We start from the raw sequence: 54,551 nt of genomic DNA, 5'->3' as shown, positions 1-54,551 counted from the left end.
GCTCGGCCTGTCCCTGCAGATCCAGCAGTTCCCGGATGCGGCTGTTGAGCTCGGCGTATTCCGCCGCGGTGATGGCGCCTGCATCCAGCAGTCCGCGGACCGCCCGGCCTTGCATTGCCAGCATTTGCGCGGCCTTGTCATCGGTCTGCATCAAACCGGCAATGTCCTGTGCCGGCAGGTAGCGGGAAAGCGCGGACTCCAGGGGCTCGGCGCGTTCCGGGATCACGTACTGCCTGCGGTATTCGGCATTGGGACGGTTGCCGACGGTCTCCCATACGCGGGCCTCGCGCAGCTGGTAGCGCAACGCCGTCAACCAAGCCAGATGCCGCTGCACCAAGGCCGTGCCGCGTTCGGCGTCGCCGACGTAGTTGCGGCTGATCACGCCCCAGTAGCGGCTGGCGCTGACAATGCTCATCCAGACCTTCTGCGCTTCGACCGTGCGCGCGTAGGTCTGCACGTTCTTGAAGCCGACGACAAAGGTGGTGGCGGTGCCCAGTAGCGAAACCACCGACAAGGGCAAGGTCAGCCATTTCAGGCCAGCCAGCTGATGGAGCAGCACTGGCGCGAAGCCCAGCGCCAGCAGGACGTAGATCTTCCTGCGGGTCCAGATGATGAACTCGCCCAGGCGATAGGATTTTCCCAGATGCATGATGTCGGCCCCCCGGTCGGCGCGCAGCGGCGCGTCTGGTGTGTATGGGTGCGCTCATCCTAAGAGCGTCGCGCGTGACGCGGTAGGGCCATGCAAGGACGCATGGTGTTGCCGGCGCGACACCAATCATCGTTTCTCCTTCCGAATAAGTGCGGCCCGCGTGACGTGGGCCTGTGTGGCGCGCGTCATGTCCATGCCGCGGCGCATTGGTGCCCGTCGCGCAACAGCGTGCTTCCCGCCGCGTGCCTACCGCGGACCAGACCGCATACCTACCATGCCCTCACTCACTTTGCCGAAACAGGAGTTCCCATGAACGACTCGCACAACCCGGCCCGCCGCAGTCTTCTTGCCGGCAGCGCCGTCCTGGCGACGGGGGCATTCGCCATCCGCGCCGAAGCAGCCGCGCAGAGCAACGCGCAATCCAACCGGAGCACGACCATGACCCGCAATACCTTCACCACCAACGACGGTACGCAGATCTACTTCAAGGATTGGGGCCAGGGCCCCGTGGTCACCTTTTCGCATGGCTGGCCGCTGAACGCGGATGCCTGGGACGGGCAGATGCACTACCTGGCGCGCAATGGCTTTCGTGTCATCGCGCATGATCGGCGCGGCCATGGCCGTTCTTCGCAGCCGTCTGCCGACAACGACATGAACGGCTATGCCGATGACCTGGCGCAGTTGATCGAGGCGCTCGATCTGAAGAACATCACCATGGTTGGCCATTCCACCGGCGGCGGCGAAGTGGCGCGCTATATCGGCCGCCACGGCAGCAAGCGCGTGGCCCGCGCGGTGCTTATCGGCGCGGTGCCGCCGGTGATGTTGAAGTCCGCTGCCAATCCCGAAGGCCTGCCTGTCGAGGTCTTCGACGGCATCCGCGCGGGCGTGGCGGGAGACCGCTCACAGTTCTACAAGGAGCTGGCGGTTCCGTTCTACGGCGCCAACCGCCCCGATGCCAAGGTCTCGCAAGGCATGCTGGACCAGTTCTGGTTGTGGAGCATGCAAAGCGGCCAGAAGAACGCCTACGAATGCGTCAAGGCGTTTTCCGAGACCGACTTCACCGAGGACCTGAAGAAGATCGACGTCCCGACCCTGTTCATGCACGGCGAAGACGATCAGATCGTGCCGGTGCACGACTCGGCGAAGAAGGCCGCGCGCCTGGTCAAGAACGCCAGGGAAATCTATTACCCCGGCGCGCCGCATGGCCTGACCGCCACCATGCAGGACCGCGTCAACGACGACCTGCTCGCCTTCATCCGCGCCACCGCCTGAACGGCGCACCTACCTGGAGTTACCGCCATGTTTGCCATTGAAAACACCGAATCCCTCGACCTGGTCCCGTCGCGCTACGCGCTGCAGATCGGCGACATCGACGCCCTGGTCGTGAGCGACGGCGTGCTGCCCCTGCCGACTTCGACCATGGCCACCAATGCCGATCCTGCCGATCTCGCGGCCTGGCTGGAACACATGTTCATGCCTCCGGACGCGTTCGACTGGCCGCTGAACGTGATGGTGGCCCGCAGCGGCGACCAGACCATCCTCATCGATGCGGGGCTGGGCGGGCAGTTCGCGGGCTTTCCGCGCGCCGGGATGTTCCCGCAGAGATTGGAGTCCGCCGGCATCGCGCTGGAATCCGTGACCGACGTGATCATCACGCACATGCACATGGACCACGTGGGCGGGCTGCTCGTGCCGGACGTCAAGGAGCGCTTGCGTCCCGACGTGCGCATCCACGTGTCCGCGACCGAAGTGGCGTTCTGGACCTCGCCGGATTTCTCGCACACCGTCATGCCCAAGCCTGTGCCTGCGGTATTGAAGTCGACGGCTACCAGCTTCTACAACGAGTACCGCGACCGGCTGCGCCTCTTCGACGATCGGCATGAGGTGGCGCCGGGCGTCATCGTGCGCTTGACCGGCGGCCATACTCCCGGGCACAGCGTGGTCGACCTGATCTCGGGCGGCGAAAGGCTGACGTTTGCTGGCGACGCCATGTTCCCGGTCGCGTTCGACCATCCCGAATGGCAAAACGGTTTCGAGCACGACCCCGAGGAATCGGCCCGCGTCCGCCTCGGTCTGTTCCAGGAGCTGGCGCAGAACCGCGGGCTGTTGGTCGCCGCCCATCTGCCGTTCCCGTCCCTGGGACGTGTGGCGGTCGACGGCGACGCGTTCCGCTGGGTGCCGGTCATCTGGGACTTTTAAGCGCGCCGATGCCGGCCGACGAGGCCTGTCGCGTCGGCCGGCGTCTTACCTGTACGAAGGAACATCATCATGAAAAAACTGTTGGGCAAGACTGCCGTCGTCACCGGCGGCAACAGCGGCATAGGCTATGCCGCGGCCGAGGCCTTCATTGCCGAAGGCGCGCGCGTGGCCATCCTCGGGCGCAGGAAAGATGCCGTCGACGCGGCGGTGGCGCAACTTGGAGCGTCCGCCTTCGGCATGGTTGGGGACGTTGCCGACCTGGCCACGCATGACCGCGTGGCGGCAGAAGTCCGTGAACGGTTCGGCGCCGTCGACATCTACATGGCCAACGCCGGCATGAATAACATCGAGCCTTCGACCGCGGTAAGCGTGGACAGCTATGACGTCCAGTTCGACACCAACACGCGCGCCGTGTTCTTCGGCGTCACCAAGGTCCTGCCGCTGGTGCGCGACGGTGGTTCCATCATCATCACTGGCTCCATCGCCAGCGCCAAAGTGCTGGAAAACCATGCGGTCTATGCCGGCTCCAAAGCCGCCATCGAGGCGTTTGCGCGCGCCTGGGCGCTGGAATTCAAGTCGCGCAAGATTCGTTTCAACGTATTGAGCCCCGGTCCTACGGATACGCCCATTCTGGAAAAGCTGGGCGTGGGCGCGGCGCATCGGCCCGCATTCGAACAGGGCATGGCCTCATTGATTCCGCTTGGGCGGCTGGCGCAATCTGCGGAATTGGCGCGCGCCGCATTGTTTCTCGCTTCGGACGACGGCGGGTTCATTACCGGGGTCAATCTGCGCGTCGACGGCGGCATCGCGCTGACTTAACTGGATCATCACTGCCTGGCAGAACGCGGGCGGACGATGGCAGGCGCTGGATCGGAAACGTTTGATTGCCTCTGCGCGTGGCGGATTTCAAATTCAGGCAACGATTGTTTATTGCCGATTCTTCACAATTTGAACAACCGATCCTGTGCAGACGTTCCAGCGCCATACGCGGCTGTCTACCCGCAGGTACTGGATCTGACCAGGTATGCGCCCGTCTGGGCGACGGCAATGTGGATTAATTTTGTTGCAGTGAAACACGCGGAATATTTCGATTATCCAGCATCCTGATCCCGCGTCGATTGGCAAACTCTTACAAGGTTGAAGCACACAAAAAAACACGAAGTTCTGATAGGGTCCATTTATGTGGAAATCTCGGAAAATTCGTTAAAATCAATTGCTTGGGATTATGAGCGGGAGCCTTGTCTCCCGCTTTGTGTTCAGATCCGCAGGTCGCCACCCGCGTCTGCGGTCCACGAAAAAAATGGGTTGACCGGCCGTATTTTTTTCTGGAATCAGCGTTTGCTGGCTAATCCAGTCAGCATTTTGATGCATTGCAGCATCGCAACAACGAAGCCCAGCTCCCTGCAGATTCTGATTCTGATGGCCTATCCCATTCCTGGCGGATTGTCCTGATGCCGGCCGGGGACTTGGGTTGCGTCTCAGGCTTAGGATATCCACGCATGAATCTCCGGTTTCTGGAAACGTTTGTCCGAGCCGCCAGGCTCAAGAAAATGACCTTGGCCGCGGAAGAACTGCACGCGTCCCAGGCGGCCATCTCTGCCCGCATCGCAGCCTTCGAGGAAGAACTGGGGGTGAGGGTCTTTGTGCGGGAGAAGGGCAAGCAACTGAGCTTGACGCCAGTCGGCGCTGAAATGCTTGGACCCGCGGAAGAACTGCTGGCTCATGCGAGAGCCTTCACCAGCCGGTTCGCGACCACGGACGTACGGCTTACCCAGATCAGCATCGGCCTGAGCGGAACCGTCGCGGAAGCCATACTCGAGCCTATGGCCGCCGCCTTGAGCAGACAATGGCCGAACGTCACCGTGCACCTGCAATCGTTGACCAGTACGGATATACGGCAGCAATTGCTTGGGGGGGCGCTCGACATCGGACTGTTGCTGGGCAGCATCGAAGAGCCGACGGTGGTCAACCGGCAATTGCTGGGGCTGGATTACGTCTGGGTCTGCAGCCCGAGCCTGATGCGCGGCGAGGTCGAGCCGTCGATGAATCAGTTGAAGCGGCTGCCTCTGCTGTCCTATCCGGTGGATTCGCTGCTGTACTCCTCGATTGCCAGCTATTTCTCCTCTCCGCAGATGCAAGGCTTCAAGTTGATCGTCGTGAGGTCGCTGACGGTCATGCTGCGGCTGGCCGTTGCGGGTGCGGGCTACGCGGTACTGCCGCTCGAACTCATCCGCGGCGAACTCGATTCGGGAAAGCTGGTGCGGCTGCCATTTCCCAGGCCCTTTCCGAAGCAGACCTACTTCGCCGCCTATGTCGACCAGCCTGCGATTCCGTTGCGCGCAGCCATGGCCGACTGCATTTGCGAGGTAGCGCGGCTGGTCTCGGATGGCGTGGCGGACGAGACAACTTTTGCCGCCTGAGCGCAGCCGGGCTTCGGTCTGCGCTGTCTGCCCCTCAGTCCGGTTCGTTGGGGGACGCCGCGATGATCTGCCGCCACGCGATGGCATCGCGCTGTATCGTCTGCGCAAACGCTTCGGGGCCGTCTCCTACCGGTTCCGCAATCTGCCTGGCGAATGTTTCCCGCAACGCGAGTTGGGCCAAGGCCAGCTGCGCGCTGCGGGCGACCTTGGCGGTGATCTCGGGCGGGGTGTCGCGCGGCGCGCAAATGCCGACCCAGCCTTCGAAGCCCAAATCGTCCAGGCCCTGTTCGGCCAAGGTCGGTACGGACGGCATCTGCGGCAGGCGCTGATCCGTGCTGACGGCCAATCCCTTGACACGGCCAGACTCGATAAAGGGCAACGCTGAAATGATGCTGTCCATCATCACGTTCACGCGCCCCGTGGCGAGATCCGCATAAGCCGGCGTGGATCCGCGGTAGGGCACATGCAGCATGTCCAGGCCATGGCGCGCGCTGACTGTCTGGCCCGCAAGGTGGGGCATGGTGTTCTTGCCGCCCGAGGCGTAGCCGTATTTGCCGGGCGCCTGTTTGGCCGCCGCGATGAATTCCCGGAGATTGTTGGCAGATACGGCCGGATCGGCCACCCAGATCGTCGGCGTATCGGCGATGTGGACGACGGGAGCCAGATCCTCGACGCGGTACGGCAAGCCGGGATAAAGCGCTGTCGCCATGACCAGGCTGCTGGTGGAGCAGAGCAGCAGGGTATATCCATCGGGGCGTGCCCGGGCGACGGCCGCCGAGCCTATAGTGCCTCCCGCGCCCGGCCGGTTTTCGATGACCAGCGGCTGGCCCAGTGCCTGGCCCACCGGGCCGGCGATCTGCCGGGCCACTGCATCATTGCCGCCGCCGGGGGGGAAAGGCACCACCAGCGTCACGGGTCTGCTTGGCCAGTCGGGGGATTCGGCCGCGTGCGCAGCGGGCGTCAGCGCGCAAGCAAGGAACAGAAGCCCGGCAATGGCGGAACCGTGCAAGGGGAGTCGGCGGATCATGCTGCTTCTTGGTGGCAAGAGTGGGTGGGCGAATTGCGCGCAACCCCGCATGCTGCCGGACATCCTTGCGTTAATGAAGCTAGAAAATACTTATTCAAATCAAAGAAAATTCATAACCTGGCTCGTTGACGACCAGGCGTCGTCGCCGGGCCGAATTGGGCCCGGCACGGTGGATACGCGTTCAATCGTCCAACGCCGGTACGGTCCCGATCTGGGCGAGGATGCGCGGCGATTCCATGTCGCCGGTTTCCTTGTCCACCAGCACTTCGTAGGCGGCAACGCCGGCGAACTTGGAGGCCATGGAGTTGGCGATGCGGATGGCGCCGAACTCGCTGCTGGCGGCGCGGATTTCACCAGGCGCGACGCCATCGGCGGCGGCGCGGTAGGGAACGACGATGTACTGAACGAGATGGGCAGCTTCTGACACAGGGTTCTCCTGGACGACAGTTTTTGGGCGAGCGAAATGTATCACGTTGTACTGTATTTTTGTACAGTATTGTTTGACACCGCGCCAACAATTTTCAATCAGCCTGGGAAAACCCCTAGCGCGCATTCATTGCCCGATTTTCCGCCGACCTCTATTATTTTCGAAAATATTTAAATTTTTATAAAAAGAGGCAAGGGATGGAAGCGAACCGCTATGACGCGTACCGCGAGGACACCATAGGCCGCGCCAATGTGGCCGACTCGCCCGAGCTCATCGCCTACTACCAGGAGCTGGCCCGCCTGGAGACCGGCGCCCTGTGGACGGTGGCGAACAAGATCGAACCGTGGGCGCCGCGGTCGGCCTCGGTGCCGGTGGTGTGGCGCTACCAGGACCTGCGCGGCCACGTGCTGCGTTCTTCCGAGCTGGTTTCGCCCGAAGAGGCAGGCCGGCGCGTGATCTACCTGAACAACCCGGGCCGGCGCGACGTGGCCGCCGCCGTGGGCTGGCTGTATTCGGGCCTGCAGGTCATGAAGCCGGGCGAACTGGCTTCCGCCCACAAGCATTCGCATTCGGCGCTGCGCTTCATCATGGAAGGGCGGGGCGCCTTCACCGTGGTCGACGGCCACAAGATGACACTGGGCGCGAACGATTTCGTGCTGACGCCCAATGGCACCTGGCACGAGCACGGCGTGGCCGAAGACGGCACTACCTGCATCTGGCAGGACGGCCTGGACATTCCGCTGGTCAACGCCATGGAGGCCGGTTTCTATGCCGTGCATCCGGACCTGAACCAGACTGTGACCTATCCGGTGGACGACACCACCGCCGCCTGGGCCAACCCGGCGCTACGGCCTCAGGTGTCCGGTTGGACCAAGCCGTATTCGCCGCTCTTCAAGTACGAATGGGAGCCCACCTACGAGGCGCTGCGCCGCTATGCGCGCACTACCGCCGGCAGCCCCTACGACGGCATCCTGCTCGAATACGTCAACCCGGCCACGGGCGGCCCGGTCATGCCCACCATCGGCGCCAGCATGCAGCTGCTGCGGCCCGGCGAGCACACCAAGGCCCATCGCCATACCGGCAGCTTCATCTACCAGGTGGCCAAGGGCAGTGGCTATTCCATCATCGACGGCAAGCGCTACGACTGGACCGAACGCGACATCTTCTGCGTGCCCTCGTGGGCCATCCATGAACACGTCAATCTTTCATCGAACGACGACGCCTGCCTGTTCAGCTTCAACGACCTGCCCGTGATGCGCGCGCTGGCGCTTTACCGCGAAGAAGCGGTCAAGGAAAACGACGGCCATCAAGTGCTGATCTAGCGCTGCCCGATCCCTCTTGAATTTTTCATCCGCCGCGCGGGCCGGGCCCGCGCGCCTGACTCAACTCGTCCTGAATTTATGGAGTTCTTATGCGCTTGGTAACTTTTCGCGCCCATCCCACCGCCGCTGCCCGCCTGGGCGCGCTGGCCGAAGGCTATGTGATTGACCTGGCCCTGCTGGGCCGCGCAGGCGGCGTGGACCTGCCCGACGACATGCTGGCTTTCATCGACCTGGGCCCCGTGGCGGTGGCGCAGGCCAGCAAGCTGATGGAGTCTTACCGCGGCAACTGGCCCGTGGGCAGCGCGCTGCCGCAGGAAAACGTCAAGCTGCTGGCGCCGATTCCGCGTCCGCGCAAGAACATCTTCGGCATCGGGCTGAATTACGTGGAGCACGTGGCGGAATCCAGCCGTACGCTGGATACCTCGGCCGACCTGCCCAAGCAGCCGGTGATCTTCTCCAAGCCGCCCACCACCGTCATCGGCCCGGGCGACGCCATCGAGCACAACGCCAAGATCACGCAGCAGCTGGACTGGGAAGTGGAGCTGGCCGTGATCATGGGCCGCCGCGCCTCGCGCGTGGCCGAAGCCGATGCGCTGTCCTATGTGTTCGGCTACAGCGTGATGCTGGACATGAGCGCGCGCGATTGCCGCCGCGCCGGCCAGTGGATCTATTCCAAGGGCCAGGACACCTATGCGCCCTTCGGCCCGTGCATCGTGACCGCCGACGAGATCCCGGATCCGCAGGTGCTGGATCTGTGGCTGACGGTCAATGGCGAGAAGAAGCAGGGCTCGAACACGCGCCACATGCTGTTCAAGGTGCCGTTCCTGATCTCGGACATCAGCGCGGGCATCACGCTGGAGCCGGGCGACATCATCGCCACCGGCACGCCTGAAGGCGTGGGCGCGGGCCGCAAGCCGCAGGAATGGCTGTGGCCTGGCGACGTGGTGGTGGCCTGCGTCGAAGGCATCGGCACGCTGCGCCATCCGGTGGTGGCGGTCTAGAAAACGCCTGGCCGCGCCGCGGCGGGCAACGCAGTCTCCAAGGGGAAAAACATGATCAAGAAACAGATACTGGGCGGCGCGTTGTCCGTCGCGCTGGGCGCCGCGGCGTCCATGGGAGCGGCCCATGCCGCGGAACCGGTCAAGATCGGCTTTATCGCCACCTTGTCCACGCCGGCGGGCTACATCGGCGAGGACGAGCGCGATGCGTTCAACCTGGCCATCAAGCAGGGCGGCGGCAAGCTGGGCGGCGTGCCCGTGCAGCTGGTGATCGAGGACGACGGCCTGAAGCCCGCCAACGCCAAGCAGGCGGCCGACCGCCTGCTGCAATCGGGCGTCAAGCTCTATACCGGCGTGAACTTCTCCAACGTGCTGGCAGCGGTCGTGCCCAGCGTGGTGAAGTCCGGCGCCTTCTATGTCAGCCTGAATCCCGGCCCGTCGAACTTCGCGGGCGAAAAGTGCGATCCCAATTACTTCGTGGCGTCCTACCAGAACGACGCCTTCCATACGGCCGGCGGCGTGGCGGCCAACGAACTGGGATACAAGAAGGTCGTGCTGCTGGCGCCCAACTACCAGGCGGGCCGCGACGCCATCGAAGGCTTCAAGCGCACCTACAAGGGCGAAGTGGTCGCCGAAATCTACACCAAGCTCGACCAGTCGGACTTCTCGGTCGAGCTGGCGCGCCTGCGTTCGCTGGCGCCCGACGCCATCTATCAGTTCCATCCGGGCGGCACGGGCATCAACTTCGTCAAGCAGTACGCGGCGGCCGGGCTGAACAAGAGCATCCCGATGCTGATGCCCAGCTTCTCGATGGATGCGCGCATGATCCAGGCCACGGGTGACGCGTCGGCCGGCGCCTACATCACCGGCATCTGGTCGCAGGACTTCGACAACGCGCAATCCAAGGCCTTCGTGCAAGCGTTCAAGCACGCCTACGGCCGTGTGCCGACGGACTACGCCATGCAGGCCTACGACACCGCGCAGCTGATTGGCGCGGGCCTGAAGGCTACCGGCGGCGACCTGTCCAAGGCGGCTGAGTTTCGAGCCGCGCTGCGCAAGCCCGAGTTCACGTCGCTGCGCGGCAAGTTCAGCATGAACACCAACCAGCATCCGATCCAGGATCTGTACCTGATGCGCATCGAGAAAGGCAGCGACGGCAGCCTGTCGCCGAAGCTGGTCCGCAAGCTGGTGTCCGATGACAAGGACGCCTACGCGCAACTCTGCAAGATGCCGTCATGACGCTCCTGTTTGAACAGCTGCTCAACGGGCTGCAGTTCGGCGCCATGCTGTTCATGCTGGCAGCCGGACTGACGCTGATCTTCGGCATCATGGGCGTGGTCAACCTGACGCATGGCTCGTTCTACATGGTGGGCGCCTACTGCGCGGCGTACGCCATCGGCACCACCGGCTCGTTCCTCGCGGGCGTGCTGGCGGCGCTGCTGGGGGCGGGCCTGTACGGCATTTCGGTCGAAGTGGTGGTGATACGCAAGCTGTACAAGCGGGATCACCTGTACCAGGTCCTGGCCACCTTCGGCCTGCTGCTGTTCTCGAACGAAGCGGTCAGCCTGATCTTCGGCCGGCGTCCGCCGCTGGTGGGCATCCCAAGCTTCCTGGAAGGCGCGGTGACGTTGGCGCCGGGATTCCAGTATCCGCTGATCCGCCTGTCGTTCATCGCCATTGGCGCGCTGGTGGCGGTGGGCCTGTGGTGGCTGGTCAACCGCACGCGCATCGGCATGCTGATCCGCGCGGGCGCCGACGACCGCGAGATGGTCGACGCGTTGGGCATAGACATCCGCAAGCTCTACACGCTGGTGTTTGGCCTGGGCGCCTTGCTGTGCGGGCTGGCCGGCGTGATGGCCGCGCCCTTGCTGGCGGTGGAAATCGGCATGGGCGAACGCATCCTGATCACCACCTTCGTGGTCATCGTGATCGGCGGGGTCGGTTCGGTGCGCGGCGCCCTGGCAGGCGCCTTGCTGGTGGGCATGGTGGACAGCCTGGGGCGCGCGTTCCTGCCGCAGCTGCTGTCGACGATGTTCTCGCCCGCCACCGCGGACCCGCTGGCCGCAGGCATGGCTTCGGCAAGCATTTATGTACTGATGGCGATCGTGCTGATCGCCAAGCCGGGCGGGCTGTTCCCGGCGCGAGGATGAAGATGGCATACACACTTACGAACCGCGCCCGCTGGGGGCTGGGCGGCCTGGCGGTGCTGATCCTGCTGCCGGCTGCGGCGCTGGCCTCGGGTTCGCCGTTCCTGATCGGCGTGGTGACGCGCTTTCTGATCTACGGCCTGGCCGCGGTCAGCCTGGACCTGGTGATCGGCTACGGCGCCATGGTCAGTTTCGGCCATGCCATGTTCTTCGGGCTGGGCGGCTATGCGGTCGGCATCATTGCCTTCCATACTTCGGAAGCCGGTCCGATCTTCGGCTGGGCTGGCAGCAACGCGGCGCTGGTGGTGTGGCCGATAGCGCTCATCGTGTGCGCGTTGGCCGGCTGGCTGTTCGGCTATCTGGCGCTGCGCACGCGCGGCGTGCAGTTCATCATGATCACGCTGGCGTTCGGCCAGATGGTGTACTTCGTGCTGGTGTCGCTGCAGTTCTACGGCGGGGACGATGGCCTGATGATTCCGCAGCGCAATGAGCTGCCGGGCATCAATCTGGAAAGCCCCATGGTTTTCTACTACCTGTGCCTGGCACTGCTGACCCTGTGGACGCTGCTGTGCATCCGCGTGACCAACTCGCGCTTCGGCATGGTGCTGCAGGCGCTGCGCCAGAGCGAGCGGCGCGCCATCAACCTGGGCGTGGCGCCCACGCCGTACCGGCTCAGCGCCTTCGTGCTGTCGGCGGTGGGCACGGGGCTGGCCGGCGTGCTGTGGGCCAACTATGCCGGGCTGGTGACGCCCGACATGGCGGCCTGGACCAAGTCCGGCGAACTCATGGCCATCGTCATCCTGGGCGGCGTGGGCACCTTGCTCGGGCCGATCGCGGGCGCGGCGGTATTCCTGGGGCTGGAGCAGATGTTGTCGTCCCTGACCGAGCACTGGCTGCTGTACATGGGGCCGATCCTGGTGCTGGTGGTGCTGTGGGGCCAGAAGGGCCTGTTCGGAAAGCTGCTGGAGACGCGCCATGCCGACTGACGCAAGCGCCAGCCTGTTGCGCCTGACGCAGCTGCGCAAGGCTTTCGACGCGGTGGTGGCCACCAACGGCGTGGACCTGGACGTGCGCGCCGGCGAGATCCACGCCATCATCGGCCCCAACGGCGCGGGCAAGTCCACCCTGATCGCGCAGATCTGCGGCGAGATCCGGCCGGACTCCGGGACCATCCATTTGGATGGGCAGGACGTGACCGCGCTGCGCGCCTTCGAGCGCGCCCGCTTGGGGCTGGGCCGCTCGTTCCAGATCACCGAGCTGTGCCAGGAGTACACCGCGCTGGAGAACGTGATCCTGTCGCGCATGCTCAAGAGCGGCCGCGCCTTCCAGGCCTGGTCCAATCCGCGTCATGACGCGGCGTTGAAGACCGAGGCCATGCAGTGGCTGACGCACGTGGGGCTGGAGGACCGTCGCCACGTGCGTTCGGCGGACCTGGCGCACGGCGAGAAACGGCAGCTGGAGCTGGCGGTGGCGCTGGCGCGTTCGCCGCGGCTGTTGCTGCTGGACGAGCCCATGGCCGGCATGGGGCCGGAGGAATCGGCGCGCATGACCCGGCTCTTGCAAGGCATGAAGGGCGACTACGGCATCCTGCTGGTGGAACACGACATGGACGCGGTCTTCGCGCTGGCCGACCGCATCAGCGTGCTGGTCTACGGCCGCGTGGTGTTCAGTGGTTCGCCAGAGGAGGTGCGCCGCCATCCGGAGGTGCGCGCGGCGTATCTGGGAGAAGAACATGTTGAAGGTTGAAGGGCTGACTGGCGGCTACGGGTCCAGCAAGGTCCTGTTCGGCATGTCGTTCGAGGCCAGTGAAGGCGAGGTGATCTCGCTGATCGGGCGCAACGGCATGGGCAAGACCACCACGATCAAGACCCTGATGGGCATGCTGCCCGCCACCGGCGGCGCGGTGCAGTTTCGCGGCCGCACGCTGGGCCGCTCCGCGCCCAGCAGCGTGGCGCGGCTGGGCGTGGGGCTGGTGCCGGAGGGCCGGCGCGTGTTCGGTTCGCTGACGGTGCAGGAAAACCTGGTGGCGACCTCGCGCGCCGCGCCGGGCGGATGGGATCTGGAGCGGGTCTACACGCTGTTCCCGCGTTTGAAAGAGCGCCGCGGGCAGTCGTCGCGCACGCTGTCGGGCGGCGAACAGCAGATGCTGGTGGTGGGGCGCGCCCTCATGACCAACCCCAAGCTCCTGATCCTGGACGAAGCCACCGAGGGGCTGGCGCCGCTCATCCGCCAGGAGATCTGGCGTTGCCTGCGGGCGCTGAAAGCCGAAGGCCAGACCATCCTGGTGATCGACAAGAACCTGCCCGAAATGGCGACGCTGGTGGACCGCCACTACATCGTGGACAAGGGCCGGGTGGCCTGGTCGGGGCAGCCCGCCGAGCTGTCCGCCCAGCCCGAGCTGGCGCAGCGCTACCTGGGCATATGAACAGGCCGCGCGGGTAGAATGAGCCGCCTGTGCGCGGATACGCGCCCCGGCCGCTGACATCTGGAGACCATCTTGAAGCCTAGAATAAAAGCTTCCCGCCAGGACGATCCCGGATCGGACGGGAGCGCCGGCATTGAGGAAATCACGCTGTCCGAGCAGGTTTACCGCCTGCTTCGGCGCGACATCATGCGCGGCGCCTTCGCGCCGGGCCAGTCCTTGCGGCTGGAATTGCTGAAGCAGCGCTACGGCAGCAGCTTCTCTCCCATCCGCGAAGCCCTCAACCGCCTGCGCAGCGAGCGCATGGTCATCAGCACCACGTCGCGCGGCTTCAGCATCGCGCCCTTGTCGGTCGAAGAAATGTGGGACGCCTGTGAAACCCGCATCCTGATCGACTGCGACGCGCTGCGCCGCTCGCTGGCCAACGCCGACGACGCCTGGGAAACGCGCCTGGTCGGCGCGTACCATGCGCTGACGCTGGCCGCGCAGCGGGCCGACCAGGCCGCCGAGCAGTCGGAAGAATTGGACGAGCTGCTGGAGGCGCGCCACCTGGAGTTCCATCACGCGCTGATCGGCGCGTGCCGTTCCAACTGGCTGTTGGACCTGTCCACCCAGCTCTACGCGCAGACCGAGCGCTACCGCCGTCCGGCGCGCGCCGGCGCGACCGCCTACGGGCCTGAGCGCAACGTCGACGACGAGCACCGCCAGCTGTTGGACGCCGCCATCTCGCGCGACGTGGAAGGCTCGGTCGCCATGCTCGCCGCGCACTACCGCAAGACCGCGCAGTTCATCGAACGCATCATCTCCCAGCCCCAATCGCAGCCAACATCGCAGGCCAGGCATGCATAACAGCGACATCGATCTCTTCTTTCCCACCATCGCCGAGCGCGAGGTGCAATACAACGCGCGCGAATCGGTGCCGGATTTCGACGCCTGCGTGCGCCGCTATGCCGAGTCCTCGGCGCGGGTGCGCACGCGCCGCCCGGGCGTGCTGGACCTGCGCTACGGCATGGGCCAGGATGAAAGGCTGGACCTGTTCCTGCCCGCCGCCTCGCAGGCGCGGGCGCCGCTGTTCGTGTTCATCCACGGCGGCTATTGGCGCGCGCAGCGCAAGGAAGACGCGCCCGTGATGGCGGAGGCCTTCAACGCCGCGGGCGCCGCCGTGGCTACCCTGGAATACACGCTGGTGCCCGAGGCGACCCTGGGCGAAGTGGTACGCGAAGTGCGCTCCGCCGTGGCCTGGCTGTACCGCAACGTGGCGGCCTATGGCGTGGACCCTGAACGGATCTACGTCAGCGGCAGTTCGGCGGGCGGCCATCTGGCCGGCATGCTGGTCGCGCCCGAATGGCAGGCACGCTACGGCGTGCCGGACGACGTGATCAAGGGCACGCTGGCATTGAGCGGGCTGTTCGATCTGCGGCCGCTGTGCGATATCCTGCCCAACACTTGGCTGCAGCTGACGCCAGAGCAGGCCGCGCACCAAAGCCCGATCTTCCATCTGCCGGAACGTGCAGGCCCGATGCTGCTGGCCGTGGGCGGGTTGGAGACGCAGGGTTTCAAGAACCAGACGGCGGCGTACGAAGCGGCGTGGAATGCTGCGGGGCTGGCCTCCACCCGTATTCCGACGCCGCACTGCAATCATTTTGACCTGGTCAATGAACTGGAAAATCCGGACAGCGATCTGACCCGCGCCACCCTGGCGATGATGGGGCTGGGCGCCAAGTGAACGGCCGGCCGATGGCGTAAGCTTGACGTCCATGGCCGACCTGAAACTCCTTGAAGACCTGATTGCCCTGGCGCAGACCGGCAGCTTCGTGCGCGCGGCCGAGCTGCGCCACGTCACTCATCCGGCGTTCGGCCGACGCATCCGCGCGCTGGAGGCCTGGGCCGGCGCGCCGTTGATCGAACGCCAGCGCCTGCCGGTGGTCCTGACCGCCGAAGGCGAGGCCTTGCTCAAGACCGCGACGCAGGTGGTGGAGCAGATGGGGCAGGTGCGCCATCGCATCCGCAGTTTCGGCGCAGGCGGGGAGGCGGTGCTGCGCATCGCCACCGGCCGCAGCCTGGCCCGCACGTTGGTGGCCGACTGGATCGCGCGCCTGCGCCACCGCACGCCCAAGGTGTTGACCGAGGGCACGCAGGTCGAATTGTCCACCGGCATGATGCAGGACATGGCGGCGCGGCTGGAGCAGGGCCGGGTGGACCTGCTGTGCTGCTACGAGCATCCGGCCCTGTCGGTGCAGCTGAGCCCGGGGCGCTACCGTTACATGACCCTGGGCACAGACAAGCTCGTGCCCGTCAGCCAGGCGGATTCCCGCGGCCGGCCCCGTTACGTGCTGCAGGAAGGCGGTCCGTCCGTGCCCTTGATCACCTATGCGGGCGGCCTCGCGATGGAACGCATTGTGGGCGACCGCCTGGAGGCCACGCCGTACGCCCTGGCGCCATTCTTGCGCAGCGATTCGCTGGACGCGGCGCATGGCGCGGTCGCCAAGGGGCTGGGCGTGGCTTGGCTGCCGTGGTCCATGGTGGCGGCGGACTGCCGCCGCGGCGCGCTGGCAGCCCTGGGCGGCCGTAGCGAGGAAATCTCGTTCGAGGTGCGGCTGTACCGTTCGCGGGCGCGCCTGGCGGACCTGGCCGAAGCGGCCTGGGAAGCGACGGCCAGTCGCAAGGCGTGAAATCCGTCAGCCGCGCGTCCGGCGTGTGCCGAATCCGCACGGCCATGTGTCGATTCAGCACGAAATATCCCTGGTGTACGCCCGAGAATAGCTCCCGAAACATTAAATGAGACGGCGCCGCCGTCCGCCTCAGCACCCCAGGGAGAAAACATGAAATCCGTCCTGCATCCATTGCGCGGCGCGCTCGCCGCTATCTGTGCCGTCTCGGCGCTGGCCGCGGCGCCTTCCGCCTACGCCGAGTATCCCGAACGCGCCATTTCTCTGGTGGTCGGCTACCCGGCGGGCGGCAGCGTGGACCTGACCGCGCGCCTGTTTGGCGAAGAACTGGCCAAGCGCCTGGGCCAGAGCGTGGTGGTCGAGAACGTGGGCGGCGCCGGCGGCACCATCGGCGCGCAGCGCGTGGCGCGCGCCGCGCCCGACGGCTACACGCTGCTGCTGGGCTCGACCAATGAGATGGTCATCGCCAGCATGATCAACAACGCGGTCAAGTACGACAGCGTGAAGGACTTTTCGCCGCTGGGCGTGATCGCCTCGCAGCCCATGCTGCTGGCCGCCAGCAAGAATTCCGGCGTGAAGACCGCCGCCGAATACCTGCAGAAGCTGCGCGCCTCCGCGCCCGGCAGCTTCAACTACGGTTCTTCCGGCGTGGGCACGACCCTGCACCTGGCCGGCGAGATGATCAACCAGTCGACCGGCACGCGCGCCGAGCACGTGCCGTACCGCGGCGTGGCGCCGCTGGTGACGGACTTGATGAGCGGTCAACTGGACTACGGCATGCTGGTGCTGTCCTCGGGCCTGCCGCAAGTGCGCGCCGACAAGATCGTGGCGCTGGGCGTGACCGAGAAGAAGCGTTCGCCGGTGGCGCCGGACCTGCCGGCCCTGGCGGAAACCCCGGGGTTCGAGTCCGTGGACATCAGCGTCTGGTTCGCGCTCTATGGCCCGGCCGGCTTGCCGGAGCCGGTGGCCGCCAAGCTGCGCAGCGCGCTGGCCGACACGCTGAAGTCGGAGCAGTTCCGCGCCAAGATGCAGGAAGCCGGCGGCGTGCTGTCGCAACCGGGCCTGGACCCGGCGGCCTATCAGGCCGAGGAAACCAGGAAATACGGCGCGCTGGTCAAGGCCGCCAAGATCGAAGCCCAGTGATCCGAAACCGGATCATCGCAACACCCTAGTACCGCAGCGGACGACATCCATGGAATTCAAGCTTCCCGTACCCGACCTGAGCGCCGAGCGCGCCGGCAATACCGGCACCCCTGGCGTGTGGCATTTCGATTCAGGCCTTCCGGGGCGCGCGTTGATGGTGTCCGCGCTGGTGCACGGCAACGAGCTGTGCGGCGCCTGGGCCTTGAAGGACCTGCTGGCGGCGGGCGTGCGGCCGCGCCGCGGCAGCCTGACGCTGGCATTCTGCAATCTGGATGCGTTCGACCGCTTCGACCACGCCAACCACGACGCCTCGCGCTTCGTCGCCGAAGACATGAATCGCGTCTGGAGTGCCGAACGCCTGGACAATCCCACGACGCCGGACCGCCGGCGCGGCGCCGAGCTGCGTCCCTGGGTGGAGCGCGCGGACTGGCTGCTGGACCTGCATTCCATGCATGAGCCGGGTGCGCCCTTGCTGCTGACCGGCGTCCTGCCGCGCAACATTGCGCTGGCGCGCCGCCTGAAGGCGCCGCAGCACGTGATCGTGGACGCGGGGCATAAGGACGGCGTGCGCATGCGCGACTTCGGCCAGTTCGGCGATCCCGCCCGAGAAGACGCCTGCGCCTTGCTGATCGAATGCGGTTTCCATGGCGAGCTGGCTGCGCGCGACGTGGCGCGCGACATGGTGGCGCGCATGCTGCTGGAGTCGGGCGTGGCGGATGCGGCGGACGTGCCGGCGGGCTGGCTGTTGCCGGATGCCGAAAACCAGCGCGTGCTGGAAGTGACGGACGCGGTGGTCGCGCCATCCATGGACTTGCGCTTCGCGCAGTCCTGGACCGGGTTGGAAACGTTCGAGCACGCCGGATCGACGATAGGCTGGGCCGACGGCCAACCCATCGTGACGCCGTACGATCAGTGCACGCTGGTCATGCCGTCCTTGCGCCAGCTGAAGCCGGGCGTGACGGTGGTGCGGCTGGCGCGGGACTACGCCGGTTAAGCGCTGCGGCGCGTCTTATTTCTGCGGCGTGAACCGCAATTCATCCAGCTGATAGCCTTGGGCCTTGGCCGCATCCAGGGCCTTGTCCAGTTCTTCCTTGGGCAACTGCGGCGAGCGCGACAGGATCCACAGGTATTTCCGGTCCGGGGTGCCGACCACCGACCAGCGGTATTCGGGGTCCAGGCCGATCACCCAGTAATCGCCCTTGAACGGCTTGAAGAACGAAACTTCGAGCTTGGCGTTGTTGCTGCCTTCCACCACGGTGGCGGTGCCCGAGGCCGAATCGATGTCGCCATCCTTGGTGCGGCAGCGGTTGTTCACGCCGACCGTGCCATCGGCATGTGCGGTGTATTCGGCGGTGGTGTCTCCCACGCAGTCGCGCTGGAAGAACATGGGGAAATTCGCGATTTCGTACCACATGCCTGCGTAACGCTTCAGGTCCACCGATTCCACGGTTTGCATGGGCGGCGGCGCGGCATGGACTATCCCCGCCACGCTGGTGGCCAAGGCCAACAGGAATGTTGCGGTGCGGCGCATGGGGGAAACCTCCTGATGTGACAGAGCGGTCCGCGCCGGCCGGAGGGCCGGCGGCGCGGATCAAAACCCTAACGATACGCCTTATTTGCGCGGGGCCTTCAGCGCGGCGTGGTAGCGGGCCACATAGGTATCGAAATCCTCGGTGTCCGATTGCTCCAGGCGCAGCTGTTCCGCCGTGGACTGCGCGGCGGCCTGTTCATAGGCTGCCGCCAGGTCGGCGGGCAAGGCCTGGGCGCGCAGCGCGTCGGCATGCTTGCGGCTGAGGTCCAGCGAATAGTCATGGAACGACAGGCCGCTGTCGGTCAGCGAAGCCAGCAGGCGCGCCGACGGCGTGGAGTCGGGCTGATCGAGCTTGGCGCGCTGGGCCGCCAGGGCCTCGGCATAGGCGCTGCCGCCCATGGCCGAGTCGAACAGCGCGGCGTAGGGCGCGATCTGGTCCAGCAGTTCGTGGCCCCATTGCGCCAGCCCGATGGGCTGGCCTTCGCGATCCAGCATGAGGCCGGGCTTGCGACCTTCCTTGACCACGGTCGAGAAGTTGTCGGCGCTGCGCTGACAGTAGCCATTGGCGGGGAAGAAGGGGCTGTCGGACGCGGTGCAGAACAGCAGGAAGGCATCGACGAAGCGGCTGGTGCTGGCGTCGATGCCGACCGGCGAGTTCGGGTCGATATCCAGGCAGCGCACTTCAACGTACTGCACGCCGCGTTCTGCCAGCGCCGTGATCGGGCGTTCGCAGCGGCCGGTGGCGCGCTTGGGGCGGATGCTGGAGTAGTACTCGTTTTCGATCTGCAGCACGTTGGTGTTGAGCTGGATCCATTCGCCGTCGCGGTGCGTGCCGATCTTCTGGTAGTCGGGCCAGGGCTGGCTGACGGCGTCGTACAAGCGGCCCAGGAACGTGTCCAGGTCGTTGTAGCAGAGCTTGAGCTGCGACTGCGCCTTGTTCTGGTAACCCAGGTCGCTCATGCGCAGGCTGGTGGCGTAGGGCAGGTACAGCGTGCTGTCATCCAGCTTTTTCAGCGGATGTTCGCGCCCGCGCAGGAAGTCGCTGGACAAGGCCGGGGCGGCGCCGAACAGGTACATCAGCAGCCAGGAATAGCGCGTGAAATTGCGGATCAGGCCGATGTAGCCGCGCGAACGGCGGTCCTGGGGGCTACCCGGCTGCGTGTCCAGCACGGACCACAGGTCTTCGGCCAGCGAGAAGTTGTAGTGCACGCCGGCGATGCATTGCATGGTCTTGCCGTAGCGCACGGCCAGGCCGCGGCGGTACACGTGCTTGAGCATGCCGGTGTTGGACTTGCCGTACCAGGCGATGGGGATGTCGGCTTCGGGCGGCAGCGTGGCGGGCATGGACTGATTCCAGATCAGTTCATGGTCCAGCACGCTGTAGACGTGGCGATGGGTGTTGGTCAGTTCGGCCAGCAGCGCGTCGACGTCCTTGTGCGTGCCTGTGATGAGTTCAAGCAGGGATTCGGAGTAGTCGGTGGTGACGTGTTCGTTGGTCAGCGCCGATCCCAGGCCGGCGGGGTGCGGCTTGCGGGACAGGACACCCTGTTCGTCCACGCGCAGGCCTTCCTTTTCGATGCCCCGCAGGGTCTGGGTCAGCAGCGATCGGTTGGCCTCCAGGCGGGAGAGGCGGTTGGCGGCAGTATCAGTCACGGGTTCTTCTCGTTTGGGTCTGTCGCCGGATTTTACGGGGTGCCGGCCTCCTGTGCCGAGGGAGTCAATACTGGGGACAGGGACAATGCCTGAGCGGTGCGCGCCAGCCACTCGTCCAGGTCTGCGTAGACCGGATCGGCGATGGGGGCGGTTTCATTGAAAATCTCGTGCCAGGCGGTGTCGTACCAGCGCAGCGTCAGCAGTTCGGCGGGTGCGCGCTGGGCGAACTGGCGGCTGCCTTCGGCAGCGACGATGGAATCGTCGCCCGCCACCATCAGCAGGGTGCGGCAGGCCAGCAGCGGGGCTTCACGCAGGGACTCGCGGCCGCCTTCGTCCACGAAGCGCGCCAGGCGTCCTGTCATTTGGCGCCGCACCAGCGGATCGCTGCGGTAGGCCTTGACCACGGCCGGGTCGTGGGAAATGCGGGCGGGCGCCAGGCCGTGGGGCACGCGCAGGTCGGGCGCATGCAGCGACATCCAGGTCAGGGTGCGCCGCACCCACGGCGGCACGTGCACCACGAACGGCGGCGAACTGAGCACCAGGCCGTCGATCTCGGCCAGGCGGCGCAGGGCGATCCGCACCGCGACCAGCGCGCCCAGGCTGTGGCCCAGCAGGATGGGCGGGCGTCCATGGGCCGCGGTCCAGGCCCGCAGGCGGTCGACCGCATCGACGACCAGATCGTCCTCATGGTTCAGGGTGGCGGGCCGCCCGCCGGAGCGGCCATGGCCGCGGTGGTCATGGGCGCCCACCGTCCAGCCGCGCGCGGTCAGCCAGCGCGCCAGGCGGTCATAGCGCCCGGCATGCTCGCTAAGTCCGTGCAGCAGGTAGATACTGGGGGTGCCCAGGCCGGCGATCGGCGGGGGCACGTTGGGCGCGGCTGGCCACACATAGTTGGCCAGTGGCGTGCCGTCGGGCGCGGGGGTCATCGAAATCGGCGACAATTTCTGGCTTCCTCGAAATGAATAGACAGTCCAGGTCCTCGGGTAATGACGATTTCATCGCTGTTTCGTTTCATGTTCAAGAAAGCCGGCGCAATTGTCGCGCTGGCCCTGCTGATCACGGCCTGCTCGCCCAGTTACAACTGGCGCGAAGTCGACGTGGCCGACGGCCACGCGCGCGCCGCGTTTCCGGACCGGGTCACGACCGACACCCGCGACCTGAAGCTGGATACCCATACCTTGCGTTTTACCCTGGCCAGCGCCACCGTGGGCGAGGCGGTCTTCGCCGTGGGATCGGCGCCGCTGCCACCCGACATCGCGAAGGATCCGGCCGCCAAGCAGGCGCTGGGCATGGCGCTGATGCATTCGCTCTACGCCAACATGCAATCGCCGCCGCCCAATGAATGGCCTGCCTACGGGCAGGACATCGAGGTCCAGGGCAAGGCCATGGGCAAGCCGGGCTGGCTGCGCGCCAGGGTCTGGGTGACCGACACCATGTTGATCGAGGCCGTGGCAGCCGGCACCGTGGAAAGCCTGCCGGCCGAGCGGGCGCATGAGTTCCTGCGTTCCGTTGTCATCAAGCCGTGACGGGCGCGATCAGGCCCAGTCTCAATGCCGCGACCACTGCGGCGCGGCGGCCGCGCACGCCGAGCTTTTCGCAGGCGTTGCACAGATGGAAATTCACCGTGCTTTCGCTGACGCCCAGGATGCGGGCGGTTTCCCAGCTGGTCTTGCCCATGGCGGCCCAGTGCAGGCAGCTGGCCTGGCGTTCCGACAGGGGTTTGATGGGCCGGGCCGGACCAGACGCGGCGTTCAAGGTGGGATTCGCGGCCGGGTTTGTGGCCACGTGTGTGGCCAGATGCGGGGGCGTGGCGGAATGTGCGGTGGCTGACATGGCGGTTGGGGGCAGAAGCCTGGCGATTGACGAGTTGCTCCATGCTGCCGCCCGGGCGCGTTGCCCGGCAAGCGATGATGCCTTCATGCATCAAACCTCTTATCTCTAACGGAATAAGCGCATGTCTGCCGTCGTGCAGTTCTATTTTTCATCGATCGTGCTGATGCTGCCTTTGCTCTTTTGCGCGGGCATAGGGGTGTATTGGGGCAAGCGGGACCTGCCGTTCGGCGGTTCCTTCATCACCATGCTGGTGACGTCGGTGACCACGCCGGCCCTGGTGTTCCACACTTTCGTCACCACCCACCTGGACGACCGCGCGTTGGCCGACGTGGCGGTGGCGACCCTGCTGGCGCTGCTGCTGTGCGCCCTGGTGTGCGCGTTGTTGCTGAAGGCATGGAAGCTGCCCGTGCGTACGCTGCTGCCCACGGCCTTCCTGCCCAACGCCGGAAACCTCGGGCTGCCGATTTCGCAGATGGCCTTTGGCGACGCGGGCCTGTCGGTGGCGGTCGCGTTCTTCGCGGTCAGTTCCTTTGTCATGCACACCATCGCGGTGCGCCTGTTGCCGGGCGTCAACACCAAGGGCAGCTGGAAGAGTCCGATTTTGCTGGCTTCGCTGGTCGCCGTGGCCCTGCGTCTCATGCACGTGCCGGTGCCCGCATGGCTGATCGAGACCTCGCGCATGCTGGGCGCGGTAACCGTGCCGCTGATGCTGCTGAGCCTGGGTCACGCGCTGGCCTTGATTCCGTCCAACGGCTTGCGCGACGGCGCCAAGGTCGCCGCCATCCGCCTGGCCGTGGGCCTGGGCGCGGGGCTGGCGGTGGTGTGGGCGCTGGATCTGGAACCGGTGCTGGCCGGGGCGCTGAGCCTGCAGATGGCCATGCCCTGCGCCGTGGTGAGCTACATGTACGTCAAGCGCTACACGACGCAGGGCGATACCGCGGCTGGCGCGGTGCTGGTGTCGACCGTGGCGTTCCTGTTGCTGGCCCCGGTGATACTTTGGTTCAGCCGCGGGGTTTGACCTACCCCGCGCCCGACATCGCGCGCAATTGCGCCATCAACGCATCGGGAATCTCCACGCCATGCTTGAGCGCTTCGTCGCGCAGCTTGCGGCGGCGATCACCCGGCAGGCGCACGCCTTCATCTTCCAGCATGGCGTCGACCAGGACCTCGACGCGATCCAGATAGGCGTTGTTGCCCGCCAGGGCGCCGGGGTCGATCGCCATGAAGGCCTGGCCCAGCCGCGCCGGGCCGCCTTCGTCGACAAAGAAGGACTCGGTCTCGAAACCGAAGTGCGAGCCGGTCAGCGCGCAAGCCAGCAGTTCGATGATCAGCGCCAGCATCGCGCCCTTGACGCCGCCCGCGGGCAGCATGCTGCCCGCCAGGCCGGCCTTGGGATCGGTGGTCGGCTGGCCGTCGGCGTCCAGCGCCCAGCCCAGGGGGATGGGCTGGTTGTCGCGGGCCGCGATCATGAGCTTGCCGCGCGCGACCTGAGACAGCGACAGATCGATCACCAGGCGCGCGCCGCCGCGTCGCGGAAAGACCGCGGCGATGGGGTTGGTGCCGAATAACGGACGCTTGCCGCCCCAGGCGGGCATGGCGGCGGGCGAGTTGCTCAGCGCCAGTCCCACCAGCCCGAGGTCGGCCAGGGCTTCCAGGTGGTAGCCGGCTTCGCCGAAGTGGTGGCTGTTGGCCACGCCGATGAAGGCTACGCCATGCTCGCGGGCGCGCAGGCCGGCCTGTTCGATCGCCATGGCGCAGGCGGGAAAGGCCAGGCCGGACCCGGCATCGATCAGCGCGGCGCCGCCGCGCTCATGCACGATGCGCGGCACCGCCGTACCGATGGCGCGGCCGGCGCGCAGGTGTCCGGCATAGAAAGGCACGCGCGACAGGCCGTGGGAGCTGAGTCCCTGGCTTTCGGCGAAGACCAGCGCACGCGCCGTGCTGTCGGCCATGGCCGGGTTGGCGCCAGCGGCGGCCAGGCCGGCCGCGGCCAGGAGTTGCAGTTCGTCCAGATAGATGTGAGCCATATCCTTCTCTTCAAGGGCGCGCGCCGGGCCGTGTGGCTTCATCGGTCGCCGCCGGTAAGCGCCATTGTCACCCCGGCGGCCACCATGTCGGAAACCCGGGTGTTGGCTTCCTGCGTCAGCCCGGCGATATGCGGCGTCAGGATCAGGTTGGGCGCGCCCGCCAGCGGGCTGCCGGCGGGCAGGGGTTCCTGTTCGAACACGTCCAGCGCCGCGCCGCGCAGATGGCCCGTGCGCAGGGCATCCGCCAGCGCGGCCTCGTCCACGATGCCGCCGCGCGAGGTGTTGATCAACACGGCGCCGGGCCGCATGCGCGCGATGCGGCCGGCGTCCATCAGCCGCCGCGTGCCGGGCGTGAGCGGCAGGTGCAGGGTGATGGCATCGGCCTGGGCCAGCAGCTCGTCCAGCGGCAGGGCGGTGACGCCGGTCTCCCGCCACGCGGGATGGTCTGGCGGCAGCGCGGCGTCGCAGCCGGCCACGCGCATGCCCAGTCCTTGCGCCAGGCTTGCGGTCAGCCGGCCTATGCCGCCGAAGCCCACGATGCCCAGCATGCGGTTGTGCGCCTCCAACCCCTGCGAGAGCGCGTTGCGCGGCCATGCGCCCGCCGCGACCTCGGCCGTCGACCCGTAGGCGCCGCGCAGCAGCATCAGCATGGCGCCCACGACGTACTCGGCGACAGCGCGCGCATTGGCGCCGGTGGCCGGTATCACCGCGATGTTGCGCGCGGCGCAACCGTCCAGGTCGATGTTGTCCAGCCCTACGCCCAGGCGGCCCACGGCCCGCAGCCGCGGGGCCGCCTGCAGCAGGGCGGCGTCGACCTTGCTGCGGTTGCGCACGATGAGGGCGTCGGCGTCGGCCGCCGCGGCCAGCAAGGCATCGCGCTGCTCCACCAGTTCGGGCTCGTACCGCACCTTGAACCGCTGGCGCAGCGCGTCGACCGCGGGCGCGTCCATGAACTCGGAAATGAGGATATGCATCGGTTGGGACTCCACGGTGCTCAGGCGATCTGGATGTTGGCGTCGCGGATGATCTTGGCCCAGCGGTCGACCTCGGACTTCAGGTAGGCGCCGAACTCCGCGGGGCCGCGCGGCTGCGGCACGAAGCCCAGCTGCAGCAGCGCCTGCTTCATGGCGGGCTGCGAGACCTGGCGCACGATGGCGTCGCCGATGCGCTGCACCAGCTCCGGCGGCGTGCCTGCGGGCGCCAGCACGCCGGTGAAGTTCTCGACGATCAGGTCCGGCAGGCCGGCTTCCTTCACGGTGGGCACGTCGGGCAGGTCCGCGCTGCGTTCGCGGGTGGTGATGGCCAGCGCCCGCAACGAGCCGTTCTTCACGTGCGAGAGCGATTCCGGATAGTTGGAGAACACCACGTCCAGGTGGCCGCCTATCAGGTCGGTGAGGGACGGCGCGCCGCCCTTGTAGGGAATGTGCATCATCGGTACGCCGGTGAGCTTCTGGTACAGCGCCAGGGTGAGGTGCGGCGGCGTGCCGTTGCCGCTGGAGCCGGCCGACAGCGATTTCGAGCGGGCGGCCTTGGCCAGATCGGCCATGCTCTTGATGTCGCTCTTGGCGTTGACCACCACCATGATGGGCGAGGAAGCCAGGCCGGCCAGCGGCGTGAGGTCGCGCGTCAGGTCGTAGCCCGCCTTGCCGGCAAAGAGCGTCGCGTTGGCGGCATGCGACAGCGTGATCGCCAGCCAGGTGTAGCCGTCCGGAGCGGCATGGGAAACGTGGGCGGCGCCGATGTTGGCGCTGCCGCCGGGCTTGTTTTCCACCACCACGTTCCAGCGCTCGGCGTCGCTTAGCGCTTTGCCGACCTGGCGCGCGGCCACGTCGGTCAGGCCGCCGGGCGGAAAGGGCACCACGTAATTGATCGGACGTTCGGGCCAGGCTTTCTGCGCCAGCGCGCGCTGCCAGGGCGCCAGGGCATAGAGGCCGGCGGCGCCCAGGGTGGCAAGCAGGCGCCGGCGTTGCGCGGCGTCGGGATGGTGATCGTGTTCGCTGTTCATCTGTCTTCCTCCTTGGGGGACGCCCGGGTAGGAATGCAACCGCCTGTGCTGCCGTGGCGGATGTCGCCCGGGTCTGCTGGTGTGGTTCTGAGACGATGCTGCGGGGAAATGCTGGCGGCAGGACGGCGCGTCCGCAATACTGCTTGCGGACGCGCCGTTGCCAGGGACGACAGGCGCGATTAAGCGCTTTCGAAGATGCGGGTCAGGACGAATTCGCGGTGGCCCAGCGCTTCGGCCGCGGTCCAGCGGCCGTTGGCGGTGGCCAGCATGCATTCCAGCAGCTTGTCGCCGGCCTGGTTCAGGTCGATTTCACGCTGCAGCAGGCCGCTGGTGTCCACGTCGATGTGTTCGGACATGGTGCGCACCGTGCGCGGATTGGCGCAGATCTTGATGACCGGCAGTATCGGGTTGCCGATGACGTTGCCCTGGCCGGTGGGGAAGAAGTGCACGGCGTAGCCCGAGGCCGCGCACAAGGTCACCATTTCGGCCGCGGCGGAGGACGAGTCCATGAACCACAGGCCCGGGCCGTCCGGGATCTCGGCCTTGTCGATCACGCCGTCCACGCGGCATTGCTTGCCGATCTTCTGGATGTTGCCCAGCGCCTTTTCCTCGATGGTGGTCAGTCCGCCCGCGATGTTGCCCTTGGTGGGCTGGGATTCGGACAGGTCGCTGGTCTTCCAGCGGTCGATCATGGCCTGGTAGCGGTTGAACATGAACATGAAGCGCTCGCGCACCGCGTCGTTGGCGCAGCGCTCGGCCACGATGTGTTCGCCGCCGGTGAGTTCCGAGGTTTCACCGAAGACCAGCGTGGAGCCCAGCGCGTACAGCTTGTCGAAAGCGTTGCCCACGGTGGGGTTGGCGCCACAGCCGGAGGTGGTGTCGGATTCGCCGCATTTGGTCGACACCCACAGGTCGGCGATGGGGCATTCGCTGCGCGTCAGGGCCGTGGCGTAGTGCACGAATTCCTTGGCGCAGCGCGAGGCGCGCATGATGGTGTCGTGGTCGCCGTGCAGTTCGATGCTGAAGCCCATGACCGGCTTGCCGGTGGCGGCGATGCCGTCCACCACGCGCTTGGTCCAGCCTTCCTCGATACCGATTACCACCACTGCGGCGACGTTGGGATTGCAGCCGGTGCCGATCAGGGTGCGGAAGTGCAGCTCCAGGTCCTCGCCGAATTGCAGTCGGCCATAGGGATGAGGCAGGGCCATCGTGCCCTTGATGTTGTTGGCCACGGCTTCGGCTGCGGCATTCGAAATATCGTCCACGGGCAGGACGATGACGTGGTTGCGGACGCCGACGCGGCCGTTGTCGCGGCGGTAGCCCTGGAAGGTGGTCGAGGCGGTGATGATGGACATGGCGGATTCCTGTGCGGGGTGGGGGGCTTACCAGCGCTTGGTCTTGATGTTGTGCACATGGGCGTGCTGGCCGGCCTTGATGGACTCCACCACGCGGCCGATGTCGACGCCGTACTTGAAGACGGTGTCGCCCACGGCCATGTCCTTCATCGCCACCTTGTGTCCGATGGGGATGTCCTGCGATGCGCGCACGTGGATGATCTTGTCTTCATCCATGATCCAGGCGTTCAGTTCCGTTCCGGCGGTGACTCCTTCCACGACGGCGACCGCCACCGTGTCCTTGGCATCGTGCAATACGGCGTGAATCATTTTTCTTCCTCTCTTGGGCTTGGGGGCGCCCGGCTGGTGCGGCGGCAGGGCGCGGATCGCTACGGCCAGGAAATCTTAGGACCGCGCTTCATGCGTGTCAACTAAATCATATATATGAATTGTATGACTTGAGCAGGTTCCGTCCCCGCCGCTACACTGTGGGCTCCTGATTTTTGCGATGCACCCATGAACACCAGCCTGTCCTCGACCGTGCCTTTGGGCAGTCCTCTGTACGCGCAGGTCAAGCAGGCCGTGCTGGCCGCGCTGGCGCAGGGCGAATGGAAGCAGGGCGAGGCGATCCCGCCCGAGAAGCTGCTGGCGGAACGCTTCGGCGTCTCCATCGGTACCTTGCGCAAGGCCATCGACGAACTGGCTGCGGAGAACATCCTGGTGCGGCATCAGGGCCGCGGCACCTTTGTGGCCGTGCACACGCGCAACCACCATTTCTTCAAGTTCTTCCGCATCGTGCGGCAGGACGGCGACAAGTCCTATCCCGCGACCGAGCTGCTGCGATTTCGCCGCGTGCGGGCCTCGGCCATCGCGCGCGAGAAGCTGAACCTGCCCGCCGGCGCCATGGTGTTCGAGTTCCTCAACCTGTTGTCGCTCAATGGCGACGTGGTGATGATGGATGAGATCTGCCTGCCGGAAGCATGCTTTCCGGGCATGACCGAAGCGCACCTGCGCGACCGCGCCAGCACGCTGTATGCGCTGTACCAGGACGTATTCGGCGTCAATGTGATCGCCACCGACGAGCGGCTGCGCACCTGCGTGGCCGAACGCACGCAGGCGCGGGCGCTGGGCGTGGCCGAAGGCAGCCCCTTGCTGGAGATCCGCCGCGTGGCGTTTTCCTACAAGCGGCAGGCGGTGGAATGGCGCATCTCGCGCGTCAACACCGAACGCTACGAGTACCTGGGCCAGGAGCCCTGGGAGGCTGGCGCCTGAATGGCCGCCGCGCGCGCCAGGCGGGCCGGATGGGCCGCCCGCCGTTGCGGCGCGCGTCAGCAGTGCTAGAATTCCTGCCGCAGTACAAAATTTTTCGGCGCCGATTTGCCTGATCCGCTTGCGGGCGCCTTCCAATAAATCCAGCTAAAGAGGTCCGTATGACCACTCCTGCCCAAAATTTGGCCGGTGATTCGGCCAGCGGGTTCGTACCCGCAACCGTCACGACTTCCGCTTCCGCTGATCCCGGTTCGGTCGGTCTCGTTGCCCCCACCTTCATCCGTTTCGATGAGCCCCTGTCCTTGCAGAGCGGCCAGTCGCTGGCTGCCTACGAACTGGCGGTCGAAACCTACGGCACTCTCAATGCCCAGCGCAGCAACGCGGTGCTGATCTGCCACGCGCTGAACGCTTCGCACCACGTGGCGGGGCAGGCGGCCGACAATCCCAGCGACGTGGGGTGGTGGGACAACATGGTGGGGCCCGGCAAAGCGGTGGACACCAACGTCTTCTTCGTCATCGGCGTCAACAACCTGGGCTCCTGCTTCGGCTCGACCGGCCCGGCCAGTATCAATCCGGAAACCGGCAAGCCCTGGGGCGCCGCTTTTCCGGTGCTGACCGTCGAGGACTGGGTAAGGGCGCAGGCCAGGGTCGCGGACCACTTCGGCATCGAACGTTTCGCCGCCGTGATGGGCGGATCGCTGGGCGGCATGCAGGCGCTCAGCTGGGCCATTACGTTGCCCGACCGCGTGGCCAATTGCGTGGTCATCGCCAGCACGCCGCGCCTGTCGGCGCAGAACATCGGCTTTAACGAGGTGGCGCGCCGCGCCATCATCACCGATCCGGATTTCCACGGCGGCGACTACTACGCGCAGGATACCGTGCCGCGCCGCGGCCTGTCGGTGGCGCGCATGCTTGGCCACATCACCTACCTGTCCGACGACGACATGGCCGAGAAGTTCGGCCGCGCCCAGCGCGCGCCGGCCGAGAACGGCGCGTACCACTACGGCTACGACGTCGAGTTCGAGGTGGAGTCGTACCTGCGCTATCAGGGTGAGAAATTCACCCGTTATTTCGACGCCAACACCTATCTGCTGATTACGCGCGCGCTGGACTACTTCGACCCGGCGCGCACCACCGGCGGCGATTTGGCCCGCGCGCTGGCTCCGGCCAAGGCCGATTTCCTGCTGGTGTCGTTCTCGACCGACTGGCGCTTCCCGCCGGAACGTTCGCGCGAAATCGTGCGGGCGTTGCTGAAGAACGCCAGCCCCGTGACCTACGCCGAGATCGACGCGCCGCACGGCCACGACGCCTTCCTGCTGGAAGACGCGCGCTACCATGCCGTGGTTCGCGGCTATTACGAACGCATCGCGCGCGAGCTCGGGCTCGGCGTTGCCGCCCAGACCGAAGGACGTTCCGCATGACTCCCGTGACTCCCCGACCCGCGCACAGCGTCTTGCGGCCCGACCTGGCGCGCATCGCCAGCTGGATCGAGCCCGGCAGCCGCGTCCTGGACCTGGGCTGCGGCGACGGCGCGCTGCTGGCGCATCTGCGCGACCACCGGCAGGTGCGGGGCGCGGGCGTGGAACTGGACGACAACTGCGTCATAGCCTGCGTGCGGCGCGGCGTTGAAGTGATCCAGCAGAACCTGGAAGACGGGCTGGCGCTGTTCGACGACAAGCAGTTCGATACCGTGGTGCTGTCGCAGACCCTGCAATCGATGCATCGCACCGAGCACATCCTGCGCGAAATGGCACGGGTGGCGCGCTACGGCGTGGTGTCGTTTCCCAACTTCGGTTACTGGCCGCACGGCTGGGCCATCCTGCGCGGCCGCATGCCGGTGACGGGCCAGATGCCCTACCAGTGGTACAACACGCCGAACATTCACTTGTGCACGCTGCGCGACTTCGAGCAGCTGGCCGGCGAATTGCGCCTGTCCATCCTGGAACGCGCCACCTTCAACGAAGGACGCGAGGTCAAGCTGCTGCCCAGCTGGCGCAGCACCCTGGCGGTGTACCGCTTCGCGTCGCCCTGACATTCCGACACGCCTGCTGCCTGCGGCGCGGGCGCATAGGCCCTAAAATGCCGCAAGCCTGCGGCCGCCAGCGGTGCGCTGGCGCGTTGTTTTAGGAGACCGTCATTACCGCTGCATCCAACGTCTATACCAGCCCCCGCGTGGCCCCCTTGCTGGTCCTGGGATTCGCCAGCGGATTGCCTCTGGCCCTGACCAGCGGCACCTTGCAGGCCTGGGCCACGGTGGAAAACGTGCCGCTGCAGCAGATCGGTTTCCTGACCCTGGTGGGCAGCGCCTATACCCTTAAGTTCCTGTGGGCTCCCTTGGTGGACCGCTATGCGCCGCCCTTGCTGGGGCGGCGGCGCGGCTGGATGCTGCTGACGCAGTTGCTGCTGGCCGTGGCCATCATGGCGATGGGCGCCTTGTCGCCTTCGTCCGCCTTGCAGACGCTGGCTCTGCTGGCCGTGCTGGTGGCGTTTCTGTCGGCCACGCAGGACATTGCTTTCGACGCCTATTGCACGGACGTGCTGCGCAAGGATGAGCGCGGCGCCGGCGCGGCCATCAAGGTCATGGGCTACCGGCTGGCGATGATCGTGTCGGGCGGGCTGGCGCTGATCCTGGCGGACCAGTGGATAGGCTGGGGCAATACCTATGTGCTGATGGGCGGGCTGATGCTGTTGTGCGCGTTGGCGACCTTCTGGGCGCCCGAACCCGAGCACGTCGCCCGACCGCCGCGTACGCTGCGCGAGGCCGTGGGCGAGCCTTTGCGGGAATTCTTCACGCGGCGCGGCGCGCTGGCGGTGTTGCTGCTGATCGTGCTGTACAAGCTGGGCGACGCGTTCGCGGGGGCTTTGTCCACCACCTTCCTGATCCGCGGCGCGGGCTTCACGCCGACGGAAGTGGGTACGGTGAACAAGGTGCTGGGGCTGGCCGCCACCATCATCGGCGCACTGGCGGGCGGGTCGCTCATGTCGCGCTGGGGCCTGTACCGGTCGCTGATGGCGTTCGGGCTGCTGCAGGCGGTGTCGAATCTGGCGTACTGGCTGATCGCCGTCAGTCCCAAGAACCTCTGGCTGATGGCCGCGGGCGTGGGGATCGAGAACCTGTGCGGCGGCCTGGGCACGGCGTCCTTCGTTGGCCTGCTTATGGCGTTGTGCCGCCAGCAGTTTTCGGCGACCCAGTTCGCGCTGCTGTCGGCGCTGTCGGCGGTGGGCCGGACCTACCTGGCCGGCCCTCTCACGCCGCCGCTGGTGGAAGCCATGGGCTGGCCGGGTTTCTTCCTGCTGACCGTGGCCATCGCGTTGCCGGGCCTGGTGCTGCTGCATCTGCTGCGCGGCACGATAGAAACCATGGAGAAGCAGGGCGATCAGGCCCCGGCTTGAAGCCGGCGGGTCCAAAAAAAACGGCGCCGAGGCGCCGTTTTTTCATGGCCGGACCGGGGTTTATTCCTCGCCGAGCAACCTGACGATCAGCACGTCGCTGGGCAGCGACTCCAGCAGCCGTTCGGCCACGCTGCCGATGGCGGTGCGCAGGATGCCGGTGCGGCCATGGGTGCCCGTCACGACCAGATCGGAACGGTGGTTGAAGGAGTATTCCGACAGCACGGTTTCCGGCTGGCCGCATTCCAGCACCACCTTGGGTGCGGCGACCTGGGCGAGTTCGGGCGTTTCGGCGATGAAGTCCTGGGCGCTCTGCTCGGCCGCCTTGTAGAAGCTGCGCGTGATGGCGTCATCCGGCGTGTTCTTGCCCTGGAAGGGGACGTCGTAGGAGTGGAACAAGGTCAGGTCCGCGTTCGGCACCAGGTGCAGCGCGGCGCGCAGCGCCTGGCGCGAGCCGGCGGAGAAGTCCGTGGCGACCAGCACGTCGCGGTAGGGCCGGCGCGGACGGGTCTTGACCACCAGTACGGGCTGGCGTGCCTGGCGGGCCAGCTTTTCGACCGTGGTGCCCAGCAGCAGGCGGCCCAGGGTTTCATCGCGCGCGGTGCCGGTGACGATCAGCGAGCAGCCGTAGCTGTCGGCGGTTTCCATGATGCGGACCAGCGGATCGCCGCTGACCACCACCACTTCGGTCGCCACGTCGGCGGCGGCCAGGTCCTCGGCCAGCTCGCGCTCGGCCAGCGCCTTGTGGTCCGTCGACAGGCGCCGCCACACGGGCGTGGTCAGGCGAGCCGGCGTGGCATGGGATTCCATGACATGCAGGACGATGAGCTTGGTGTTGAGTTCCTTGGCCAGCTGCAGCGCGCGGTCCAGGGCGCGGTCGCCGCGCGCGCTCAGGTCGGTCGCCAACAGGATGGGGCCAGTTTGCTGTGTCATACGTTCTCTCCCGGTTGTGGTTGGACCGCCGACTCCCGCGTGCGTCGCTCCAGCCGTTCCGCCCTCGCGGGCCTTATCCCCATTCTCGCGCGGCTGCGCGGAAGGGGACTTGATAGATATCAACGCAAAGTCGAGGGTAAGGGATGGCGGGCGCGCAGGCAATGGCCGTCCGCTACCCCGCTGCCTTAATACAATGGGGCCAGTTCAACTCCCTGCCTGCCCATGTTTCCGGATCTGTCTCCCGCCTTGCTGCACACGCTGTATCTTGTCGCCATCGTGGCGGAAGCGATGACCGCGGCGCTTTCGGCCGGCAGGCGCGACATGGACTGGATGGGCGTCTGCATCATTGCCTGCGTGACGGCCCTGGGCGGCGGTTCCCTGCGCGACGTGCTGCTGGGGCATTACCCGCTGACCTGGGTGGTCCATCCCGAGTATCTCTGGATGACAGCGGGCGCGGCGATCTTTACGGCCCTGATCGCGCCCGTCATGCGGCGCCTGCGCAGCCTGTTCCTGCTGGCCGATGCGCTGGGCCTGGTGGCGTTCACGGTCATCGGCTGCCAGGTGGCGCAGCTGATGCAGCTGCCGATCACCGTGGTGCTGATCAGCGGCATGATCACCGGCTGCGCCGGCGGGGTGCTGCGCGATGTGCTGTGCAACGAGGTGCCGCTGCTGTTCCGCAAGGAGCTCTATGCCAGCGTGTCCTTCGTGACCGGCGGGCTGTACCTGGGCTCGCAGGCCTTGGGCCTGTCCGCCAACGCCGCGGTGCCGATCGCGCTGGCCGCGGGCCTGGCGGTGCGCCTGCTGGCCCTGCGCTTCAATTGGCAGATGCCGAAGTTCGTGTATCGGGACGACTGGGACTGAAGCAGGGCGGCAGGGCGCTCTGCAACAATTTTCTTATTTATGTTTCAAGAGATTTCTAGTATCTTCACGAAGTCTCATACCATGCATTGCGCAGTACAAGGGGAGCCGATTGGACGTCAAAGCGCCCGCCACGATTCCGTATTTCCTGCAGGAACAGATTCGTGAATTGATCGTGGACGGCACCATCCGTCCCGGCCAGCCGCTGCGCGAACAGGAGCTGGAGCAGCGTTTCGGCACCAGCCGCAGCCCGATCCGCGAAGCGCTGCGCCTGCTGGAGCTGAGCGGCCTGGTCACCCATATCCAGCGCAAGGGTTTCAGGGTCACCCTGTACACCGAGGCGCAGATCCGTCATCTGTACCAACTGCGCGCCGAACTCGAGGCCTATTGCATCCGCCAGGCGGCGGAAGCGGCCGACCAGGCGCCGCTGCTGGCTGAGCTGCGCCTTCATGACGCCGCCATCGGGGCGGCATTGGCGTCGGGTGATGGACGCGCCGCCATTGCCTCGGCCTGCGCGTTCTATCTGGCTGCGGCCCGCAGCACGGGCAATACCCCGCTTGCGGGCATGCTCAGCAAGCTTTACGAGCAGATCGAACCGTTGCGCTACCTGTTGGCCAGGCAGGCGCTGCCGTTCACCGGCATCCAGGCCTGCACCAGCGGCGTCATCGAAGCATTGGCCGGCCGCGACGTCGAGCGTGCTGCCAATCTGACGCGCAGCTATCTGGCGGACGTGCTGCCCAGCGTGGCGCAGGCGTATCGCCAGGCCGCGCTGCAGGACGCGGAAGAACCGCAGCCGCGCTACGCACGCGCCTGAGCCGGCCGCGCCTCGCCGGCCGCGCCTAGCCAGTCGCGCCTAGCCGGCCGCGCCTATTCCCTCGGTGGGGTGCGGACTTCTATGCCGGCCTGTTCCAGCGCCTTGCGGATGCCGGCGGCGAAGATCAGCGCGTTCGGCTGGTCGCCATGGATGCACAGCGTGTCGGCCTGCACCGCCACGTCCTTGCCGTCCACCGAACGCACCTTGCCTTCGCGCACCATGCGTACTACCTGCGCCACCGCCTGATCCAGGTCTTCGATCATCGCGCCGGCGCGGCTGCGCGGCGTGAGCGAGCCGTCGTCCTGGTAGGAGCGGTCGGCGAAGACCTCGTTGGCGGCGGCCAGGCCGATGGAACGGGCCGCGTCGATCAGTTTGCTGCCGGCCAGTCCGTACAGGATCAGCGAGGCGTCCACGTCCTTGACGGCCTGGCAGATCGCGCGCGCCAGCCCTTCGTCCTTGGCGGCCATGTTGTAAAGCGCGCCGTGCGCTTTCACATGGTGCAGCCGCGCGCCTTGCGAGGCGGCCACGCCGGCCAAGGCGCCGATCTGGTAGACCACGATGTCGTAGGCTTCGTCGGGGCTGATCTGGATGACGCGGCGTCCGAATCCGGCCAGATCCTGCAGGCTGGGGTGCGCGCCCAGCGCCACGCCGCGCGCCAGCGCGGCCGCCACGGTCTTGCGCATGGTGGCCGGGTCGCCGCCATGGAAGCCACAGGCGATATTGGCGGAGCTGACGAACTGCAGCACCGCGGCGTCGTTGCCCATGGTCCAGGCGCCATAGCTTTCGCCCATGTCGCAGTTCATGTCGATGCGGGTGGTCATGGCAAATTCCTTTCTAGGCGAGGAGCGCGCGCAACGGCGCCAGCGCGTCCTGCAATTGCGTGAAGGCGCGCTCGCGTTCGCCGTCCAGGCGCTGCGCTTCTTCCAGTTCGATCAGCTGGAAGCGCAGCGTCTGGCCCGGTGCGCACTGCGCCAGGACGGGCAGGTCCACCGTGGCGATCTGCGCGATCTTGGGGTAGCCGCCGGTGGTCTGCCGGTCGGCCATGAGGATGATGGCCTCGCCGCCCGAAGGCACCTGCACGGTGCCGAAACACGCGGCTTCCGACAGCATCTGACGCGGCTGGCTCATGGCCAGCGCGGGGCCCAGCAGGCGGTAGCCCATGCGGTCGGACTGCGGGCTGATGCGGAACTCCGCGCCGCCGCCAAAGGCCTGGCGGGTGGCCTCGGAGAATTCCTCCCAGTGCATGCCGGGCAGGAAACGGATGAACTCGCGGCGCTTGGCGCCCAGCGCCGCCGGCAGGTAGACGCGCTGGTTCCACAGCGCTTCCTGCAAGGCGTCGAGGTCGCGGCCAGCGGCCAGCGGCGCATGCAGCGGCACCTGGTCGCCCTTGGCCAGCGCGCGTCCCTGGAAGCCGCCGAAGCCGCTGCGCAGGTAGGTGCTTTCGCTGCCCATGACGCGCGGCAGCGCAAAGCCGCCGTGCACCGCGAGATAGCCGCGTACGCCCACGGCCGGCCTGGCGCCGAAGGCCAGGGTGTCGCCCGTCCGCGCCACCAGCGGGCGGTGGACGGGAATGTCCTGGCCGTTGAGCGTGGCGCCAAGGTCGGCGCCAGCCAGCGCGAAGCAGGCCGCAGCGTCAAAGCGCAGGGTAGGACCCGTCAGGGTCATTTCCAGCGTGGCGTGTTCGTCTTGATTGCCGGCCAGCGCGTTGGCCAGCCGGTGCGCGCGCTCGTCCATGGCGCCCGCGGCGGGGATGCCCTGATGCTGGTAGCCCTCGCGGCCGCAGTCCTGGAAGCTGGACAGCATGCCGGGCTTGATCACGGTCACGCTCATGGCCGGGTTCCCCGGATGCGGTTGAAGTCCTCGGGGCTGATGGGCACGAAGCGGACCGAGTCGCCGGGTTGCAGCAGGGCGGCGGGTTCGCGGGCCGGGTCGAACATGGTGAGCGGCGTGGCGCCGATGATGTTCCAGCCGCCGGGCAGGCGGTTCGGGTAGATCACGGTCTGCCGGTTGGCGACCGCCACGGCGCCGGGCGGCACCGCGGTGCGCGGCGAGGCGCGGCGCGGGATATTCAGTTTTTCGTCGTGCACGCCCAGATAGGCGTGGCCGGGCGCGAAGCCCAGCATGAAGACCATGCTGCGCGGCTGGCTGTGCAGCTGGATGACGCCTTCGGGAGTGAGGCCGGCGGCGTCGGCCACTTCGGCGAGGTCGGGGCCATGTTCGCCGCCGTAGCAGACCGGGATGTCGATCTCGCGTCCGCCCAGGGCGTCCGCGGCGATGCCTTCGGACAATAGTTGTCCGATGCGCTCGGCCAGTTGCGGGTAGGTGGGGCCGCCGCTGGCGCCGGGGCGGTAATGCACCGCCACCGCGACGAAGGAAGGCACCACGTCGGTCACGCCGGCAAGCCGCGCGTCGCGCAGCTTGCCGGCCGCGGCCAGACAGGTCCTGCCGACATCGGCGTCGATCTGGTCGCCAAAGGAAACGATCAGGCAGCGGTCACCCTGGGGCAGGATGCGCCAGGAGGTTTCGGCCGGAGAAGGAGGTTCTGAATTTGCGTTCAACGACACGAAACCTGTAGAGACGGTTTACTTGGCGAACAGGGAATCCAGGTTCTTGAACGCCTTGAATTCCAGCGCGTTGCCCGACGGATCCAGGAAGAACATGGTGGCTTGTTCGCCCACTTCACCCTTGAAGCGGATGTAGGGCTCGATGACGAATTCGGTGCCGGCGTCGGTCAGACGCTTCGCCATCGCTTCCCATTGTTCCATGGAAAGCACCGCGCCGAAATGGCGCACCGGCACATTGTGCGAGTCCACGGCGCTGGTGGCCTTGTGGCCGCATTCGCCGGGAGCCAGGTGGGCGACGATCTGGTGGCCGTAGAAGTTGAAGTCGATCCATTCGGGCGAGCTGCGGCCCTCCGGACAGCCCAGTTTTTCGCCATAGAAGGCGCGGGCTTCGGCCAGGTCGCGGACCGGGAAGGCGAGGTGGAACGGCGGCAGGTTGGTTTGAGCGGTCATGGAAGGCTCCGGGTCAGGCGAAGAAAAAATGATCAGTCAGATTGCGAGCCATCGCAAGTTTGGACGGCCTAGCATCGATGGGTAGTTTAGGTATTGTTTTTTTGATTGAAAAACGATATTTTTTGCTACTTAGCATCGAAATAATTGATCGTGATCAAAGAGTTCAAGACCTTCATCGCCGTGGCGCGGGACGGCACCTTTACCGGCGCCGGCGCCCGGCTGGGCCTGACCCAGTCTGCCGTCAGCGCCCAGATCAAGCGCCTGGAGGATTACCTGGGCGGGCCGCTGTTCGACCGTAGCGCGCGCGCCGCGGTGCTGAATGCGCACGGCCGCGAAGTGCTGCCGCAGGCGGAAGAACTGGTCGCCATGGCCGAGCGGATGATTACAGCTGGCGGGGCGGGCCATGTCAGCGGCTTGCTGCGCATCGGCGCCATCGCGTCGGTGCAGCAGGACCTGCTGGCGCGCGCGCTGGGCGGATTTCGCGCGGTCTATCCGGATGTGCGGGTGCGCATCGTGCCAGGTGTGTCGCTGTCGCTCCTGGGGCAGGTGGATGCGGGCGAGGTGGACATGGCCATGCTGATCAAGCCGCCCTTCGCTCTGCCGCCCGAACTCGGCTGGCAGCCCCTGCTGCGTGAACCGGTGATGTTGGCCATGCCCGCTTCCATGCCCATCGCGCCCTGGCGCGAACTGCTGGCAAGCCAGCCCTTCATCCGCTACGACCGCGCGTCATTCGGCGGGCGCGTGGTGGACCTGTTCCTGAAGAAGCAGCGCATCCCGGTGCGCGAGGCTGTGGAGCTGGACGAGATCGACGCCATCGCCAACATGGTGCGGTTGGGGCTGGGCGTGGCGCTGTTGCCGCAGCTGCGGCGGCTGGACATGACCGGCTTGCGGCTGTTGCCGCTGGGGGAGGCGGCGTTCCACCGCGAGATCGGCCTGATAGGCCGGCTGCCGTTCGATGCCGGCAGCGTGCAGGAGAAGATGGCGGAATGCCTGGCGGCCGCCGCGGCAGAGTCTTGAGCCGTTTGGCGGGCGGCGCATGACGCGCTGCCCGCCACGGCGGCGGTGGCTTACAGCCGGTCGCAGCGGACCGTGATGGGGTGGCTGCGCAGCGTGGACATCACGACGTCGTTGACTTCGCCTTCCACGTCGGTGATCACATAGCCGATCTGGCCGCGGGTCTGCAGGGTCTGGCTGACGATGTTCAGGCCATGCTGCGCCATCAGGTTGTCCAGCGTGCCCAGCGCGCCCGGGGCGTTGCGGTGCACGTGCAGGATGCGCGTGCCGCCGGCGGGCTCCAGATACGGCAGCTCGGGGAAGTTGACCGCGCCCTTGGTGGTGCCGGCCTGCAGGAAGCGCACCAGCTTCTCGGCCACTTCCCGGCCGATGTTCTCTTGCGATTCCTGCGTGCTGCCGCCGATGTGCGGGGTCAGGATCACGTTGGGCAGGCCGATCAGCGGGCTGGCCAGCGGCTCGTCCGCGCCCTTGGGCTCGGTCGGGAACACGTCCAGCGCGGCGCCGGCCAGATGGCCGGATTTCAGCGCCGCATGCAGCGCGTCGATATCCACCACCGTGCCGCGCGAGGCGTTGATCAGGATGGCGCCACGGCGCATGCGGCCGATGGTTTCCGCGTTCATGATCTTTTCGGTGGTCTTGCCGCCCGGCACGTGCAGGGTCACCACGTCGGCCTGCTCCAGCAGCTCGTTGAGCGTGGCGGCGGGCCGGGCATTGCCCAGCGGCAGCTTGGCTTCGACGTCGTGATAGACGACGCGCATGCCCAGGCCTTCGGCCAGCGTGCTGATCTGCGAGCCGATGTTGCCGTAGCCCACGATGCCCAGCGTCTTGCCGCGGGTCTCGAATGCGCCGGCAGCGCTCTTGTCCCAGTGGCCCAGGTGCACGCGGGCGTTCTTTTCGGGAATGCGGCGCAGCAGCAGGATGGCTTCGCCCAGCACCAGTTCGGCCACCGAGCGGGTGTTCGAGAACGGTGCGTTGAACACCGGGATGCCGCGCTGCATGGCCGCGTCCAGGTCGACCTGGTTGGTGCCGATGCAGAAGCAGCCCACGACGCGCAGGTCGGGGTTGCCGGACAGCAGGGCGGCATCCAGGTGCGTGCGAGAACGGATCCCCGCCACCTGAGCGCCGCGCAGGGCGTCGCTCAATTGCGATGCCGGCAAGGCGGCCGCATGCGTGACGATGTCGGAGTAGCCGGCGGCTTCAAAAACAGCGCGGGCGCTCGGGTGGATGTTCTCGAACAGGACGATTTGTGCCATGACAGCCTGAGGGGTGGGTGAGGAATCCGTTTTATTGATTGTGGCCCATTTTTGCTGCAGTGCAAGGAGTAGCCATTGAGGCGGCATGGATGAATTGTTTCAGGCGCACAAACGATACGGGCATCGCCACAAAGAGCGATGCCCGGACAGAACCTGAAGGTTCGCGCGTTAACGGTAGGCCTGGAACACCTTGGCGCCGCCCTGCTTGTCCACCAGGACCACGTCATGCGGCGTCTTGCGGCCGCCGTATTCGGGGCCGTCCATGCCGGGGGAGCCCAGCGGCATGCCGGGCGCGGCCAGGCCGGCTGCGTCGGGCTTTTCGAGCAGCAGGCGGCGCACGTCGCTGGCCGGGACGTGGCCTTCGATCGCGTAGCCTTCGACGGCCGCGGTGTGGCACGAACCGTAGTTGGCCATGCCGGCGTTGCGGCGGATGGGGCCTGTGTCCTGGACGTCGTGGGTGGTGACGGCGAAGCCGTTGTCGCGCATGTGCTTGACCCAGTCTTCACAGCAGCCGCAGGTCGGGGTCTTCCAGACCTCGACCTTGACGGGCGTCTGGGCGGTGGCGAAAACGGGCGCGCACAGGGCCGCGGCAAGGGCCAGGCGGCGCGTAAGACGGGAAAGGTTCATGATGCTCCGTTGCGGGACGATGTGATTGCAAGCGTACTGTAGAGGAACGGGGGTGACCCCATTCTGTCCCGCACATTACGATTTTGTAATGTTGTCCGCGGTGGCATGGCCCTCCGGCGCGCGCAGCGTGATGCCGACCACGGTGCCATGCGCGCCCGAGGCCGCGTCGACCTCGCCGCCATGCATGCGCGCGATGGCGCGCACGATGGCCAGGCCCAGGCCGTGGCCTTCGCTGCGCGGCGCGCGCGCCTGGCTGGAGCGGAAGAAGCGGTCGAAGATGCGGGGCAGGTCCGTCGGCGGGATGGGCGGGCCTGGGTTGCGCACTTCCACCCGCGCGCCCGCGGGCGAAGCCGAGCAGGTCAGCACGATTTCGCCGCCCCGGGGCGTGGCCTTGATGGCGTTGGAAATCAGGTTCGCCAGCGCGCGCCGCACCAACCCGGCGTTGGCGGCCACGGTGGCGTCGCCTGCGCAGCGCAGATGCACGCCGCTTTCTTCCAGCGTGGCTTCGTAGTATTCGGCCACGCGTCGCGCTTCGGCGGCCAGCGATACCTGCGCCAGGTCCGCGGCCCGTTCGCCGCGGTCGGCGCGCGCCAGGAACAGCATGTCGTTGACCAGGGTCTTCAGGTCTTCCAGCTCTTCAAGGTTGGATTCCAGCGCATCGCGCAGTTCTGCCGCGTCGCGCGGCGACGACAGCATGACCTGCGTGCCGTTGATCAGCGTGGCCAGCGGCGTGCGCAGCTCGTGCGCCACGTCGGCATTGAAGCCTTCCATCTGCTGGTAGGCGGCCTGCAGGCGTTCCAGCGTGCGGTTGAAGGAACGGACCAGCTCGTGCAATTCGCGGTCGGTGTCTTCCAGCGGCAGGCGCCGCGCCAGATTGTCGGGCTGGATGCTGGCCGCCTGCTCGGACAGCCTGCGCGCCGGCGCCATGCTGCGCCTGACGGCCCAGGCCGCCAACACCACGGTCGCGCCGACCCACAGCGCGCAGATCAGCACCAGCGCGGTGCCATAGGCATACAGGAACTGCGAACTGGTGCGCGTGCTGACCGCCACGGTCAGTTGCGCGCCGGGCAGGATGCGGTCGTTCATGGCGACCCGCAGGCCGCGCATGCGGCCGCCGTCGGCGGTCTGCAGCACGACCTGCCTGCCGTCGCCGGTCGCCAGCGTTTCGGGAGCGGGGCCGCCGTACACGGAGTGGCCGTGCGCATCCACGATCCAGATGCCCAGCTGGCCTTCGCCCGCGCGCATCTCGTCGAAGGTGGCGGCCAAGTCTTTCAGGCCGCGGGCGTTGTTCTGCATGTCGATCAGGTGATCGATCAATTCCAGCTTGCCGCTGACTTCGGTGATTTCCTGCCGTTCCACTTCGCGCTTGAGCGCCCAGAACAGCGTGGCTCCCGCCAGGCTGGACACAAGCAGGGCGATGGCGCCCAGCAGCAGCGTCAGCCGCGCCTGCATGGAACGCATGCGCAGCGGCTTCATGCCGGGCGGTTATCCGCGGGGCGCGATTCCAGCACGTAGCCCATGCCGCGCACTGTATGCAGCAACTTGGTGTCGTAGGGGTCGTCCAGCTTGCTGCGCAGCCGCCGCACCGCCACGTCGATGACGTTGGTGTCGCTGTCGAAGTTCATGTCCCAGACCTGCTCGGCCAGGGTGGTGCGCGACAGCACCTGGCCCTGGCGGCGCAGCAGCAGGGCCAGCAGATTGAATTCCTTGGCGGTCAGGTCCAGGCGGCGGCCGCCGCGTTGGGCGCGCCGGCGGGCCAGGTCCAGTTCCAGGTCGGCCAGGCGCAGCAGGGTGGGTTCCTGAGAGCGTCCGCGGCGTAGCAGCGCCTGCACCCGCGCGAGCAGTTCCGAAAAGGCGAAAGGCTTGACCAGGTAGTCGTCGGCGCCGCCTTCCAATCCGCGCACGCGGTCCTCGACGGCGTCGCGCGCGGTCAGCATCAGGATGGGCGTGTCCTTCTGTTCGCGCACCGCAGCCAGCACGCCGAAGCCATCCACGCCCGGCAGCATCACGTCCAGCACGATCAGGTCGTAGACGCCTTCCAGCGCCAGATGCAGGCCGTCCACGCCGTCGCGAGCCAGGTCCACGACGTGGCTTTGCTCCGACAGGCCCTTCTTGAGGTAGTCGGCCAGTTTGGGTTCGTCTTCGATGACCAGGATGCGCATGGCAGGAAATTTACCATCCGCGCTGCGTCAGGTCCGGCGGACGGCTCAGGCCGGGCTGTCGATGGCGATGCGGTCGGGCGGAAAGCGCAGGGCGAACACGCTGCCCTTGCCGGGTTCGCTGGTGATCAGCAGTTCGGCGTCGTGGCGCATGGCGATGTGCTTGGTGATCGCCAGCCCCAGGCCGGTGCCGCCCACCGCGCGCGAACGGCCGCGGTCCACGCGGTAGAAACGCTCGGTCAGGCGGGGCAGGTGGCGCGCGGGGATGCCGATGCCGGTGTCCTGCACGCTGTAGCGCGCGCCGCCGTCTTCCTCGCGCTCCCAGCGCACGGTGATGGTGCCGCCGTCCGGCGTGTAGCGCACCGCGTTGGTCAGCAGGTTGGACAGGGCCGAGGTCAGTTCGGTTTCGGCGCCCAGCACGTCCAGGGATTCATCGATGTGCCACTCCAGAACGTGGCGGCCGCCCGACAGGGCCTCGATCTGCTGGCGCGCCTTCTGCAGCAGCGCGCCCATGTTGACCGCGCGCGGGTCGCTGCCCGGCGAGGATTCCAGCGTGGACAGGGTCAGCAAGTCTTCGACGATGGCCTGCATGCGCTGGGCCTGCTCGTGCATCATGTCGATGTACTGCTCGCGTTGTTCGGCGGGCAGGGCGTCGGCGGGCATGTCGCGCAGGGTTTCCAGAAAACCCGCCAGTACCGTCAGAGGCGTGCGCAATTCGTGCGAGACATTGGCCACGAAGTCGCGGCGCGTGGTTTCCAGGCGTTCGATCTGGGTGACGTCGCGCGTGATCAGCAGGCGCTGGTTGCTGGCGTAGGCCGTCAGTTGCATCATCATCAGCCGCTCCTGGCCTTGCTGGCCCAGGCGTACCAGTATGGGCTCGGGCCAGGACGGACGGTGCGCATATTCGACGAATTCGGGCGCGCGCAGCAGGTTCAGCAGGTTATGGCCGCGGTCGGCCGGCAGGCGCAGGCCCAGGTGCTGGCGCGCCATGCGGTTGCACCAGTCGATCTGGAAATCCTCGTTCAGCGTCACCGCGCCGTCCGGCAGCGCTTGCGCCGCGGCCAGCATGCCCTGCATGGTGTTCTGGGTTTCGTTCAGTTCGCGGGCCCGGGCGCGGGTGTAGCGGTACAGCGGCGCGAGGATGTCGTCCCAGGGACCGACCGAAGCGGGCGGCGAGGTATCGGGGTGGTTGGCCCAGTGGGACACCAGGTGCAGGCGCCAGCTGCGCCAGAGCAGCATGGCGGCCAGCGCGAAGGAAAACAGTATCCAGCCCGCCGGGTCTCCTATGAGCCATTGGGCCAGTAATGCGGCAACCGCCCACAGGGCGACCAGGAAAAGAGTGCGCAGCCAGATCATCGTGCGGGAGTTTTTACCGCGTCGGGAGCTGGGCAGTAAACCGGTAGCCGCTGCCGCGGACCGTTTCCACGTGCGCGTCGTGGCCGCTGGGTTCCAGCGCTTTGCGCAGGCGGCGGATGTGTACGTCGACCGTGCGCTCTTCCACGAAGACGTGGTCGCCCCAGACCTGATCCAGCAGCTGGGAACGCGAGAACACGCGTTCGGGGTGCGTCATGAAAAAGTGCAGCAGGCGGAATTCGGTGGGGCCGATCTGCAGCGACTGGCTGTTGCCCGACAGGCGATGCGTCACCGGATCCAGCTTCAGGCCGCCCACGTCGATCACGTCGTCGGTCAGCTGGGGGGCGCGGCGGCGCAGCACGGCCTTGATGCGTGCCATCAGCTCCTTGGGCGAGAAGGGCTTGGTAATGTAGTCGTCGGCGCCGGCTTCCAGGCCGTCGACTTTGTCCTGCTCGGAACCCTTGGCGGTCAGCATGATCACCGGCACGGCGCGGGTGCGCTCGTCGTTGCGCAGTTTGCGCGCCATGGCCAGGCCGGAGGTGCCGGGCAGCATCCAGTCCAGCAGGATCAGGTCGGGAAGTTCGGCGCGGATCAGGGTCTGGGCCTGGTCGGCGTCGAAGGCGCGCAGCACCTTGTGTCCGGCGAAGGACAGGTTGACGGCGATCAGTTCCTGGATGGCGGGTTCGTCTTCGACGACGAGGATGGTGCTGGACATGGCGGATTGGGCACACTTCTGAGCGCCGGCGCGGCGCGAACATTGCGATAGTATGGCCGCAATATTTCAGGTATGTGACCGCCGGGCGTCATTGTCCGCGTCCGCCGGCCGCCCGCGGGAGCCCGATAGGCTACCATTGAACGATATATCGGGAATTCACCATGCAAAACCCCTCCGAATCGCAACATTCCGCGGATTCCGCCTCGCAATCGACCCATTTCGGCTTCCAGACGGTGCCGGAAGGCGAAAAGGCCCGCAAAGTCGCCGAAGTCTTCCATTCGGTCGCCCAGCGCTACGACGTCATGAACGATTTCATGTCGGCCGGGCTGCACCGCGTCTGGAAGGCGTTCACCATCGGCCGCGCCGCCATCCGCCCCGGCATGAAGGTGCTGGACATTGCTGGCGGCACGGGCGATCTGGCAAAGGCCTTCGCCAAGCGCGCCGGCCCCACGGGCGAGGTCTGGCTCACGGACATCAACGACTCCATGCTGCGCGTGGGCCGCGACCGCCTGACCGATGCCGGCCTGCTGGTCCCCACCGCCGTGTGCGACGCCGAGCGCCTGCCGTTCCCCACCGGCCATTTCGACCGCGTCAGCGTGGCTTTCGGCCTGCGCAACATGACCCACAAGGACCGCGCCCTGGCTGAAATGACCCGGGTGCTGAAGCCGGGCGGCAAGCTGCTGGTGCTGGAATTTTCGCGCGTGGCCAAGCCGCTGGCCCCCGCCTACGACTGGTATTCCTTCAATGTGCTGCCCTGGCTGGGCAAGAAGGTCGCCAAGGACGAAGCCAGCTACCGCTATCTGGCCGAATCCATCCGCATGCACCCCGACCAGGAAACCCTGGCGGACATGCTGCGCACGGCCGGGCTGGAACGGGTGCAGTACTTCAACCTGACCGCCGGCATCGCCGCTCTGCACGAAGGCGTGAAGCTGGGCTGATCCGCCCCGGCCATCCGGATTTTTCGCCGCCCTGCGGGAACTTGTGGGGCGGCGTCTTGTCCGTTATTCTTACGGTATTCAGATTAATGTAAGAAAAGTCGCGACGAAGGTCCCGCGGTCCGTGGGACTTCCTGCTGCTCGGGGCGGCAGGAGCGCGAGTACGAGGGAGCAAACCTATGTCCAAGTTCTGTCTTTCGCGGTTTGTCGCCGCGGCGCTGATCGCCGTTTCCGGCGCGGCACTGGTGACGGCGTCGTTTGACGCCGAAGCCCGCCGTGCGGGCGGCGGCAGCAGCGTCGGCCGACAATCCTCCAACGTGACCCAGCAGCGCCAGGCGACCACGCCGCCGACCGCCGCCAGCAACACGGCGGGCGCTACCGCCGCTCCGGCAGCCGCCGGCGCGGCCACGGCCGGCGCTGCCACTGCGGGCGCCGCCGCCAAGAGCGGCGCTTCGCGCTGGCTCGGCCCCATCGCCGGCATCGCCGCTGGCCTGGGTATCGCCGCGCTGCTCTCCAGCATGGGCCTGTCGGGCGCTTTCGCCGAGTTCCTCGGCTCCGCGCTGCTGATCGCCGCGGTCGTGTTCGCCGTCATGTTCATCATCCGCCGCCTGCGCGGCTCCGGTCCGCGCACTGCCACGCAGGGCGCGTTCGGTGGCGCCAACAACGCGCCGGGCCAGCAGCAACAGCAGCCGATGTGGCGTGAAACGCTGAAGCCGGCGGCTCCTGCTGCAGCGGCTCCGGTTGCCGCCGCCGCGGCGCCGGCCGCGATGCCCAAGATGGGCGACGACAACAACTGGTTCGTGCCGGGTGACTTCGATACGCCCAACTTCCTGAAGCAGGCCAAGGAGCAGTTCGTGCGCATCCAGGCCGTCTGGGACAGCGGCAGCACCGATGGCCTGCGCGAGTTCCTGACCGACGACCTGATCACCGAGCTCAAGCCGCAGCTGGCCGAGCGCGGCGCGGCGCCCAACAAGACCGAAGTGGTCCTGCTGAACGCTGAAATGCTGGGCATCGAAACCGTGTCCGACGGCCACCTGGCCAGCGTGCGCTTCTCCGGCATGCTGCGCGAAGCGCCGGGCGCCGAGGCCTTCCGCTTCGAGGAAGTCTGGAACCTGTTCAAGCCCGCCAATGGCGGCTGGCTGCTGGCAGGCATCCAGCAGATCCCGGTGGATCTCGCCAGCTAAGCCTGGCCGGCCGGGGCCGATCCCCACCTCCGTTGCGGATGCCGCAAGGCATCTGTTTGAACCGGCCCTTACAGGGCCGGTTTTTCCATGTGCTTGCGCAAAACACCCAGCCATCTAACCCGTTACACTCCCGATTTACCCATTAACTTCCGCAACCCCCGCAATCGGGGCCGTTGCAGACCGCCATGCTGCCTCTTCCGTTCCTGCCCACCCCCTCGCGACTGGCTGTAAGCGCGCTCAACGCCCTGTTGCGGCGCGAGGACTGGGCGCGCGCGCGCCTGGTCCGGCATGCGGGCAAGACGGTGCGTTTCGCGCTGGGCGGCTTCAGCCTGGGCCTTACCATCGATAGCGAAGGCCTGGCGGCCCAGGCCGATGCGGCCGTGGTGCCCGACGTGACCCTGACGGTCGCGCCTGAAAAACTGCCGCTGCCGCGCCTGGGCGCGGACCGCGAGCGCCCCGATTTCGCCGAGGCCACCCATATCTCGGGCGACGCGGCGCTGGCGCAAGTGGTGTCGGACCTGTCCAAGCAGCTGCGCTGGGATCCGGAGGACGCGCTGGCCCGGGTGGTGGGCGACATCGCCGCGCTGCGCCTGGTGGGTGGCGCGCGCGCGGCCGCCGGCGGCGCGCGCACGGCCAGCCTGAGACTGGCCGAGAACGTGTCCGAGTACCTGTCCGAGGAAAGCGGCATGCTGGCCAGCCGACCCGCGCTGGAGCAGTGGCGGCTGGACCTGGCCGAGCTGAACGCCCGCGCCGAGGCGCTGGCCCGCTCGGCCGCCGCGCTGCAAACCCGCCTGGCATCCGCCAGCGCAAAGCGGGGCGCCTGATACATGTTTCCCCTGCTGCGCCTTTTCCGCATCATTCTGGTTTCGCTGCGCTACGGCCTGGATGAGCTGGTGCTCTCCAGCCTGAACCATCCGCTGGCCACCTGCCTGCTGCGCGTCATCCGCCTGGGCACGCGTCCGCGCAAGCCGCGCGGCTTGAGGCTGCGCCTGGCGCTGGAGTCGCTGGGCCCCATCTTCGTGAAGTTCGGACAGGTGCTGTCCACCCGCCGCGACCTGATCCCCGCCGATATCGCCGACGAACTGGCGCTCTTGCAGGACCGCGTGCCGCCGTTCCCCTCGGCGCAGGCCGCGGCCTGCATCGAGGCGGCGCTGGGCGCGCCGCCCGAGAAGCTGTTCGCGCAGTTCGAAGTGGATCCGGTAGCCTCGGCCTCGATCGCGCAGGTGCACTTTGCCGTGCTGCACGACGGCCGCGAGGTCGCGGTCAAGGTGCTGCGCCCGGGCATGCTCAGCATCATCGAGAAAGACCTGTCGCTGCTGAAAGTGGTGGCGCGCATCATCGAGCGCCTGGGCGCCGACGGCCGCCGCCTGAAGCCGCGCGAAGTGGTGGCCGAGTTCGACAAGTACCTGCACGACGAGCTGGACCTGGTGCGAGAAGCGTCCAATTGCAGCCAGTTGCGCCGCAACTTCGGCCCCGAGTCCGGCCGCGGCGACATGCTGATCGTGCCCGAGGTGATCTGGGAATACACGGCATCCACGGTCTTCACCATGCAGCGCATGTACGGCATGCCGGTGGGCCAGGTGGAGCGCATGCGCGAGGCCGGCATCGACATCCCGACGCTGGCGCGCACCGGCGTGGAGATCTTCTTCACCCAGGTCTTCACCGACGGCTTCTTCCACGCCGACATGCACCCGGGCAACATCTACGTGTCCGACCGTCCGGAAACGCTGGGCAGCTACATTGCCCTGGACTTCGGCATCGTGGGCTCGCTGTCCGAGTTCGACAAGAATTACCTGGCGCAGAATTTCCTGGCCTTCTTCCACCGCGATTACCGCCGCGTGGCGCAACTGCACATTGAATCGGGCTGGGTGCCGCCCGATACGCGCGAAGAAGAACTGGAGGGCGCCGTGCGCGCCGTCTGCGAACCGTACTTTGACCGGCCATTGTCGGAGATCTCGCTGGGGCAGGTGCTCTTGCGGCTGTTCCAGACCTCGCGCCGGTTCAATGTGGAGATCCAGCCGCAGCTGGTCCTGTTGCAGAAGACCCTGCTGAACGTTGAAGGATTGGGCCGCCAGCTCGATCCCAACCTGGATCTCTGGAAGACCGCCAAGCCCTATCTGGAACGCTGGATGCGTCAGCGCGTCGGATTCAAGGGGCTGCGGCAGAGCCTGGAAAAAGAAGCCGCGCAGTGGTCGCAAATGCTGCCTGCTTTGCCCAGGCTGGTCCATGACCACCTGAGCCGTCCCAACGTCTCGCCCGCCTTGCTGGCCGAGATGATCCAGTTGCGGCGGGCCCAGGAACAGAACAACCGGCTGGTTGCAGCGCTGGTTGGGGTGGCCGCGGTTGCCATCGGGGTCGCGATATGGGCCTTGACCCGATAGGCGGCGCGATGATCTAGACGGTATCTGTCATGTTTCATTCATGAAACGGTCATCATAGCTTCGCGGTACACGGCGAAAAATAGCGCTGCGGTGGATGAATGCAGCGCCCTCGCCGGCAGCGCGCGCGCCATTCTTAATCTCTATATCTATAGCCCCACTAGCGGGACGAATACAAGGGCAGACCATGCTTTATCCTGAACTCTTCAAGACCATGGAAGCCGTGCGCTGGAACATGGCGCATGACATTCCCTGGGGCGACTTCGATCGCAGCAAGCTCTCGGACGAGCAGGCACACACGATCAAGATGAACGCCATCACGGAATGGGCCGCCTTGCCGGCCACCGAAATGTTCCTGCGCGACAACCGCGGCGACAGCGATTTCTGCGCGTTCATGTCGGTGTGGTTCTTTGAAGAGCAGAAGCATTCGCTGGTGCTGATCGAATACCTGCGCCGCTTCCGTCCGGACCTGGTGCCCACCGAGGAAGAGCTGCACAACGTGCGCTTCGAGTTCGACGCCGCGCCCGAACTCGAAACCCTGATGCTGCATTTCTGCGGCGAAGTCCGTTTGAACCACTGGTACCGCCGCGCCGCCGAATGGCACACGGAACCGGTCATCAAGGCCATCTACAAGACCGTGGCCCAGGACGAGGCCCGCCACGCCGGCGCCTACCTGCAGTACATGCGCCGCGCGCTGCACGACCGCGGCCAGGACACGAGCGAGCAGGCGCGCCTGGCGTTCTCCAAGATCGGCGTGCTGATGGCGTCGGCCGGCCGCACGCAGCAGGCCCTGCATCCGACCAACCTGCACGTGAACAAGGACCTGTTCCCCAACGACACGGTGCAGTCGCGCCTGCCGGAACCCGGCTGGCTGGAGCACTGGCTGGACACGCAGATCCGCTTTGACGGCGTGTGGGAGCAGAAGGTCGCCACCCGTATCCTGCACATCCTGTCCAAGCTGATGGACCGCAGCTTCGAAACGGTGAAGGACCTGAACCGCTACCGCAAGGAAATGACGGCCCTGATCGTGCCCAAGGAAAAGCAGATCATCCTGGGCGGCGCCTGAGCCGGGGCGATACAATCGCCGCATGCCTGCCGCCCGTTTCGAATCCAAGGTCCTGTCCCGCGACGAATGCGTCGCTGCCGTCGCCGACGGCCGCTATCCGCGGCCGCTGGTGTTCACCAACGGCGTCTTCGACATCCTGCACCGGGGCCACGCGACCTACCTCGACCAGGCCGCCCAACTGGGCGCGACCCTGGTGGTGGCGGTGAACACGGACGAGTCGGTGCGGCGCCTGGGCAAGGGCGCCGAGCGTCCGCTGAATCGCATGGAAGACCGCGCCGCCTTGCTGGCGGCGCTGGGCTTCGTGACCGTGGTCACGTCCTTCCATGAAGACACGCCCGAAGCCCTGATCGGCCAGCTCAAGCCGGACCTGATCGTCAAGGGCGGCGACTACGACATGGAAAAGCTGCCCGAGACCGCCATGGTCAAGAGCTGGGGCGGCCGCGCGGTGGCGATTCCATTCGAGTTCGAGCGCTCGACCACGGCGCTCGTGAAGAAAATCCAGAACAAGTAAACCGGGCCCCGTAGCGGCTCAGCGCGGTTCCCGCAGCAGGCGGTTGATTGCTTCCAGGTCCGCTTCGGCCAGGATGCCGCTGGTGGCCTTCAGGCGCAGGCTGGCGAGCACCGTGCTGTAGCGCGCCAGCGCCAGGTCGCGCTGGGTGGCATAGAGCTGCTGCTGGGCGTTGAGCACGTCCAGGTTGATGCGCACGCCGACCTCGTAGCCGGTGCGGTTGGCCTCGACCGCGGCGCGGCTGGATTTTTCGCCTGCCTCCAGCGCCTGGATGCGGGCCAGGCCGCTGGTGACGCCGGTGTAGTACTGGCGCGCGGCCTGCACGGCCTGGCGGCGCGCTGCCTCATAGTCATGGCGCGCCTTCTGTTCCAGCTGGACCTTTTCGGTCACTTGCGACGACACCCCGCCGCCCGAGTACAGCGGGATCGACAGCACCACGCCGATGGTGCTGTCGATGGGCTTGCCGGGCGCGGCATTGCGCATCACGGCGTCGCTGGCGCTGCCGCTGCTGGCGCGCAGGTTCAGGGTGGGATAGTGGCCGCTTTTGGCGATCTGGATCTCGCGGCCGGCGATGCGCGTCAGAAGCTGCGCGCGCAGCACGTCCAGGCTGGAGGACTCGGCCTGGTTGCTCCAGTCGGCCACGCGGGCGGGCTGCGGCGCGGGCAGTTGCACGCCATAGGGCAGTTCGGACAAGGCGCCGGGAGGCATGCCGATGATCTTGGCCAGTTCATCGCGGCGGACTTCCAGATCGTTCTGCAGGCGCAGTTCCTGCGCCACCACCAGGTCGTAGCGCGCCTGCGCCTCGTAGGTGTCGGTGATGGTGGCGTTGCCGAGTTCGAAGTTGCGCTTGGCGGATTCCAGCTGCCCGGCCACGGCGGCCTTCTCGGCCTCGGTGGCGGTCAGCGTGTCCTGGGCGTAGAGCACGTTGAAGTAGGCATCGGCCACGCGCAGCAGCAAGTCCTGGTAGGCCTGTTGCAGCTGCACTTCGACGTCGGCGACGATCAGCTTGGACTGCTCGAAGTTCTGCCAGCGGCCCCAGTCGAACAGCGGCTGGGTCAGGGACAAATCCCAGACGCCGCGGCCGCCGCTATAGGCGATGCCCATGCCGCGAGTGCTGCGGGTTTCCTGGTAGGCGCCGCCGGCTTCGGCGGAAATCAAGGGCAGGAGCAGCGAACGGGCCTGGGGCTCTTTTTCCAGGCCGGCGCGATAGTTGGCGCGCGCTGCGGCGTAGATCGGGTCATTGCCCAGCGCCGATTGCCAGATCTGGATCAGGTTCTGCGCGCGGGCAAGCGTCGGGCCGACGCTTGCGGCGCAGGTAAAAACCAGTAAAGCCGTTAGCAATCGGAAACGCATGGTGGTCAACGATACGCCGGGCCGCCCGGGGCGCGGCGGCCCCGTCAAGGAGGCAGGCGCCGGGCGGCAGGGTTGGGGATCAGAACTTGAACTGGGAGACCGTGACGCCGCGCAGCGGCTTGATGACGGTTTCGAACAGGTTCACCGTTTCGAAGCTGGCCGCGGTGGTGCGGGTGATGCGACAGGCCGTCATGACGGGCGCCTGGCCCACGATCACGACCAGGCGGCCACCCACGCGCAGCTGGTACTTCAGCGCGTCGGGGACGGTCGGCACGGAACCCGTGACGAGGATGGCGTCGTACTCGGTGGAGCCCCAGCCGTTGCGGGCGTCGCCGGTTTCGACCTTGACGTTGGTGACGTTGTTCATCTGCAGGTTCTGCTGCGCGAACGTCACCAGGCGGCTGTCGATTTCGACCGAGGTGACCTGCTGCGCCAGGTAGCCCAGCAGCGCGGCCTGGTAGCCGGAGCCGGTGCCGATCTCCAGCACGCAGTCGGACTTGGTCAGCTGCAGCTCTTGCGCCAGGCGGGCTTCCACCTTGGGCGCCAGCATGTTCTGGCGGGTGTTGACCGCGTTGATCTCAAGCGGCAGTTCCAGGTCGGAAAACGCCAGCGCGCGCAGGGCCGGCGGAACGAATTGTTCGCGGCGCACATCGAACAGCGCTTGCAGCACGTTGGCGTCCAGAACGTCCCACGGGCGGATCTGCTGTTCCACCATGTTGAAGCGGGCTTGTTCTACGTCGGGCAGGGTCGAAGCGTTCATGACGGTCAGAAAAAACAGAGGAATCAACAGACCATTGTACCGATTCGTAGCGTACTGTGACGCCCGGCCCCGCCGACAGATGTTTCAGACGTCCGGATCTACCACCAGGCGTGGAAGTGGTGCACCGGGCCGTGGCCCGACCCCACCGACAGGCGCTCGGCGTGGCGGATGGCCTCCGTGAGGTAGGCCTTGGCGCGACGCGCCGCCTCGGGCACGTCCCCGGTTTGCGGCAGCAGGGCGGCCAGCGCCGCCGACAGCGTGCAGCCGGTGCCGTGGGTATTGGCGGTTTCGATGCGGTGGCCGGGCAGCTCGATCATGCGGTCGCCGTCGTGCAGCAGGTCGATGGTCTCGTTGCCGGGCAGGTGGCCGCCCTTGACCAGCACCCAGCGCTCGCCCGAATGGGCCAGCTTGTTGCGCAGGCGTTCGGCCACGCGCCGCATTTCCTTGACCGTCTCGACCGGGCGCTCTTCCAGCAGCACGCCGGCTTCGGGCAGGTTGGGCGTCAGCAGGGTGGACTGCGGCAGCAGGGCTTCGCGCATGGCGCCCACGGCATCGCGCTCCAGGAGCAGGTCGCCGCTCTTGGCCACCATGACCGGGTCCAGCACCACGTGGGCGGGGGTCCACTTGGCGAGCTTCTCGGCCACCACCTGGATCACCGGCTGCTGGCCCAGCATGCCGATCTTGACCGCGTCGATGCGCACGTCCGCGAACAGCGTGTCGATCTGCTGGCCGACGAAAGCGGGCGGCACCGCAGAGATGCCGGTGACGCCCTGGGTGTTCTGCGCCGTCAGCGCGGCGATCACCGCGCAGCCGTAGGCGCCCAGCGCGCTCATGGCCTTCACGTCGGCCAGGATGCCGGCGCCGCCGGACGGGTCGACGCCGGCGATGGTCAACGCGTTGGGGATGGGGCGGCCGCTGGCGGCCTGCTGGCGACCGTTCATTTGGGGGCGCCTGCCGTGATCAGGCCTTCGTTGGGCGAGCTGGGAGCGCCGCTGTACAGCTTCTTGGGCATGCGGCCGGCCAGGAAGGCCTCGCGGCCGGCTTCAACGCCTTTCTTCATGGCGCTGGCCATCAGGATGGGATCGCGCGCGCCGGCGATGGCGGTGTTCATCAGGACGGCGTCGCAGCCCAGTTCCATGGCGATGGCGGCGTCCGACGCGGT

58 protein-coding genes and 1 riboswitch (2 of these 59 cut by a window edge) are annotated in these 54,551 nt (G+C 66.8%); of the genes, 31 read left to right on the top strand and 27 right to left on the bottom strand.

The genetic code is table 11. The annotated features are described in order from the left end of the window. Nucleotides 1-649: the 5' portion of a bestrophin family protein gene (locus tag IB259_RS25855; protein WP_175161160.1), read on the bottom strand. The gene continues 353 nt to the left of window position 1, outside the view; the window shows 649 of its 1,002 coding nt (coding positions 1-649); the start codon lies at nucleotides 647-649; its stop codon lies beyond the left edge, outside the window. Nucleotides 650-1,087: 438 nt separating this feature from the next. On the opposite strand from IB259_RS25855, the gene IB259_RS25850 reads away from it, so the two are divergent. The 4 genes from IB259_RS25850 (at nucleotide 1,088) to IB259_RS25835 (ending at nucleotide 5,268) form a co-directional block, all read left to right on the top strand. Further along, nucleotides 1,088-1,921: an alpha/beta fold hydrolase gene (locus tag IB259_RS25850; protein ID WP_370528720.1), complete on the top strand. Its 834-nt coding sequence runs from the start codon at nucleotides 1,088-1,090 to the stop codon at nucleotides 1,919-1,921. A 27-nt stretch (nucleotides 1,922-1,948) separates the two neighbouring features. After that, nucleotides 1,949-2,848 (top strand): MBL fold metallo-hydrolase, encoded by a 900-nt coding sequence (locus IB259_RS25845; RefSeq protein WP_192330469.1) that lies wholly within the window; start codon nucleotides 1,949-1,951, stop codon nucleotides 2,846-2,848. A gap of 69 nt (nucleotides 2,849-2,917) precedes the next feature. Beyond that, nucleotides 2,918-3,667: an SDR family NAD(P)-dependent oxidoreductase gene (locus tag IB259_RS25840; RefSeq protein ID WP_054455070.1), complete on the top strand. Its 750-nt coding sequence runs from the start codon at nucleotides 2,918-2,920 to the stop codon at nucleotides 3,665-3,667. A gap of 680 nt (nucleotides 3,668-4,347) precedes the next feature. Next, nucleotides 4,348-5,268 (top strand): LysR family transcriptional regulator, encoded by a 921-nt coding sequence (locus IB259_RS25835; protein ID WP_166738350.1) that lies wholly within the window; start codon nucleotides 4,348-4,350, stop codon nucleotides 5,266-5,268. A gap of 34 nt (nucleotides 5,269-5,302) precedes the next feature. Here IB259_RS25835 and IB259_RS25830 read toward each other — a convergent pair whose 3' ends face one another. Together IB259_RS25830 and IB259_RS25825 are read right to left on the bottom strand one after the other, a co-directional pair. Then, complete coding sequence (locus tag IB259_RS25830) at nucleotides 5,303-6,295, bottom strand: tripartite tricarboxylate transporter substrate binding protein (protein WP_225596944.1); 993 nt, start codon at nucleotides 6,293-6,295, stop codon at nucleotides 5,303-5,305. A gap of 181 nt (nucleotides 6,296-6,476) precedes the next feature. After that, nucleotides 6,477-6,722, bottom strand: coding sequence for a hypothetical protein (locus IB259_RS25825; protein ID WP_054455066.1), 246 nt, complete (start codon nucleotides 6,720-6,722; stop codon nucleotides 6,477-6,479). Between the two features lie 197 nt (nucleotides 6,723-6,919). Between IB259_RS25825 and IB259_RS25820 the strand changes: the two genes are divergently transcribed. The 12 genes from IB259_RS25820 to IB259_RS25765 all read left to right on the top strand — a co-directional run bounded on the left by IB259_RS25820 (nucleotide 6,920) and on the right by IB259_RS25765 (nucleotide 18,417). Next, nucleotides 6,920-8,044 (top strand): cupin domain-containing protein, encoded by a 1,125-nt coding sequence (locus tag IB259_RS25820; protein ID WP_054455064.1) that lies wholly within the window; start codon nucleotides 6,920-6,922, stop codon nucleotides 8,042-8,044. Nucleotides 8,045-8,133: 89 nt separating this feature from the next. Continuing rightward, nucleotides 8,134-9,045, top strand: coding sequence for a fumarylacetoacetate hydrolase family protein (locus IB259_RS25815; protein ID WP_192330467.1), 912 nt, complete (start codon nucleotides 8,134-8,136; stop codon nucleotides 9,043-9,045). A 51-nt stretch (nucleotides 9,046-9,096) separates the two neighbouring features. Further along, a complete protein-coding gene (locus IB259_RS25810; RefSeq protein WP_192330465.1) occupies nucleotides 9,097-10,281 on the top strand; it encodes an ABC transporter substrate-binding protein in 1,185 nt (394 codons plus the stop codon). Beyond that, complete coding sequence (locus tag IB259_RS25805; protein WP_054455060.1) at nucleotides 10,278-11,192, top strand: branched-chain amino acid ABC transporter permease; 915 nt, start codon at nucleotides 10,278-10,280, stop codon at nucleotides 11,190-11,192. The genes IB259_RS25810 and IB259_RS25805 overlap by 4 nt, the downstream gene beginning before the upstream one ends. Beyond that, nucleotides 11,189-12,175: a branched-chain amino acid ABC transporter permease gene (locus IB259_RS25800; RefSeq protein ID WP_054455058.1), complete on the top strand. Its 987-nt coding sequence runs from the start codon at nucleotides 11,189-11,191 to the stop codon at nucleotides 12,173-12,175. The genes IB259_RS25805 and IB259_RS25800 overlap by 4 nt, the downstream gene beginning before the upstream one ends. After that, nucleotides 12,165-12,935, top strand: a complete 771-nt coding sequence (locus IB259_RS25795) for an ABC transporter ATP-binding protein (protein ID WP_175180433.1) — start codon at nucleotides 12,165-12,167, stop codon at nucleotides 12,933-12,935. Before IB259_RS25800 ends, IB259_RS25795 begins: the two co-directional genes overlap by 11 nt. Further along, nucleotides 12,922-13,614 carry an ABC transporter ATP-binding protein gene (locus tag IB259_RS25790; protein WP_054455055.1) on the top strand — a complete coding sequence of 231 codons (693 nt, stop codon included), beginning with the start codon at nucleotides 12,922-12,924 and terminating at the stop codon, nucleotides 13,612-13,614. Before IB259_RS25795 ends, IB259_RS25790 begins: the two co-directional genes overlap by 14 nt. Nucleotides 13,615-13,686: 72 nt before the next feature. Then, nucleotides 13,687-14,460, top strand: coding sequence for a GntR family transcriptional regulator (locus tag IB259_RS25785; protein WP_192330463.1), 774 nt, complete (start codon nucleotides 13,687-13,689; stop codon nucleotides 14,458-14,460). After that, nucleotides 14,453-15,337 carry an alpha/beta hydrolase gene (locus IB259_RS25780; protein ID WP_054455052.1) on the top strand — a complete coding sequence of 295 codons (885 nt, stop codon included), beginning with the start codon at nucleotides 14,453-14,455 and terminating at the stop codon, nucleotides 15,335-15,337. The genes IB259_RS25785 and IB259_RS25780 overlap by 8 nt, the downstream gene beginning before the upstream one ends. A 31-nt stretch (nucleotides 15,338-15,368) precedes the next feature. Continuing rightward, nucleotides 15,369-16,283 (top strand): LysR family transcriptional regulator, encoded by a 915-nt coding sequence (locus tag IB259_RS25775; protein WP_013391216.1) that lies wholly within the window; start codon nucleotides 15,369-15,371, stop codon nucleotides 16,281-16,283. Nucleotides 16,284-16,433: 150 nt separating this feature from the next. Then, a complete protein-coding gene (locus tag IB259_RS25770) occupies nucleotides 16,434-17,423 on the top strand; it encodes a tripartite tricarboxylate transporter substrate binding protein (RefSeq protein ID WP_192330461.1) in 990 nt (329 codons plus the stop codon). A gap of 49 nt (nucleotides 17,424-17,472) precedes the next feature. Beyond that, complete coding sequence (locus IB259_RS25765; RefSeq protein WP_192330459.1) at nucleotides 17,473-18,417, top strand: succinylglutamate desuccinylase/aspartoacylase family protein; 945 nt, start codon at nucleotides 17,473-17,475, stop codon at nucleotides 18,415-18,417. Nucleotides 18,418-18,432: 15 nt separating this feature from the next. On the opposite strand, the gene IB259_RS25760 is transcribed toward IB259_RS25765, so the two are convergent. From IB259_RS25760 to IB259_RS25750, 3 genes are all read right to left on the bottom strand, one after another. Continuing rightward, nucleotides 18,433-18,954: a lipocalin family protein gene (locus IB259_RS25760; protein ID WP_054455046.1), complete on the bottom strand. Its 522-nt coding sequence runs from the start codon at nucleotides 18,952-18,954 to the stop codon at nucleotides 18,433-18,435. Between the two features lie 81 nt (nucleotides 18,955-19,035). Beyond that, on the bottom strand, nucleotides 19,036-20,607 hold the full coding sequence (gene gshA, locus IB259_RS25755; protein ID WP_054455045.1) for a glutamate--cysteine ligase: 1,572 nt from the start codon (nucleotides 20,605-20,607) through the stop codon (nucleotides 19,036-19,038). A gap of 32 nt (nucleotides 20,608-20,639) precedes the next feature. After that, nucleotides 20,640-21,533, bottom strand: coding sequence for an alpha/beta hydrolase (locus IB259_RS25750; RefSeq protein ID WP_054455043.1), 894 nt, complete (start codon nucleotides 21,531-21,533; stop codon nucleotides 20,640-20,642). 60 nt (nucleotides 21,534-21,593) lie between these two features. Between IB259_RS25750 and IB259_RS25745 the strand changes: the two genes are divergently transcribed. Further along, on the top strand, nucleotides 21,594-22,133 hold the full coding sequence (locus IB259_RS25745; RefSeq protein ID WP_054455039.1) for a hypothetical protein: 540 nt from the start codon (nucleotides 21,594-21,596) through the stop codon (nucleotides 22,131-22,133). On the opposite strand, the gene IB259_RS25740 is transcribed toward IB259_RS25745, so the two are convergent. Continuing rightward, nucleotides 22,123-22,362 (bottom strand): helix-turn-helix transcriptional regulator, encoded by a 240-nt coding sequence (locus tag IB259_RS25740; protein WP_082401106.1) that lies wholly within the window; start codon nucleotides 22,360-22,362, stop codon nucleotides 22,123-22,125. The genes IB259_RS25745 and IB259_RS25740 overlap by 11 nt on opposite strands. Nucleotides 22,363-22,561: 199 nt before the next feature. Between IB259_RS25740 and IB259_RS25735 the strand changes: the two genes are divergently transcribed. After that, nucleotides 22,562-23,458, top strand: coding sequence for an AEC family transporter (locus IB259_RS25735; RefSeq protein WP_054455035.1), 897 nt, complete (start codon nucleotides 22,562-22,564; stop codon nucleotides 23,456-23,458). 1 nt (nucleotide 23,459) lies between these two features. On the opposite strand, the gene IB259_RS25730 is transcribed toward IB259_RS25735, so the two are convergent. The 5 genes from IB259_RS25730 to IB259_RS25710 all read right to left on the bottom strand — a co-directional run bounded on the left by IB259_RS25730 (nucleotide 23,460) and on the right by IB259_RS25710 (nucleotide 28,136). Next, complete coding sequence (locus tag IB259_RS25730) at nucleotides 23,460-24,467, bottom strand: Ldh family oxidoreductase (protein ID WP_054455033.1); 1,008 nt, start codon at nucleotides 24,465-24,467, stop codon at nucleotides 23,460-23,462. 38 nt (nucleotides 24,468-24,505) lie between these two features. Continuing rightward, nucleotides 24,506-25,441, bottom strand: a complete 936-nt coding sequence (locus IB259_RS25725; protein ID WP_054455031.1) for a hydroxyacid dehydrogenase — start codon at nucleotides 25,439-25,441, stop codon at nucleotides 24,506-24,508. A gap of 20 nt (nucleotides 25,442-25,461) precedes the next feature. Beyond that, nucleotides 25,462-26,472 carry a tripartite tricarboxylate transporter substrate binding protein gene (locus tag IB259_RS25720; RefSeq protein WP_192330457.1) on the bottom strand — a complete coding sequence of 337 codons (1,011 nt, stop codon included), beginning with the start codon at nucleotides 26,470-26,472 and terminating at the stop codon, nucleotides 25,462-25,464. Between the two features lie 179 nt (nucleotides 26,473-26,651). Next, nucleotides 26,652-27,827 carry a UxaA family hydrolase gene (locus tag IB259_RS25715; RefSeq protein ID WP_054455027.1) on the bottom strand — a complete coding sequence of 392 codons (1,176 nt, stop codon included), beginning with the start codon at nucleotides 27,825-27,827 and terminating at the stop codon, nucleotides 26,652-26,654. Between the two features lie 27 nt (nucleotides 27,828-27,854). Next, on the bottom strand, nucleotides 27,855-28,136 hold the full coding sequence (locus IB259_RS25710; RefSeq protein ID WP_192330454.1) for a UxaA family hydrolase: 282 nt from the start codon (nucleotides 28,134-28,136) through the stop codon (nucleotides 27,855-27,857). Between the two features lie 186 nt (nucleotides 28,137-28,322). On the opposite strand from IB259_RS25710, the gene IB259_RS25705 reads away from it, so the two are divergent. From IB259_RS25705 to IB259_RS25690, 4 genes are all read left to right on the top strand, one after another. Continuing rightward, nucleotides 28,323-29,078 (top strand): GntR family transcriptional regulator, encoded by a 756-nt coding sequence (locus IB259_RS25705; protein ID WP_054455025.1) that lies wholly within the window; start codon nucleotides 28,323-28,325, stop codon nucleotides 29,076-29,078. 87 nt (nucleotides 29,079-29,165) lie between these two features. Next, a riboswitch (SAM riboswitch) is annotated at nucleotides 29,166-29,247 on the top strand. Further along, entirely contained in the window at nucleotides 29,237-30,496 is a 1,260-nt protein-coding gene (locus IB259_RS25700) for a homoserine O-acetyltransferase (protein ID WP_181953334.1), read from the top strand. It overlaps the preceding riboswitch by 11 nt. Then, nucleotides 30,493-31,107: a methionine biosynthesis protein MetW gene (gene metW, locus IB259_RS25695; protein ID WP_054455023.1), complete on the top strand. Its 615-nt coding sequence runs from the start codon at nucleotides 30,493-30,495 to the stop codon at nucleotides 31,105-31,107. The genes IB259_RS25700 and metW overlap by 4 nt, the downstream gene beginning before the upstream one ends. A gap of 104 nt (nucleotides 31,108-31,211) precedes the next feature. Further along, a complete protein-coding gene (locus IB259_RS25690) occupies nucleotides 31,212-32,468 on the top strand; it encodes a muropeptide transporter (protein ID WP_119452172.1) in 1,257 nt (418 codons plus the stop codon). A gap of 60 nt (nucleotides 32,469-32,528) precedes the next feature. Here IB259_RS25690 and IB259_RS25685 read toward each other — a convergent pair whose 3' ends face one another. Further along, the gene (locus IB259_RS25685) at nucleotides 32,529-33,398 is read right to left on the bottom strand and encodes a universal stress protein (protein ID WP_054455020.1); all 870 of its coding nucleotides are present in this window, start codon (nucleotides 33,396-33,398) and stop codon (nucleotides 32,529-32,531) included. A gap of 222 nt (nucleotides 33,399-33,620) precedes the next feature. Between IB259_RS25685 and IB259_RS25680 the strand changes: the two genes are divergently transcribed. Beyond that, entirely contained in the window at nucleotides 33,621-34,259 is a 639-nt protein-coding gene (locus IB259_RS25680; RefSeq protein WP_054455018.1) for a trimeric intracellular cation channel family protein, read from the top strand. Nucleotides 34,260-34,368: 109 nt separating this feature from the next. Then, a complete protein-coding gene (locus IB259_RS25675; RefSeq protein ID WP_054455016.1) occupies nucleotides 34,369-35,070 on the top strand; it encodes a GntR family transcriptional regulator in 702 nt (233 codons plus the stop codon). 53 nt (nucleotides 35,071-35,123) lie between these two features. Here IB259_RS25675 and IB259_RS25670 read toward each other — a convergent pair whose 3' ends face one another. The 4 genes from IB259_RS25670 to IB259_RS25655 are packed head-to-tail and all read right to left on the bottom strand — an operon-like array spanning nucleotide 35,124 to nucleotide 38,084. After that, nucleotides 35,124-35,891, bottom strand: a complete 768-nt coding sequence (locus tag IB259_RS25670) for a LamB/YcsF family protein (RefSeq protein WP_192330451.1) — start codon at nucleotides 35,889-35,891, stop codon at nucleotides 35,124-35,126. A gap of 13 nt (nucleotides 35,892-35,904) precedes the next feature. Then, nucleotides 35,905-36,900 (bottom strand): biotin-dependent carboxyltransferase family protein, encoded by a 996-nt coding sequence (locus IB259_RS25665; RefSeq protein WP_192330449.1) that lies wholly within the window; start codon nucleotides 36,898-36,900, stop codon nucleotides 35,905-35,907. Next, a complete protein-coding gene (gene pxpB, locus IB259_RS25660; protein ID WP_119452173.1) occupies nucleotides 36,897-37,628 on the bottom strand; it encodes a 5-oxoprolinase subunit PxpB in 732 nt (243 codons plus the stop codon). The genes IB259_RS25665 and pxpB overlap by 4 nt, the downstream gene beginning before the upstream one ends. Before the next feature lie 24 nt (nucleotides 37,629-37,652). Next, nucleotides 37,653-38,084 (bottom strand): VOC family protein, encoded by a 432-nt coding sequence (locus IB259_RS25655; RefSeq protein ID WP_054455008.1) that lies wholly within the window; start codon nucleotides 38,082-38,084, stop codon nucleotides 37,653-37,655. Nucleotides 38,085-38,234: 150 nt separating this feature from the next. On the opposite strand from IB259_RS25655, the gene IB259_RS25650 reads away from it, so the two are divergent. Next, nucleotides 38,235-39,101, top strand: a complete 867-nt coding sequence (locus IB259_RS25650) for a LysR family transcriptional regulator (RefSeq protein ID WP_054455868.1) — start codon at nucleotides 38,235-38,237, stop codon at nucleotides 39,099-39,101. A gap of 50 nt (nucleotides 39,102-39,151) precedes the next feature. Here the strand turns inward: IB259_RS25650 and serA are convergent, their stop codons facing one another. The 6 genes from serA to phoB all read right to left on the bottom strand — a co-directional run bounded on the left by serA (nucleotide 39,152) and on the right by phoB (nucleotide 45,205). Then, nucleotides 39,152-40,351 (bottom strand): phosphoglycerate dehydrogenase, encoded by a 1,200-nt coding sequence (serA, locus tag IB259_RS25645; RefSeq protein ID WP_054455006.1) that lies wholly within the window; start codon nucleotides 40,349-40,351, stop codon nucleotides 39,152-39,154. A gap of 168 nt (nucleotides 40,352-40,519) precedes the next feature. Next, nucleotides 40,520-40,978, bottom strand: coding sequence for a DUF411 domain-containing protein (locus IB259_RS25640; protein WP_054455004.1), 459 nt, complete (start codon nucleotides 40,976-40,978; stop codon nucleotides 40,520-40,522). A 75-nt stretch (nucleotides 40,979-41,053) separates the two neighbouring features. Then, a complete protein-coding gene (locus tag IB259_RS25635; protein ID WP_054455000.1) occupies nucleotides 41,054-42,454 on the bottom strand; it encodes a heavy metal sensor histidine kinase in 1,401 nt (466 codons plus the stop codon). Beyond that, nucleotides 42,451-43,140 (bottom strand): heavy metal response regulator transcription factor, encoded by a 690-nt coding sequence (locus IB259_RS25630; RefSeq protein ID WP_192330447.1) that lies wholly within the window; start codon nucleotides 43,138-43,140, stop codon nucleotides 42,451-42,453. The genes IB259_RS25635 and IB259_RS25630 overlap by 4 nt, the downstream gene beginning before the upstream one ends. Before the next feature lie 45 nt (nucleotides 43,141-43,185). Continuing rightward, a complete protein-coding gene (gene phoR, locus IB259_RS25625) occupies nucleotides 43,186-44,493 on the bottom strand; it encodes a phosphate regulon sensor histidine kinase PhoR (protein ID WP_054454997.1) in 1,308 nt (435 codons plus the stop codon). A 13-nt stretch (nucleotides 44,494-44,506) separates the two neighbouring features. Then, nucleotides 44,507-45,205 (bottom strand): phosphate regulon transcriptional regulator PhoB, encoded by a 699-nt coding sequence (phoB, locus tag IB259_RS25620; RefSeq protein ID WP_006227196.1) that lies wholly within the window; start codon nucleotides 45,203-45,205, stop codon nucleotides 44,507-44,509. A 161-nt stretch (nucleotides 45,206-45,366) separates the two neighbouring features. On the opposite strand from phoB, the gene ubiE reads away from it, so the two are divergent. From ubiE to rfaE2, 6 genes are all read left to right on the top strand, one after another. After that, complete coding sequence (ubiE, locus tag IB259_RS25615; protein ID WP_054454995.1) at nucleotides 45,367-46,143, top strand: bifunctional demethylmenaquinone methyltransferase/2-methoxy-6-polyprenyl-1,4-benzoquinol methylase UbiE; 777 nt, start codon at nucleotides 45,367-45,369, stop codon at nucleotides 46,141-46,143. Nucleotides 46,144-46,319: 176 nt separating this feature from the next. Continuing rightward, complete coding sequence (locus IB259_RS25610; protein ID WP_054454993.1) at nucleotides 46,320-47,324, top strand: Tim44 domain-containing protein; 1,005 nt, start codon at nucleotides 46,320-46,322, stop codon at nucleotides 47,322-47,324. Between the two features lie 185 nt (nucleotides 47,325-47,509). Beyond that, entirely contained in the window at nucleotides 47,510-48,148 is a 639-nt protein-coding gene (locus tag IB259_RS25605; RefSeq protein WP_054454992.1) for an SCP2 domain-containing protein, read from the top strand. Between the two features lie 3 nt (nucleotides 48,149-48,151). Beyond that, nucleotides 48,152-49,705, top strand: coding sequence for a ubiquinone biosynthesis regulatory protein kinase UbiB (ubiB, locus tag IB259_RS25600; RefSeq protein WP_054454990.1), 1,554 nt, complete (start codon nucleotides 48,152-48,154; stop codon nucleotides 49,703-49,705). 184 nt (nucleotides 49,706-49,889) lie between these two features. After that, nucleotides 49,890-50,768, top strand: coding sequence for a ferritin (locus IB259_RS25595; protein WP_054454988.1), 879 nt, complete (start codon nucleotides 49,890-49,892; stop codon nucleotides 50,766-50,768). Between the two features lie 22 nt (nucleotides 50,769-50,790). Further along, entirely contained in the window at nucleotides 50,791-51,279 is a 489-nt protein-coding gene (gene rfaE2 / locus IB259_RS25590) for a D-glycero-beta-D-manno-heptose 1-phosphate adenylyltransferase (protein WP_175212761.1), read from the top strand. Between the two features lie 18 nt (nucleotides 51,280-51,297). Here the strand turns inward: rfaE2 and IB259_RS25585 are convergent, their stop codons facing one another. The 4 genes from IB259_RS25585 to IB259_RS25570 form a co-directional block, all read right to left on the bottom strand. Then, nucleotides 51,298-52,629, bottom strand: coding sequence for a TolC family outer membrane protein (locus IB259_RS25585; RefSeq protein WP_054455867.1), 1,332 nt, complete (start codon nucleotides 52,627-52,629; stop codon nucleotides 51,298-51,300). A 79-nt stretch (nucleotides 52,630-52,708) separates the two neighbouring features. Continuing rightward, nucleotides 52,709-53,389: a protein-L-isoaspartate O-methyltransferase gene (locus tag IB259_RS25580; protein ID WP_054454984.1), complete on the bottom strand. Its 681-nt coding sequence runs from the start codon at nucleotides 53,387-53,389 to the stop codon at nucleotides 52,709-52,711. 98 nt (nucleotides 53,390-53,487) lie between these two features. Beyond that, nucleotides 53,488-54,330 carry a bifunctional hydroxymethylpyrimidine kinase/phosphomethylpyrimidine kinase gene (gene thiD / locus IB259_RS25575; RefSeq protein WP_054454982.1) on the bottom strand — a complete coding sequence of 281 codons (843 nt, stop codon included), beginning with the start codon at nucleotides 54,328-54,330 and terminating at the stop codon, nucleotides 53,488-53,490. Beyond that, on the bottom strand, nucleotides 54,327-54,551 hold the end of the coding sequence (locus IB259_RS25570) for a thiazole synthase (RefSeq protein WP_054454980.1). 579 nt of this gene lie beyond the right edge of the window; only the last 225 of its 804 coding nucleotides appear in the window; its start codon lies off the right edge, out of view; the stop codon is at nucleotides 54,327-54,329. The genes thiD and IB259_RS25570 overlap by 4 nt, the downstream gene beginning before the upstream one ends.

Source organism: Achromobacter sp. ACM04 (genome assembly GCF_014851465.1).
In the GTDB taxonomy this organism is placed as follows: Bacteria; Pseudomonadota; Gammaproteobacteria; order Burkholderiales; family Burkholderiaceae_B; genus Achromobacter; species Achromobacter aegrifaciens.
Note: the sequence above shows the minus strand (reverse complement) of the source record. Positions and strands in the feature narration are given on the sequence as shown.

Coding starts and splice junctions, on each gene's coding strand:
- IB259_RS25850 (WP_370528720.1), top strand. CDS start 1,088: ATGACCCGCAATACCTTCACCACCAACGACGGTACGCAGATCTACTTC.
- IB259_RS25845 (WP_192330469.1), top strand. CDS start 1,949: ATGTTTGCCATTGAAAACACCGAATCCCTCGACCTGGTCCCGTCGCGC.
- IB259_RS25840 (WP_054455070.1), top strand. CDS start 2,918: ATGAAAAAACTGTTGGGCAAGACTGCCGTCGTCACCGGCGGCAACAGC.
- IB259_RS25835 (WP_166738350.1), top strand. CDS start 4,348: ATGAATCTCCGGTTTCTGGAAACGTTTGTCCGAGCCGCCAGGCTCAAG.
- IB259_RS25830 (WP_225596944.1), bottom strand. CDS start 6,295: ATGATCCGCCGACTCCCCTTGCACGGTTCCGCCATTGCCGGGCTTCTG.
- IB259_RS25820 (WP_054455064.1), top strand. CDS start 6,920: ATGGAAGCGAACCGCTATGACGCGTACCGCGAGGACACCATAGGCCGC.
- IB259_RS25815 (WP_192330467.1), top strand. CDS start 8,134: ATGCGCTTGGTAACTTTTCGCGCCCATCCCACCGCCGCTGCCCGCCTG.
- IB259_RS25810 (WP_192330465.1), top strand. CDS start 9,097: ATGATCAAGAAACAGATACTGGGCGGCGCGTTGTCCGTCGCGCTGGGC.
- IB259_RS25805 (WP_054455060.1), top strand. CDS start 10,278: ATGACGCTCCTGTTTGAACAGCTGCTCAACGGGCTGCAGTTCGGCGCC.
- IB259_RS25800 (WP_054455058.1), top strand. CDS start 11,189: ATGAAGATGGCATACACACTTACGAACCGCGCCCGCTGGGGGCTGGGC.
- IB259_RS25795 (WP_175180433.1), top strand. CDS start 12,165: ATGCCGACTGACGCAAGCGCCAGCCTGTTGCGCCTGACGCAGCTGCGC.
- IB259_RS25790 (WP_054455055.1), top strand. CDS start 12,922: ATGTTGAAGGTTGAAGGGCTGACTGGCGGCTACGGGTCCAGCAAGGTC.
- IB259_RS25780 (WP_054455052.1), top strand. CDS start 14,453: ATGCATAACAGCGACATCGATCTCTTCTTTCCCACCATCGCCGAGCGC.
- IB259_RS25775 (WP_013391216.1), top strand. CDS start 15,369: ATGGCCGACCTGAAACTCCTTGAAGACCTGATTGCCCTGGCGCAGACC.
- IB259_RS25770 (WP_192330461.1), top strand. CDS start 16,434: ATGAAATCCGTCCTGCATCCATTGCGCGGCGCGCTCGCCGCTATCTGT.
- IB259_RS25765 (WP_192330459.1), top strand. CDS start 17,473: ATGGAATTCAAGCTTCCCGTACCCGACCTGAGCGCCGAGCGCGCCGGC.
- IB259_RS25760 (WP_054455046.1), bottom strand. CDS start 18,954: ATGCGCCGCACCGCAACATTCCTGTTGGCCTTGGCCACCAGCGTGGCG.
- IB259_RS25750 (WP_054455043.1), bottom strand. CDS start 21,533: ATGACCCCCGCGCCCGACGGCACGCCACTGGCCAACTATGTGTGGCCA.
- IB259_RS25745 (WP_054455039.1), top strand. CDS start 21,594: ATGACGATTTCATCGCTGTTTCGTTTCATGTTCAAGAAAGCCGGCGCA.
- IB259_RS25735 (WP_054455035.1), top strand. CDS start 22,562: ATGTCTGCCGTCGTGCAGTTCTATTTTTCATCGATCGTGCTGATGCTG.
- IB259_RS25730 (WP_054455033.1), bottom strand. CDS start 24,467: ATGGCTCACATCTATCTGGACGAACTGCAACTCCTGGCCGCGGCCGGC.
- IB259_RS25725 (WP_054455031.1), bottom strand. CDS start 25,441: ATGCATATCCTCATTTCCGAGTTCATGGACGCGCCCGCGGTCGACGCG.
- IB259_RS25720 (WP_192330457.1), bottom strand. CDS start 26,472: ATGAACAGCGAACACGATCACCATCCCGACGCCGCGCAACGCCGGCGC.
- IB259_RS25715 (WP_054455027.1), bottom strand. CDS start 27,827: ATGTCCATCATCACCGCCTCGACCACCTTCCAGGGCTACCGCCGCGAC.
- IB259_RS25710 (WP_192330454.1), bottom strand. CDS start 28,136: ATGATTCACGCCGTATTGCACGATGCCAAGGACACGGTGGCGGTCGCC.
- IB259_RS25705 (WP_054455025.1), top strand. CDS start 28,323: ATGAACACCAGCCTGTCCTCGACCGTGCCTTTGGGCAGTCCTCTGTAC.
- IB259_RS25700 (WP_181953334.1), top strand. CDS start 29,237: ATGACCACTCCTGCCCAAAATTTGGCCGGTGATTCGGCCAGCGGGTTC.
- metW (WP_054455023.1), top strand. CDS start 30,493: ATGACTCCCGTGACTCCCCGACCCGCGCACAGCGTCTTGCGGCCCGAC.
- IB259_RS25685 (WP_054455020.1), bottom strand. CDS start 33,398: ATGACACAGCAAACTGGCCCCATCCTGTTGGCGACCGACCTGAGCGCG.
- IB259_RS25680 (WP_054455018.1), top strand. CDS start 33,621: ATGTTTCCGGATCTGTCTCCCGCCTTGCTGCACACGCTGTATCTTGTC.
- IB259_RS25670 (WP_192330451.1), bottom strand. CDS start 35,891: ATGACCACCCGCATCGACATGAACTGCGACATGGGCGAAAGCTATGGC.
- IB259_RS25665 (WP_192330449.1), bottom strand. CDS start 36,900: ATGAGCGTGACCGTGATCAAGCCCGGCATGCTGTCCAGCTTCCAGGAC.
- IB259_RS25655 (WP_054455008.1), bottom strand. CDS start 38,084: ATGACCGCTCAAACCAACCTGCCGCCGTTCCACCTCGCCTTCCCGGTC.
- serA (WP_054455006.1), bottom strand. CDS start 40,351: ATGGCACAAATCGTCCTGTTCGAGAACATCCACCCGAGCGCCCGCGCT.
- IB259_RS25640 (WP_054455004.1), bottom strand. CDS start 40,978: ATGAACCTTTCCCGTCTTACGCGCCGCCTGGCCCTTGCCGCGGCCCTG.
- IB259_RS25635 (WP_054455000.1), bottom strand. CDS start 42,454: ATGAAGCCGCTGCGCATGCGTTCCATGCAGGCGCGGCTGACGCTGCTG.
- IB259_RS25630 (WP_192330447.1), bottom strand. CDS start 43,140: ATGCGCATCCTGGTCATCGAAGACGAACCCAAACTGGCCGACTACCTC.
- phoR (WP_054454997.1), bottom strand. CDS start 44,493: ATGATCTGGCTGCGCACTCTTTTCCTGGTCGCCCTGTGGGCGGTTGCC.
- phoB (WP_006227196.1), bottom strand. CDS start 45,205: ATGTCCAGCACCATCCTCGTCGTCGAAGACGAACCCGCCATCCAGGAA.
- ubiE (WP_054454995.1), top strand. CDS start 45,367: ATGCAAAACCCCTCCGAATCGCAACATTCCGCGGATTCCGCCTCGCAA.
- IB259_RS25610 (WP_054454993.1), top strand. CDS start 46,320: ATGTCCAAGTTCTGTCTTTCGCGGTTTGTCGCCGCGGCGCTGATCGCC.
- IB259_RS25605 (WP_054454992.1), top strand. CDS start 47,510: ATGCTGCCTCTTCCGTTCCTGCCCACCCCCTCGCGACTGGCTGTAAGC.
- ubiB (WP_054454990.1), top strand. CDS start 48,152: ATGTTTCCCCTGCTGCGCCTTTTCCGCATCATTCTGGTTTCGCTGCGC.
- IB259_RS25595 (WP_054454988.1), top strand. CDS start 49,890: ATGCTTTATCCTGAACTCTTCAAGACCATGGAAGCCGTGCGCTGGAAC.
- rfaE2 (WP_175212761.1), top strand. CDS start 50,791: ATGCCTGCCGCCCGTTTCGAATCCAAGGTCCTGTCCCGCGACGAATGC.
- IB259_RS25585 (WP_054455867.1), bottom strand. CDS start 52,629: ATGCGTTTCCGATTGCTAACGGCTTTACTGGTTTTTACCTGCGCCGCA.
- IB259_RS25580 (WP_054454984.1), bottom strand. CDS start 53,389: ATGAACGCTTCGACCCTGCCCGACGTAGAACAAGCCCGCTTCAACATG.
- thiD (WP_054454982.1), bottom strand. CDS start 54,330: ATGAACGGTCGCCAGCAGGCCGCCAGCGGCCGCCCCATCCCCAACGCG.